Below are 55,309 nucleotides of genomic sequence, written 5' to 3'. Positions count from 1 at the left end.
ATCTTAATGGTAATAAGAAGAAAAAAGGGAAAAAACCTTTTTATAAAGGTATAAAAAAGAAAAAACATAAATAAGGAAAAGAGCTGTTTAACTACGTAAAAATTTTTGTACGGAATACAAATTGCAAAAACGTAGACGATTAAACAACGCAGTCATCGTAAAAAGCACAGGAGGTGGCATGTATGCCAAAAGGCGAAGGTAAATTAATTGCCCAAAATAAAAAAGCTCGCCATGACTATACAATTATTGATACGTTAGAAGCTGGTATTGTTTTACAAGGGACTGAAATTAAATCAATCCGCAATGCCCGTATTAATTTAAAAGACGGTTTTGTACGAATTCGCAATGGGGAGGCGTTTCTTTATAACGTTCATATTTCTCCTTATGAACAAGGAAACTTATTTAATCATGACCCCTTACGCACACGAAAACTTTTATTACATCGCAAACAAATTGATCGTTTATATGGCGAAATGAAAAGTGCGGGAATGACAGTAGTTCCGTTAAAAGTCTACCTTAAAGACGGTTTTGCCAAAGTCTTAATTGGTCTTGCTAAAGGAAAAAAAGAATATGATAAACGTGAAACACTCAAACGCAAGGATCAAGAAAGACAAATTAGCCGTGTTTTGAAAAACTATTGAAGAAATTTGCTTTTAACAGGAGCTATTACTTTATAAAGTGAAGTCTTTTTGATAGCATTTACTCAGACGGTAGATAAATTTCACTTTTTTTACTAATGATTTGTTTTGCTGATTATAGGTATTACACATTTCTATTAGTCATTTTGCCAAAACTGTCAAATCTTGCAGAAAATCTTTTGAAATTTTCTATCCGTGGTGGTATGATACGCATTGGTTATCATGCCAAAAGCATTGACAGCACTTATTTACCAGCTTTTTTTAGTTGGAGCATACGTATGAAAAGAGGTGAGAAATATTGAAAGAAAAACCACTCGTTTTCAATATTGGTCCCATCTGGTTTGATGGCACCATCCTTTTAATGACACTTATCACGTGTGTTATTGTCTTTACACTAGTTTATGTTTGCACGCGGAATTTACAGTTAAAACCCAAAGGCAAACAAAACTTTATTGAGTGGGTAATTGATTTCGTTCGCGGTATCTTAGGAGACAATCTCCCAAGTAATGAAGTGAACAACTTCCATTTATTATCCTTTGCCTTGTTTCTATTTGTTTTTGTCGCCAACGAGATTGGCCTTGTGACGAAAATCGTTGTCGGTGAAACAACTTTTTGGAAAAGTCCAACCGCGGATCCCTTTGTGACATTAACATTGGCATTGATGATGATTGCGATGACTCATTTCTTCGGCGTACAAAAATTTGGTTTGAAAGGTTACTTTAAAGTATCATTTTTACAACCCGTGGCCTTTTTGTTACCAATTAAAATCATCGAAGAATTTACCAACATCATTACCCTTGGGTTACGTCTTTACGGGAATATTTTCGCCGGTGAAGTCTTACTTGGCTTGATTGTTGACATGTTAAACAATGTTGGTTGGTTGACACTTCCTGTGGTGATTCCGCTAGAGATGATTTGGATTGGCTTCTCTTTATTTATTGGAGCTATTCAAGCGTACGTATTTGTTACCTTATCCATGGTATTTATGGGACACAAATTAGAAACAGAAGAGTAGATTTAAAGAATATTTATCATCTGGTTTGACGACAAAGTGTAAAAGACATTTATCCGGTCGTCTCAACTTTATAATTTAGGAGGAAAAAAAATTATGAACTTTATCGCAGCAGGTATCGCAATCGTCGGGGCAGCTATCGGAGCTGGTTATGGTAACGGGAAAGTTATCTCACAAACTATCGAATCAATGGCACGCCAACCAGAAATGTCTGGTCAATTACGTTCTACAATGTTCATCGGGGTCGCATTAGTTGAAGCTGTGCCTATCCTAGGTGTGGTTATTGCTTTATTACTTGTCTTCATGAGCTAAAACCACTGAAAAAGCAGAAACGGGCGCAAACTGTTTTTGCTTTTTTGCCATGATATGGCAACCTTAAATAGTAGAAAAGGAGCTTACGCTTATGCTAAATATTGTATTAGCAGAGGTCGGGAATACAACTATCAGCAGTATCGTTGTTGTATCTGGTTCTTTCTTATTGTTAGTTGCACTTTTAAAGCACTTTGCTTGGGGTGCAATTTCAGACATGATGAAAAAACGGGAAGATAAAATTGCTAACGATTTAGATTCCGCTGAACAATCCCGGACAAAAGCAGCTAAGCTTGAACAAGAACGTCAAACTCAATTGATGTCCTCTAAAAGCGAAGCAGCTGAAATCATCAAAAATGCTAAAGACAGCGGCGAGCTCAGCCGTCAAAATATTTTAAATGAAACCAAAGAAGAAGTGTCTCGTTTGAAAGAGAAGGCAAAAAGTGATATTTCAATGGAAAGAGAAGCCGCTATGACAAGTGTTAAAGACGATGTGGCCGAACTTTCTTTACAAATTGCCGAAAAAATCTTGAACAAAGAGCTATCGCCAGAAGCCCATGAAGCATTGATTAATCATTACATTGAAGGATTGGGCAACCATGAAACTCGATAAATATACGGTAGGCAAACGCTACGGTAAAGCGTTGTTTGAGCTGGCGGCAGAAGAACAGGTTACCGAAGCTGTCTACCATGATTTGCTTAGTTTAAAAAATATTTACAAAGCAATTCCAGATCTTGGTAATATGTTGAGTGATGTTCGTTTGAACTTAAATGCAAAACGCGCTTTAATGGACAAAATCGTTTCCGAATTTGACGGAATTACCAAAAACTTTTTAGAAGTTGTTTTCCGTTACAATCGCATGGATGATTTAGTGTTAATCATCGATGAATATGAACGCCGTTATGATGAAGCCCAAAGTTTAGTATTGGGTACGGTAACAACCGCCGTGACTTTGTCTGATGAGCAAAAAGGACAATTAGAAGAAAAAATTGCCAGCTTATTGGGCTATAAAAAAGCAAATTTGGTTGAAAAAGTTGATCCCAATATTTTAGGCGGGGTCGTGGTGGAAGCCAACCATCAAGTAATTGACGGCAGTGTGAAAAGCCGATTAGAACAACTACGAGCGATGATTGGTAGATAAGTTTAATTAAAGAGGTGAAACAAATGGCCATCAAAGCAGAAGAAATTAGTGCTCTGATTAAAGAACAAATTAAGAACTACCAGAGTGAACTAGCAGTCGAAGAAATTGGGACTGTAACTTACGTAGGGGATGGGATTGCCCGGGCCCACGGTTTGGAAAATGCCATGAGTGGTGAATTGCTAGAATTTTCCAATGGTTCATTTGGGATGGCACAAAACTTAGAAACAAACGATGTCGGGATTATCATCTTAGGGGACTTCGAGACTATTCGTGAAGGCGATAAAGTGAAACGTACTGGGAAAATTATGGAAGTACCAGTTGGAGATGCTTTAGTTGGTCGGGTTGTCAATCCATTGGGTCAACCTATTGATGGTTTAGGTGCAATTGATACCAATAAAACGCGTCCGGTAGAAACTTTGGCACCTGGTGTTATGCAACGACAATCAGTTTCTGAACCAATGCAAACCGGATTAAAAGCTATTGATGCATTAGTACCAATTGGTCGCGGTCAACGGGAACTTGTTATTGGGGATAGAAAGACCGGTAAAACATCCATTGCCATTGATACAATTATTAACCAAAAAGGTCAAGATATGATTTGTATTTATGTGGCCATTGGCCAAAAAGATTCAACGGTTCGTGCGCAAGTGGAAACATTACGTAAATATGGCGCTTTAGATTATACGATTGTTGTTTCTGCTGGGGCCTCACAGCCAGCGCCATTACTCTACATCGCACCATATGCTGGTACGGCTATGGGTGAAGAATTTATGTATAACGGTAAACATGTATTAATCGTTTTTGATGATTTATCAAAACAAGCCGTTGCTTATCGTGAACTCTCTTTACTATTACGTCGTCCACCAGGTCGTGAAGCATATCCAGGGGATGTTTTCTATTTGCATTCTCGTCTATTAGAACGAGCTGCGAAGTTGTCTGATGAATTAGGTGGCGGCTCCATGACTGCGCTACCTTTTGTTGAAACACAAGCCGGAGATATTTCTGCTTATATTCCAACAAATGTGATTTCAATCACTGACGGACAAATTTTCTTAGAAAATGATTTGTTCTATTCTGGTGTCCGTCCTGCTATTGATGCGGGCTTATCTGTCTCACGGGTTGGGGGTTCAGCTCAAATTAAGGCAATGAAAAAAGTTGCTGGAACGCTACGTTTGGACTTAGCTAGTTATCGCGAACTAGAAGCATTTACGCAGTTTGGTTCTGATTTGGATCAAGCTACCCAAGCAAAATTAAATCGTGGTCGCCGCACAGTAGAAATTTTAAAACAAAAATTGCATGCACCATTAGCAGTTGAAAAACAAGTTATTATCTTATACGCCCTAACACACGGATTTATTGATAGTATTCCGGTTAATCGTGTGTTGGATTTTGAAGAAAACTTATTTGAATATATTGATGCAAATCATGCCAATATTTTTGAAACTATTCGTACTACTAAAGATTTACCTGCTGAAGAAGAGTTGGATGCAGCAATTAAAGAAGCAAAAGATATCTTTATGGCTGCTGGCAATAGTAGCAGTAGCTCAGCCAAAGAAACTGTCGCTTCAATCGAAAACGAACGTTCTTAAAAGAGGTGAGATAAATGGGAGCTTCCTTAAACGAGATTAAGCAACGGATTGCTTCAACGAAGAAAACCAGTCAAATCACTAATGCCATGCAAATGGTGTCAGCTGCGAAATTGACCAAGTCTGAAGCTCACTCAAAACAGTTTCAAATTTATGCCTCAAAAGTTCGGGAAGTAGTAACGCATTTGACTGCCCAACAGTTAAATGATATTTATTCTGCCGGCCCACAAGATGGGGTGAATTACAATAGCATGCTGATTAGTCGTCCAGTAAAGAAAACTGGTTACATCGTGATTACCTCTGATGGCGGCTTAGTCGGCGGTTATAATAGTTCAATTTTAAAACAAATGATGTCAATGTTAAAAGAAGATCATCAGTCAGCTGACGAATACGTGATGATTGCTATTGGGGCTACGGGCGCTGATTTCTTTAAAGCACGAGGAATTAATTTAGCGTATGAATTGCGCAATTTATCTGATCAACCGGGTTTTGAAGAAGTCCGTAAAATCGTCACTATGGCTACAACAATGTATCAAAATGAAGTCTTTGATGAGTTATATGTGTGCTACAATCATCATATTAACTCTTTAACGAGTCAGTTTCGCGTTGAAAAGATGTTGCCAATTGTAGACTTGGATCCAGAAGAAGCAGAAAGTTATGAACAAGAATATTTGTTTGAACCTTCTAAAGAAGAAATTTTAGATCACTTGTTACCACAATATGCTGAAAGCCTGATTTATGGTGCGATTGTTGATGCGAAAACCGCAGAACATGCGGCTGGGATGACAGCAATGAAGACAGCAACAGACAATGCGAAGAATATTATCGCTGATTTGACGATTTCTTATAATCGTGCACGTCAAGGGGCAATTACCCAAGAAATTACCGAAATTGTTGCGGGAGCTTCGGCACTCGATTAATGATTTTGTGAATGAATGGAGGAAAACAGATGAGTTCAGGCAAGATTGTTCAAGTAATCGGTCCCGTTGTTGACGTGGAATTCTCTTTAGATCAATCATTACCAGACATTAACAATGCTTTGGTTGTTTATAAAAACGATGAACAAAAAACCAAAATAGTATTAGAAGCTGCTTTGGAACTAGGAGACGGCGTCATTCGAACTATCGCTATGGAGTCTACCGATGGCTTACAACGTGGGATGGAAGTTGTCGATACTGGCAGCTCAATCTCTGTACCAGTGGGCAAAGACACGTTAGGTCGTGTATTTAACGTTTTGGGCGATACAATAGACTTGGAAGAACCTTTCCCAGCTGATGCGAATCGTAGTGGTATTCATAAAAAAGCACCTGATTTTGACGAATTGAGTACTAGTACAGAAATTCTAGAAACTGGGATTAAAGTTATCGACTTATTAGCTCCTTACCTAAAAGGTGGTAAGGTTGGATTATTTGGTGGTGCCGGTGTTGGTAAAACCGTTTTAATTCAAGAATTAATTCATAATATCGCGCAAGAACATGGTGGTATTTCTGTTTTTACCGGTGTTGGGGAACGAACCCGTGAAGGTAATGACTTGTATTATGAAATGAAAGAGTCTGGCGTTATTGAAAAAACTGCCATGGTTTTTGGTCAAATGAATGAGCCACCTGGTGCTCGGATGCGGGTGGCATTGACTGGTTTAACGATTGCGGAATACTTCCGTGATGTAGAAGGTCAAGATGTATTGCTATTTATCGATAATATTTTCCGGTTTACCCAAGCTGGTTCAGAAGTATCGGCTTTATTGGGTCGTATGCCTTCTGCCGTTGGTTATCAACCAACACTAGCAACTGAAATGGGCCAATTGCAAGAGCGGATTACTTCAACGAAAAAGGGCTCTATCACGTCTATCCAAGCAATTTATGTACCAGCCGATGACTATACTGACCCCGCACCAGCAACAGCATTTGCTCACTTAGATGCAACAACTAACTTGGAGCGTAAATTAACAGAACAAGGAATTTACCCAGCGGTGGATCCTCTTGCGTCATCTTCTAGTGCTTTAGCACCAGAAATTGTTGGTGAACTTCACTATGGAGTAGCCAGTGAAGTCCAACATGTCTTACAACGTTACCGTGAATTACAAGATATTATTGCCATCTTAGGGATGGATGAATTATCAGATGAAGAAAAAGTTTTAGTTGCTAGAGCGCGCCGAATTCAATTTTTCTTATCGCAAAATTTCCACGTTGCTGAACAATTTACCGGTCAGCCTGGTTCATATGTACCCGTTGCCGAAACAATTAAAGGCTTCAAAGAAATTTTAGATGGGAAGCACGATGAATTACCAGAAGAAGCCTTCCGTAATGTCGGTACAATTGAAGAAGCAGTGGAAAAAGCGAAAAAATTAGGCTACTAGAAAGGGGTGCACCATGGAATACTTAACTGTAAATGTGGTAACACCTAATGGTTTAGTCTATGATCACCACGCTAAAATTGTTGTAGCCAATACAACGGCTGGCGAAATTGGTATCTTACCAAAACATGCACCGATAATTACCCCCTTAGCTATTGATGAAGTTCGGGTAAAACGAACTGACTCAGACACCCATGTTGACTGGATTGCGGTTAATGGCGGTATTATGGAAGTTCGAGACAACGTTGTTTCTATTATTGCTGACAGTGCTGAACGAGAACGGGATATTGATGTTTCTCGGGCTGAACGAGCAAAACAACGAGCAGAACGAATGATTGCAGAAGCAAGGGAAAAAGAAGATGTCGATTCTCTGCGTCGGGCGACTGTTGCTCTTCATCGCGCTATTAATCGGATCAATGTTTCCAAACATCAATAATAGGATGTAACTCAGAAAAAAGATTATGCTTCATTGATGGATACGTGATGACAGTAATGGCATTTATCAGTAAAAAGACTGTGATAAAAATTTATCACAGTCTTTTTTACATAGTTTCAAATACGAAGCGTGACCAAGTAGGATAGTTGGCGACCTTCGACCTTTTTAGTTTGCAGGAATAATAAAATAAGCTAAAATTATAAAAGAGACTTTTAAAAAACGCTTTAAAGATTTATGGAATATTTTTGTTTTTTTAAGTGTCTATTTGTGATATTATAGGAGTGTTGAATTTTTTACTCAGGAGGTAAACTAGATGCAAGTATATAGTGTTGATGCAATAGTACGGATAATCAGTCACTTTGCATTTGTTTATTTAGCCTTTTGGGGATTGCGTGCTTTGCGATTAGATACTTTGTTCAAATCGTTTCAGACAGCGCAAATCAGGATTGTGATTTTGATGTTCGCCATTAGCTTGGGCTATCTGACAAGCAGCTTTTTTTTAGAAATCCTGAATTTATTGAAGAATATTTTTCTTTCAATTGTCTAACAAATACAAAAAACGTACTTTATGAAAAAGTTATGGTATAATAAAACAGATTTTGAGTGCATAAGCATTCAGGCTATTTTCTGGAGGGAATTTTATGGAAGAGATTATCGTTCAAAGTGGTAATCAATTGAAAGGTACTGTCAAAATTGAAGGCGCAAAAAATGCCGTTTTGCCCATTTTAGCTGCAAGTTTATTAGCAGAAGAAGGGACAACGACTTTACGTAATGTGCCAATTTTATCCGATGTTCTAACAATGAATGAAGTTATTCGCCACTTGAATGTGGATGTCGATTTTAATGAAGCTGCAAACGAAGTGATAATCAATGCTTCTCGTCAATTAGAAATTGAAGCACCTTATGAATTAGTTAGTCAGATGCGGGCATCTATTGTTGTAATGGGACCGTTATTGGCACGTAATGGGCATGCTAAAGTTGCTATGCCTGGTGGTTGTGCTATTGGCAAGCGACCAATTGACTTACATCTAAAAGGCTTTCAAGCTCTAGGAGCTAAAATTAATCAAAAAGATGGGTATATTGAAGCAATCGCCGATGAACTACACGGCAACACAATTTATTTGGACTTCCCAAGCGTTGGCGCTACGCAAAACATTATGATGGCTGCTGTTAAAGCAAAAGGAACAACAATCATCGAAAACGTTGCCCGGGAACCTGAAATTGTAGATTTGGCTAATGTACTAAATAAAATGGGTGCTCAAATTTTTGGTGCAGGTACTGAAACAATGCGAATTGAAGGCGTTGCTCACTTACATGCAGTCAACCACTCCATTGTGCAAGATAGAATCGAAGCGGGGACATTCATGGTGGCGGCAGCAATGACTGAAGGTAATATTTTAATTCAAGATGCTATTTCAGAACATAATCGCCCTTTAATTTCCAAATTGAGTGAAATGGGTGCAACAATTATCGAAGAAGAAGAAGGCGTTCGCGTTATCGGTCCTAAAGTATTGAAACCAACTGATGTGAAAACGATGCCTCATCCAGGTTTCCCAACAGATATGCAAGCTCAAATGACTGCAATCCAAATGGTAGCCCCCGGCACAAGTATCGTAACAGAAACTGTATTTGAAAATCGGTTCCAACATTTGGAAGAAATGCGTCGAATGAATGCTCATGTGAAAATTGATGGCAATGTTGCTGTCATTGAAGGCGGGCATGAAATGCAAGGCGCATTAGTTTATGCAACGGACTTACGCGCTGCAGCGGCTTTAATTTTAGTTGGATTGCGTTCAAATGGTATTACCCGCGTACGTAATTTAAAATATTTAGACCGTGGTTATTATAACTTCCACAAGAAATTACAAGCCCTTGGAGGCAATGTGGAGCGCGTAGAGATTGAACACAAAACTGCTAACAAAAATGCTGCTACAATTGCTTAGAAGATAGAGGTGTAACTGGATGAAATTAAATCGTTATATCATTACGACTTTAGTGAAAATTCTCTTTGTCCTTTTATTAGCTATGATTATGTTTATTATTGGAACGATGATTGGTTATGGGGGAATTGGCGAAGGAATGCCATTAAAAGTTTTTTATCCAGGACTCTGGACCCATATTTTAGATTTTATGAAATAGGAAAGTTAGCCGACCTAAATAGGTCGGTTTTTTTGATATAAATTTTAGGGGATGCATGGCAACTGTCTAGATAAAAAATAGCAATAGAAATATAGGAGTGGGGGATTTTTTTGCTGATATCGCTTTATTTTTTGTCTTTTTTGTAAAATTAGTGTAATAAATCGTGATTTTTAGTATTGATTCCCAAATTTTGCTCAATTTTTACGTGCTAAATAAGATCTAAAATATTGTCTTAAATACTTTTGTAATTGAAAAGTACTTTTTGTAATAATTAAAAATAGCATAATAACAGCTCTGAGAATAGTTAATCGGGTCTTATAAGACAAATGTTTCGTTTGTAACAGAAAACAATCAAGTTTCTTTTTTCTTGTCAAAGAGGTTTAACTCTCTTGTAACCTACCAGCTAAAAAGAGATGCTATGATACTTCTCGTGGAAAAATTCAATTTAATTGTGGTGACCCAAATAGGATTATTACAATTTTTATAATTTTGAGGAGTGTCGATTAATGCAAACCCGATTATTACCAATTTTGAGTGCAACGATTGTAATTGCTGTAGGTAGTATGTTACCTGTTTATGCTGCAGAAAATGAAACGACTAGCCAACCAGCGATCCAGACAGAACTTGTTTCAAAGGATGAAGTAACAAATCTGTCTAGTTCTTTATTAGTTCAAACAACAAATAACAAGGCTGTAGATTTAGTCAAAAATGATATTAAGGCAAAAGAAGCTGCTAAAAAAGCAGCGGCAGAAAAGGCTCGAAAAATTGCTGCTGAAAAAGCTGCTAAAGAAAAAGCCGCAAAAGAAGCTGCTGAAAAAGCGGCAGCAGAAAAGGTCGCTCAACAAGAAAAACAAGAGCAGCAAGCAAGTGAAAATCAACCAAGTGGTCAAACAATGATGATGGAAGCTACTGCTTATAGCTCCGATCCCGCAGATGCGCTGGGGGGCGGTTCTGTTACAGCAACTGGCCAAAATTTATTAGTAAATCCAATGGCGGTAGCTGTCGATCCAAGTGTGATTCCATTAGGAACGCGATTATATGTGGAAGGTTATGGCGAAGCTTATGCTGTCGATACTGGTTCTGCTATTCAAGGTAACATTATCGATGTTCATTTTTCTACAGCAGGTCAATGTGAAGCTTGGGGAAGACGCCAAGTAAAAGTAACTATTTTAGGATAGAAATGATTAAAAGTTCAAGTGCAAATGACTTGGACTTTTTTACTTGTAACCGTAAAAAAATTGACGTATGCTTTTGCCAGTGCTAATTGTTTGTAGAAAGGACAATTTAGATGAAAAAGATAATGATTGGGCTAGTTCGAGGCTATCAACGTTTTATCTCGCCTTTATTTCCTCCCAGTTGCCGTTATTATCCTACCTGTTCTTCATATATGATTCAAGCAGTAGAAAAACACGGTGCCTTAAAGGGGGGGATTATGGGAACAGCTAGAATACTACGGTGCCATCCTTTTGTAAAAGGTGGGTTAGATTATGTACCGGAAACTTTTTCACTACGGCGTAATCCTCATAAGCCCGATGACGAACAAACGTATTTTCAGCAACAGCATAAAAAACGCTAAGAGGTAAATATCCTCTTAGCGTTTTTTAGTGTGATAGCGAGACACTAAACTAAAGTGAACTATCCTATTTCGCTTAAATGAAATATTAGAATTAATTTTTAATAGAGCTAAAGTTACTTGTAAAACAGCTCATGTTAGAAAAATTGTACTTAAAATAGTGCGTTTCAGGTATGACAACCATTAGCAGATTGGTTCCTTCTTTTTAATTACAAAACTTACCCTTTCCTGTTAGTTTATCCTACTTTCATTTTTTATATTCGTAGAATAAATGTTGGTTGGTTTTTTATAAATCTTAATGCTACAAGTCATAAGTTAGTTGGAATAATATTTGGCTTAAATGAAATTAAATGATAATATTATTAGAGTAAGATAATAAAAAAATTTGATATTTATTCTGTGATAAAAAAAATGAAAGGCTTGAAGACTATCAAATCATCATTTTTAAACATACAAAAGAATAAAGGGCTTACATAAAATAATTTTAAATAAATTGATGAAATATTCTGAAAATTCGTTGACTTTATTCTGAATTTTCAGTATATTTTATAGCATATCCATCGCCAGCGCGATGTCATAATTATATTATGAAGTGGTCAACGGTTTAAAAAAGGAAAATATATCTAAAAAAATCAAATTGTAGAACTAATGAACCTTGATAAAGGTAGCTGGTAGTACAATGAAAAACTTTGTTGGAGAAAATAAAAGGAGGAATACTATGAAAAAGAAATTTGCATTTTTATTTACGGGACTAGTATTGTTGTCTGCATGTAGCGCAGCACCAAAAGGAGGCGGAGCCACAGAAGGTTCTGCTGGAGGAAATCAGCAAGAAGGCGATACAATCAAGATTGGTATGAATATGGAATTATCCGGTGCCGTGGCAGCATATGGGAATGCTGAAAAAGAGGGGATTGAATTGGCAGTGGAACAAATCAATGCTGCTGGTGGGATTGATGGCAAAAAAATTGATTTGGTTTCAAAAGATAATAAATCAGATAATAATGAAGCAGGAACAGTGGCAACTAATTTAACCACAAATAGTAAAGTGGTGGCATTAATTGGACCGGCAACATCTGGCGCGGTGAAATCTGCTTTACCAAATGCCACCAAAGCGCAGGTCCCTTTAGTTACGCCATCTGGAACAGATGATGCAATTACAAAACAAGGTAATAACGTACAAGCATACGCATTTCGTTCGTGTTTTCAAGATAGTTTCCAAGGTAAAATTTTAGCTAAATATGCCCATGAAAACTTAAAGGCAGACAAGGCTATTATCTTAGGCGATAATTCGAGCGATTATGGAATTGGCTTAACAAAAGCCTTTAAAGATGAATACAAAGGCAAAATTGTTGCTGAAGAAAACTTTACAGAAGGTGACAAAGATTTCCAAGCAGTCTTAACGAAAATTAAAGACAAAGATTTCAATGTGTTATACATTCCGGGATATTATACAGAAGCTGGTTTAATTATTAAACAGGCACGTGAAATGGGCATTGAAACACCAATTGTCGGAGCAGATGGATTTGGTGACGCAAAGTTAGTAGAGACAGCTGGTGCGGGTAATGTTTCAAATGTCTTTTATACCGGACACTTCTCAACGAAAGCACCTGCAACAGATAAGGTTGAACCGTTTATTAAGGCTTTTAAGGAAAAGTATGATAAAGAACCATCATCTTTTAATGCTTTGGCTTATGATGCAGTTTATATGGTGAAAAAAGCTATTGAAGATGAAGGATCTGCTGATTCAAGTGCTATTAAAAAAGGTTTGGAGAATTTGAAAGACTTTAAAGGTGTGACAGGTAAAATGACGATTGATAAAGAGCACAATCCTGAAAAATCAGCAGTGGTTCTTGGCTTAACAGAAGGTAAAGAAACTTCAGCGGAAACAGTAAATCCGTAAATAAGAATTTTGAAAGGTTGGATAAAGACAGCTGTAGTAAAATATCAGACATTTGTTCTCGGTTTACTTGTTGAAAACAAGCAGCTTTAGCTGAACGGAGTAACAGTGTTGATAGATTACTATAGAGACTTTTATCTCAGCCTTTTTTTAAAAGATAAATGGATGTGATGAGATGGAAACGGTAGTTCAACAATTATTAAATGGTCTATTCTTAGGCAGCATTTATGCTTTATTGGCCTTGGGCTATACCATGGTTTATGGAATTATTAAGCTAATTAACTTTGCTCACGGCGAAGTCTATATGATTGGTAGTTTTATCGGATATTTTTTAATTAACTCTGGGGGGCTTGGTTTTTTTCCGGCACTTTTAATTTCAATGGTGGCCAGTGCAGCATTGGGTGTGGTAATTGAGTTTTTGGCATATCGTCCTTTACGAAAATCAACACGCATTGCGGCCTTGATTACAGCCATTGGTGTATCGTATTTATTACAAAACGTGATGATATTTTTCTTTAGTCCTGATGTGCGTGCTTTTCCCCAAGTAATTAAACGAACAACATACAGCTTTGGTTTTATTAAAGTTAGCAATATACAGCTATTAATTTTAGCAGTTTCGGTTATTTTAATGATTTTATTACAACTAATTGTAAAGAAAACAAAAATGGGAAAAGCAATGCGAGCTGTTAGTGTTGATCCAGATGCTGCCCAATTAATGGGGATTAATGTCAATAGAACGATTTCTTTTACTTTTGCGCTAGGTTCTGCTTTAGCTGCTGCCGGCGGAATGTTAATAGGGCTTTATTACAATTCAATTGATCCAATGATGGGCGTAACGCCAGGATTAAAATCGTTTGTTGCGGCCGTTTTAGGTGGTATTGGGATTATCCCAGGAGCGGCATTAGGAGGTTTTGTCATCGGCTTGATTGAAACAATTGCAACAGCATTAGGTTTTTCTGATTTTAAAGATGCCATTGTATATTTAGTTTTGATTTTGATTTTATTAATTCGGCCAGCAGGAATTTTAGGTAAAAATATTAAAGAGAAAGTGTAGGTGACCAGGATGAAAAAAAATTTGAAATACAATTTAACCTGGTTAGGAATAGCGGTGTTAGTCTATGGAGTTTTGTTAGTCTTGTATAACACAGGCGTCGTTACTTTGTTTACCGACCGTATTATTGTTAATATTGGAATTAATATTATTTTGGCTGTTGGGTTAAACTTAATTATTGGCTTTTCGGGTCAATTTTCTTTGGGGCATGCCGGATTTATGGCGATTGGAGCTTATTCTGGTGCCATTATGTCAATTAATAATCCAACATATGGTGGCTTTTTCTCTGGTTTATTATTAGGAATGGTCATCTCAGGTATTGTAGCATTAGTAGTGGGTGTGCCAACTTTAAGATTAAAAGGCGATTATTTAGCCATTGCAACGCTAGGAATTTCAGAAATCATCCGTATTCTAATTGTCAATATGCGCGATATAACCAATGGACCAACGGGGATTTTTGGTATTTTACAATTTACTACGTGGGAAACAGTTTATGTATTTGCCGTTTTGACCATCCTAATTGTGGCAAACTTTATCCACAGTGGACCAGGGCGGGCAACGCTAGCTGTGCGAGAAGACGAAATAGCAGCTGAAGCAATGGGTGTTAATACGACAAAATATAAAGTAATTGCGTTTGTTTTGGGTGCAATAACAGCCAGTATTGCAGGTACTTTATTTGCCGGTTACCAACAATCGGTTTTTCCAAAAGACTATGGCTTTATGAAATCCATTGATATTTTAATTATTGTTGTTTTTGGGGGCATGGGCTCTACTACAGGTGCTGTTGTTTCCGCGATTGTTTTAGGCGTTTTAAATATGTTCTTGCAAGATTTTGGATATGTTCGTATGATCGTCTATGCCTTGGCGCTGATTATTATTATGATTTTTAAACCAAGTGGCTTATTAGGAACTTGGGAATTTTCTGTTAAGAAAATTTGGCAAAAATTTACAAAGGGAGACGATGCAGATGCCTCTATTAACAGTTAAAAATTTAACCAAAAATTTTGGTGGCTTGGCTGCTGTTTCCCATGTGAATATGGCATTGGATAAAAATGAATTAGTTGGTTTAATAGGTCCTAATGGTGCGGGAAAAACGACACTATTTAATCTTTTGACCGGTGTGTATGAACCTAGTACAGGGGATGTTATCTTTTCTCCCAGTGGACAAGCCGAACGATTAAATGGCCTAAAGCCTTACCATATTGCAAAAATGGGTTTATCTCGTACTTTCCAAAATATCCGTTTATTTAAAGATTTGAGCGTTATAGAGAATGTTTTAATTGCGATGAATGCCAAGCATCAAGAAGGTTTTTTCACGAGCATTTTACGTTTACCAAAATTTTACCGTAATGAAACTGACTTAAAACAAAAAGCAGTAGAATTATTAGCGATTTTTGGATTGGAAAATAAATTAACGACTTTAGCTAAAAACTTGCCTTATGGAGAACAGCGACGATTAGAGATTGTTCGAGCCTTAGCGACAGAACCTAAAATTTTATTTTTAGATGAACCAGCAGCGGGAATGAATCCGCAAGAGACAGCCGAACTAACAGAATTAATTCGTAAAATTCAAAAAGACTTTCAGTTAACTATTCTGCTAATTGAACACGATATGAGTTTGGTGATGGATGTATGTCAGCGAATTTATGTTCTGGAATATGGACGTATTATTGCAGAAGGAGAGCCGGAAAAAATTAAAGCGGATCCCCGTGTTATTAAAGCGTACTTGGGAGGGGATATGTAATGCTAGAAATTAAAAATTTGACAGTGCATTACGGCGTTATTGAAGCTGTTCATGATGTGTCATTTAACGTTAACAAAGGGGAGATTGTTTCTTTAATTGGCGCCAATGGAGCAGGGAAAACAACAATCTTGCGGACGATTTCTGGCTTATTGCGCCCGAGCCAAGGGGAAATTGCGTTTAAAGGGCAAAATATTACCAAAACACCGCCACAAAAAATTGTCACAGCTGGATTATCTCAAGTGCCAGAAGGACGTCATGTTTTTAGCGGGTTAACCGTACAGGAAAACTTGGAGATGGGCGCTTTTTTACGTAAAGACGGCGAAGTAAAAAAAGATTACGAACAAGTTTTTAAAAAATTCCCTGTTTTAAAAGAACGGAGAAATCAAGACGCAGCGACACTTTCTGGTGGTGAACAACAAATGCTGGCGATGGGGCGCGCATTAATGTCAAAACCTGAACTACTCTTGTTAGACGAACCTTCAATGGGACTAGCACCGATTTTTATTAAGGAGATATTCAGTATCATTGAAGAAATTAATCAACAAGGAACCACGATTTTGCTCATAGAACAAAATGCTAAAATGGCATTATCGATTGCAAACCGCGGATATGTTTTGGAAACCGGTAGTGTCGTATTAAAAGGGACTGGTGAAGAATTGTTGGCCAGCGATGAAGTGAAAAAAGCTTATTTAGGGGGTTAAAAGATGAGTGTTCGTGATTTTATGACAAAAAATTTAGTGGTAGTGGCACCAGATACACCAATTTTTGATGCTATTGATTTAATGAAACAACATGATATTCATCGTTTACCAGTTTTGCAACAGGAAAAATTAGTTGGTCTAATTACAGAAGGGATTATACAAGAAGCGATGCCTTCTAAAGCTACCAGTTTGAGTGTTTATGAAGCCAATTACTTATTAAATAAGACAACTGTTGGTGACGTTATGGAAAAAAATGTTTTAACGATTGAACCAGATGCATTGTTAGAAGACGCTATTTATAAAATGCGAGAAAATAAGATCGCTGTACTGCCCGTAGTACAAGGCGAGTCTGTTAAAGGAATTATTACCAACAATGATATTTTTGCGGCTTTTTTGAAAATTACTGGCTACAATGATGGTGGCACACGAGTTAGCTTACAAATCACCGATGATCATGTAGGGATTTTAGCAGAAATTACCAAGCTGTTAGCCGAACACGATTTTAGTATTTTAACTATTGTCGTTAATCGAATGGAATTGGCAACAATAATTGAGATACAAGTGCAGTCTCGTAATGTTGAAAAAGTTAAAGAGGTGCTAACAACAGCTGGCTATTTCGTGACTGCGGCTGTTTTAACGAACGCTACTAACGCATAAGACTTTGATGGAAGTTCACCCAAACAAAAGATACGTACTGTTCTTATTTAGTGTAATAAAACTAAAAAGACCAAGTAAGTCTCCCTTGTTTGGGTTTTTCATTTCCTTTTTATACCAAACAAGATAAGAATGTGCTAAAATACTTTAGCGAGGTGAGAAGCATGACAAAGAAAAAAGATATTGAAGTTAAAGTAGAAGAAGTGAAAAAAGATATTAAAGGTAAAAATTACATTGTTAACCAACTATCAATTGGCAAAAAAGTTATTGGTGAAATCTTGACAATGGGTGAAAAAAACTACGAAGCTTTCTTAGGTGAAGATGATTTAGGCGCTTATAAATCCTTAGATTTAGCGGTAGAAGCCGTATTATTGCAACATAATTTGCATGACTAAAATTTCTGTAAAAAAAATTGAAATTACCACTTGCAATTTTTAGTTATCTTTTGTATTATAACTAAGTCAGGTTGATTAAAACCTTTCGGAGGAGTAGCGAAGTGGCTAAACGCGACGGACTGTAAATCCGTTCCTTAGGGTTCAGTGGTTCGAATCCACTCTCCTCCACCATTGGGGTATAGCCAAGCGGTAAGGCAAGGGACTTTGACTCCCTCATGCGTTGGTTCGAATCCAGCTACCCCAGTTTTAAACGTATCTTCTGTTGAAGATACGTTTTTTTTTTAGCTAATGAAAATTAGGAAGCACTGGATAATAAAGAATAAAAGATCAAAGCAAGTTTTTTAAAAGAGAAATAATGGATAATCCATTTAAAATTTTAATTAAAATAAATTTACTAAATGTTACTAAATAAATTGACGTTCTTAGTTGTCATCGCTATACTAAAGATAAATTGAAAAGGCTTTTTTAGTTAAATGAAGCGACATAAGGAGCGATGAAAATGGCAACAGTTGAAAAGTTAGAGAGTAAGGAACTGGGAACATATTATGAAGTGAAAAATGAAAATGGGGTAGTTTTAGGATTACATCCTTTTGGGGCGCGTTCGATTTCTTTAGTAGTGCCCGTTGATGATACTTTACGAGATGTATTAGTTGGTTGTAAAACAATCGCAGACTACAAAGAAAATAGTTATTATAATGCTGCAATTGGTCCAGTAGCTGGTCGTATAGCAGGAGCTCGTTTTGAATTAGAAGGAACTATTTATGAAACAGAAGCAAATCAAAAAGGAAATACACTACATGGTGGTTTTGAAGGATTTGATTTGCGTGACTGGCAAGCCCAAACCTTTAGTTTGGGAAATAAAGCTGGTGTAGTTTTCACCTTAGAAGATGAAGATGGTAACCATGGATTTCCCGGCAATGTGGTAGCAAAAGTCACCTATACTTTATCAGATGATAACCAATATAGCTTTAAATTTGAAGCGACAACTGATAAAGCAACTCTGTTTAACCCAACGAATCATGGTTATTATAATTTGACAGGTACCCCAAGTGAAGCAATTGATGAACATCTTTTACAAATTAACGCTAAATTTGTTGCTAAAACAAATAATGATGTTACAACAACAGGAGAAAAAGTTGCCGTCGCTGGTACGAAATTTGATTTTATTTCAGAGAATAAAATTGGTGAAACGTTGTTAGATGATCCGTTTTTAATTGAAGATGATGCAGAGGAAGCTTTGACTTTAACCTCACCAGATGGAAAGGTTGCTTTAACGCTGATAACTCAGGCTCCGGCAGTTGTCATTTACACGACAGGTACAGCAGAAGCGGGGACAGAGATGAAAAACGGAGTTATGGCTAATCATGGTGCCGTTGCAATTGAACCTCAAGGAGTTCCTGGAACAGAAATTTATCCACAATTTGGAAGTATCACGTTAACGCCAGATGAACCGTATTCGATGGAAAGTACTTTTAAATTAGTTTTTTAAACTAATACTAAACCTCATTTGAAAAAAGTGAGGTTTTTTCTTGACCATTTTCGTTTACAGTTGTAAACTTAACAAGAAGTTGAGATTACAACTGTAAACGAGGTGACGATAAAATGACAATAGAACCTGTGAAAATTAGTGATGCAGAGTGGGAAGTCATGCGAGTGTTATGGACATTAAATTCTGCGACTGCTCATGAAATTGCCGCGATTTTGGGAGATAAGATGGATTGGAAATTGGCCACTGTCAAAACACTTTTGGGTCGCTTGAGTAAAAAAGAAGTGATTCGTAGTGAATCAGAAGGAAAGAGATTCATTTATTATCCTAACGTATCTGAAAAAGCAACTGTTCGCAGTGCGACAGAAAACCTTTTTTCTCATATTTGTGCCCAAAAGATTGGTATGACAATCGCTGATCTAGTCAACGAGGCTCAGTTGACGGCCACAGATATAGCGGCAATTAACACAGCGTTGGCAGCTAAAACACCAGTAGAGAATATAGCGTGTAATTGTATTCCCGGCCAATGTGAGTGTAGTCAACATCAAGTTAAAATAAATCATTAAGAAAAGAGGCAATTAGAATGAAACAAACATTTAATATTAGTGGTATGAGTTGTGAACACTGTGTTGCACGCGTAGAAGGTGCGATTAAGGCGTTACCGGGCGTGAAAAAAGTCAAAATTAATTTGAAGAAAAATAATGGTGTGGTGAAATATGATGATAGCCAATTAACCGATGAAAAAATTATTGCAGCAGTCACTGCGGCGGGCTATCCAACTGAGGTGCTCTAATGAATAATGAACAAGTTGCAAGTTTTGTCATTACTGGCATGACGTGTGCCAATTGTTCAGCTCGGGTTGAAAAAGAATTGAAGGCACAACCAGGAGTGTTACATGCAAATGTTAATTTAGCTACGGAAAAAGCAACGGTCCAATTTAGTGAAACAACAGCAGATGATCTAATCAAAAGTGTTGAAAATATCGGCTATGGTGCAATTTTAGATGACCAAGAGCACCGACAACAAGTAGCGGACAAAAAGCTGGCACGTATCCAAAGAATGCGTCGAGATTTAGTGATGAGTGCCGTTTTAGTTGCACCATTAATGATTGCGATGATTGCAATGCTTCTTGGGTTTAATACGCCTTGGGTACACTTTTTTCATCGTCCAATCGTTCAGTTGATTTTAGTTGTACCCATTCAATTTGGAGTCGGTCTGCGTTTTTACAAAGGAGCGTATCACGCTTTAAAAACAAAGGCACCTAATATGGATGTTCTAGTTTCTTTAGGGACTACGGCAGCGTTTCTTTTAAGTTTTTATAATGGCTTTTTAGGTGGAAATCCCCATGAGCTTTATTTTGAAAGTAGCGGTATGATTATTGCTTTAATTTTATTAGGAAAATATCTAGAAACTACTGCGAAAAATAAAACGAGTTCCGCTATTAAACAACTTATGCAGTTACAAGCTAAAGTAGCTCGTATTTTAAATGAAGATGGTAGTCAAAGTGAAGTTGAAATTGCCGCAGTTAAAGAAAGTATGAAAGTTATTATCCGACCTGGCGAACAAATTCCAGTAGATGGCATTGTTGTTAGTGGTAAAACGACTGTTGATGAAAGTATGTTGACAGGTGAAAGCATGCCCGTAACAAAAACAACCGATAGTACAGTTTTTGGCGGAACGCTTAATAATACTGGGCAATTGGTCATTAAGACCTTAAAAGTCGGCGATGAAACAGTTTTAGCTCGCATTATTCGCATGGTTGAAGAAGCACAAGGGCAAAAAGCGCCAATTCAGCAAATTGCCGACAAAATCTCAGCAGTGTTTGTACCCAGTGTTTTAGTAATTGCTGTGGTAACATTAATTGTGACCGGACTTGTGAGTGGTGATTGGCAAGCGGCTTTAATGCATAGCGTTGCTGTTTTAGTAATTGCGTGTCCTTGTGCTCTGGGACTTGCAACGCCCACGGCCATTATGGTTGGAACCGGACTAGGAGCTAAAAATGGGATTTTAATTAAAGGGGGCGCAGTTTTAGAACAAGCTGCACAACTAAATGCGATTGTCCTAGATAAAACGGGAACAATTACAAAAGGAAAACCAGCAGTCACAGATTTACAGTTAGCTACAGTGGATTTATTAGCCATTTTGGTTAGTTTAGAGAAAGCTTCAGAACACCCCTTAGCAACTGCTATTGTGGATTATGGTCATAAACGAGAGATAAAAGAGGAAAGTATTAACCACTTTGAATCATTGCCTGGATTAGGCATTACTGGACAGGTAAAGGGCACAACTTATTTTGTTGGGAATCCTAAACTTATGGCTGATAAAGAAGATAGTGGAAATTATCTCTCCAAACTGCACCAATGGACAAAAGAAGGCAAGACTGTCATGTTAATCTCTAATGAGACAACAATTTTAGGTGCCGTAGCAGTAGCAGATGAAATCAAGACGACTTCCAAAGCGGCAATAGCGACTTTACAAAAACATGGTATTACAGTATATATGCTAACTGGTGACAACCAAGTCGCAGCTGAATTTATCGGCTCCCAAGTAGGAATAGCTGAGCAGAATATTTTTGCCGAAGTTATGCCAGACGAAAAGTCTGCCAAAATAGCAGAGTTGCAAGCAAAAGGTATTTTGGTTGGCATGGTAGGTGACGGCATCAACGATGCGCCTGCTTTAGCATTAGCTGATGTAGGGATTGCTATGGGGAGTGGAACAGACATTGCTATGGAAACTGCTGATGTAACGTTGATTCATAGTGATTTAATGTATCTAGATCAAATGTTACAATTATCTAAAGGGACAATAAAAAAAATTAAACAAAACTTATTCTGGGCGTTTGTTTACAATACGGTTGGTATTCCTTTTGCTGCGCTAGGATTCTTAAATCCAATTATTGCTGGAGGAGCGATGGCATTTAGTTCAGTCAGTGTATTATTAAACTCACTTAGTCTTAATCGATTAAAACTAGAAAAGAGGGAGTAGTGATGAAAGACTTAAAAAAAGCAGATGGAAAAATGTCGCACGATAGGAATCATGATGAATCTGAAAAGATGCCACATGTAAAACATCCTAATAAGATCCATAGTAAAGAAAAAGTAAATCAAGCTTCTATAGACAATAGCCAATTAAAGCATGACAACACGATGTCAGAGATGAAGCATATGCATACCGACCATCGTGAAATGAACCATGAACATCATGATATGAAACATATGAATCATGATATGGGTGGGATGGATCATTCTATGCATATGGGAAATTTCAAACAAAAATTTTGGCTTTCTTTAGCTTTAGCAATTCCAATTATTCTTCTTTCTCCGATGATGGGATTTAATTTACCTTTTCAATTTACTTTTCCAGGTTCTGATTATATCGTCTTAATTTTAGCTACAATTCTATTTGTATATGGTGGTCAGCCGTTTTTGAGTGGAGCTAAGATGGAATTGCAAATGAAAAATCCGGCGATGATGACGCTAATTGCGATGGGGATTACAGTATCCTACATTTATAGCCTTTATGCATTTATTGCCAATCACTTTTTACACACGGAACATGTGATGGATTTCTTCTGGGAATTGGCCACGTTAATTGTCATTATGCTGTTAGGACATTGGATTGAAATGAATGCTGTGTCAAATGCTAGCAGCGCCTTAAAAAAATTAGCAGAATTATTGCCAGATACAGTGACACGGGTGAATGCAGCGGGAAAAGAAGAAAAAATCTCGTTACAAGAAGTTCATGAAGATGATACGCTAATTGTTCGTGCCGGTGATAAAATGCCGACAGATGGTCAAATTTTAAAAGGTGAAACAACTGTAGATGAGTCTGCTGTGACAGGAGAATCTCGCGGTGTAATCCGTAAAACAGGTGATAAAGTCATTGGTGGGTCTGTTAATGGCGAAGGGACCATTCAAATTAAAGTAACAGGTACTGGTGAAAATGGGTACTTGGCTAAAGTTATGAAAATGGTAAAAGATGCTCAAGCTGAAAAATCACATTTGGAAGCTTTGTCAGATAAAGTAGCGAAGTGGCTTTTTTATGTCGCTTTAATCGCTGGGATATTGGCATTTATCGCTTGGCTTGTAGCGGCTGACTTGCCGATGGCACTTGATCGAATGGTGACCGTATTTATCATTGCTTGTCCTCATGCATTGGGACTCGCTATTCCACTTGTAGTTGCTCGTTCGACCTCTTTAGCAGCTCAAAATGGATTACTGCTGAAAAACCGGAACGCAATTGAGAACACCCATGATTTAGATGCAATTCTTTTAGATAAAACCGGGACCTTAACAGCCGGTACTTTTGCAGTCACTGGGGTTGAAATATTAGCGAATGATTGGCAAGAAAACCAAGCTTTACAATATATTGGTGCTTTAGAAAAAAATGCGAATCATCCCATTGCAACTGGAATTATGAAATATATTGATACAAAAAAAATTGATGTTTTCAAAGTGCAAGATTTAAAAAATATTACGGGTGTTGGCTTATCGGGTGTGGTTGAAAATCATCAGGTTTTAATCGCAAACGACAAAGAGTTAACAAAAAGAAATCAAACGGTTGATAAAAAAACGTTAGCGCCTTATTTAACCCAAGGAAATACGATAAGCTACTTATTTGTTGATGAAAAATTAATTGCTCTTATTGCCCTGGGAGATAAAGTGAAACCAGAAGCAAAAAGCTTCATTCAAGCGTTAAAAAATCGGGGCGTAGAACCGATTATGCTGACTGGAGACAATAAAGAAGCTGCTACGGCAGTAGCCAATTATTTGGGTATTGACAACTTTCATGCTGCTTTATTACCCGATGGCAAAGAAAAAATTATCAGTAAAATGACAAAAGAAGGAAAAAAAGTTGCAATGGTAGGCGATGGAATCAATGATGCTCCAGCTTTAGCCCGTGCAACAGTAGGGATTGCCATTGGTGCAGGGACCGATGTTGCAATTGATTCTGCTGATGTTGTTTTGACTAACAGTAACCCTGAAGATATTTTACACTTTTTAGATTTGGCGAAGCAAACACGTAACAAAATGATTCAAAATTTATGGTGGGGGGCAGGTTACAATATTGTAGCAATTCCCCTCGCTGCCGGTGTGTTAGCCCCAATCGGTATTATTTTGAGTCCAGCTGTTGGCGCGATTTTAATGTCATTAAGTACTGTAATTGTTGCTATTAATGCGATGACCTTGAAAATAAAAAAATAAAAATAGAAAAGCTGTAAAATCATAAAGTTTTTATGATTTTACAGCTTTTTTTGAATGGAAATATACTAATGTGAAATAAATTTAGAAAAAATTCTCTTGGCTCATATCAGCGTAGATGTGCTATAATGTGTTCGTTGAACTACTTTGCTATGGAATTGATAAATATTAAATGCGCAGCGGGGCTGACTGCCTTTTCTATAGTGGGAAATTTTCAAGGAGGAAGCAAAATGGAACTGAAAAAGTTAGAGGTGCCGACGACTTCTATTACCGAAGTGAAAAAATCTCCAATGGATGTTTTTAATCAGGCCCGAGAAGCGGGAACGGCTGTTTATGTTTTTAATCGTGAAAAAGTGGCAGGGGTAATGTTGACCCAAGAACAATATGAAAATCTACTGCAAGAATTGCACAATCGTCCAGAAATAGAAGAAGATGATTTGCAAACAGCTGACGGTTTAGAAGAATTTTTAGGAAAAATGCGAACAGCTTTGATTACAGGTTCTGTCATTTCAGCAAAAAATTTAGACGAACGCATGGTTGCTTTAGGCTTTATTACGCGTAAGACCGGCTTTGGTGGTGTAGTTGATATGATCTCTGAATTAAAAGAAAGTGGCAAAATCGTCTATCAGTTACGTAAAAAACACGAAGGTAAAACTATTGTCGCTGAAGTGATTGGTGAACAAGACAGTACCTCTAGTTTATTTGATAAATTAATCATTAAAAAAATACATTTAAAAGAGCTGTAGATATAAGCGAAATACAATTAAAAGAGCTGATGCTAGAAAATACTTTTTAGCATCAGCTCTTTTTGCTACTTACAAATAGTTTGTTTCTTCTAAGCAAACTATTTGTCCTTGTTTTTGCAAATAAGCCACATGTTGTTCTCCCCAATTACATAAACTATCTAAAATGTCTGAAAGACTATTTCCGTAGCTACTTAAGGAATACTCTACTTTTTGGGGGGCTTGTTGATAGACCTTTCGCGTTACTATGTTATCTTCTTTTAGCTAGCGTAATTGTTGTGTCAGCATTTTTTGACTAATCCCAGTAATACCCCGCCGCTTCAAATTACTAGGACGCATTGCGCCGTGGGGCAGGCTACAAAGAATAATGGGTTTCCATTTTCCACCAATAAGGGGGACCATCAGAGCACCTTTACTAACCGTGCTAACAAGGAAATGGAATCAGAGGTGGTTGATGATTGGAATTATGATAGTATTTGTTAGTGAAAATTTATTAGCAGCCTTTGCGCCAACCTTCGTTCTTTTGTTAATAGGTCGTATTTTAGCCGCGCTGGCGCATGGCATTTTTATGTCTGTGTTGACTATTATTGCAGCTGATGTAGTCATACCAACCCGTCGTGCCAGTGCAATTGCAATCATGTTTACTGGTTTGACAGTGGCAACTGTTACGGGTGTACCTTTAGGGACTTTTATTGGTCAACAGACTTCTTGGAAAATGTCTTTTATTTTTATTGCAGTAATTGGCTTAGTCGGCTTAATTGCGAGTATTTTCTTAATTCCACGTCAATTACCAGTTCCAGGTAAAGTCAATTTGAGGGGCTTTGGACGAATCACAACGTCCAAACCACTAGTAGTTTCCTTTTTAATAACTGCTCTTGGTTACGGTGAAACTTTTGCTGCGTACACGTATCTTTCGCCAATTTTAAATAATTTTGGTTTTTCAGCTAGCGCTGTTGTAGTTATCTTGATCATTTACGGCGTGATGGGTGGCTATTAGTAATACTATTGGCGGGCAGTTAGCAAATATCGATCCATTAAATTCATTGCGCAAAATGTTTGGCTTTTTAGTGGCTGCTCTATTGTTTTTATTTATTGCTATTGAGATAAACAATAGTATTTTAGGATTAGTGGCAACATTGCTGTTGGGTCTTTTCGCCTTTATGAATGTACCTGGATTGCAGTTGTATGTTGTTGAGTTAGCTGAAAAATTAGTGCCACAAGATATTACCTTAGCATCTTCCTTTAATATTGCGGCATTTAATGTGGGCATTGCGATAGGTTCAACAATTGGCGCCCAAGTTACAGGAAAATTAGCTATTTCTTATACGCCGCTTTTTGGTGCGGGTATTGTTTTGCTTGCCATTATTTTAATCTTTCGTGAAAATAAAAAGAAATCTACCAGCCAATTAGAAAAAATAATGAATTGCGAAGACTAGATAGAAAATGACCTCCTATCTCAGGAGGTCATTTTTTATTTTGACAAATGAACTTTTAAACTAGTAGCCCAGATAATCCCAATAATTTGTGGAATTAAATAAAGAACCGACAAAAGTAGTACTAAAAATGCTGGATTAAAAGGTTGATAGAAAAAATGCCATTCAGGATGTTGATTTTGTAAAAGGATAGAAAAAACAGTTGAGAGTACATTGCCAATTAGCCAGAGTGGTAGTTGATCACAGGCCTTAAAATAAAAACCTACGCCAAGAGAAAAAAGTAGCGTCACTAAAAAACCAAACATTGAGTGAAAATATGTATCAAGCAACAAAGATAAGTAAACAAAAGGAATCGTAAAAAACATTACAGGTAGTTTCAAAAATGCTTTTGACATCAGGCACCTCCTAGTTTAAGATGAATTAGCAGCAAGGGACAGTAACTTTTTTAGCTTTAATTCATTTTATGGACTAAAAATGATAAAAACAACGTTATTTAAATAAGTTTTTTTGAAAGTGAAAAAATTCTTATTTTTTTCTTTTTCAAATGAAACAGAACGTTTTTTATTTTTTAGATTTTATTGCTAAAACAAAGATTATATTAAATTGAACGTTATATTTTGAACTCAAATAAGCACTTATTAAAAAAATCGAGTAGAAATTATAATTGTTATCAAATAAGTAAGGAGATCTCCATATGATTGAAGCCAATCAATTTTTAGATAAAATGAAGAATCAAAAAATCAACTATGACTATGTTTTACGAAAAATGATTACACGTTGGGAAGAAGAAAATAGTCGACCAACAATTTTGATTCACAGCTGTTGTGCACCTTGTAGTACTTATACCTTAGAGTTTTTAACGCAATATGCTGAAGTTACCATTTATTTTGCTAATTCGAATATTCATCCTAAAAGTGAATATGAACGCCGGTTGTTAGTTCAAAAGAAATTTGTGGAAGATTTTAATGAAAAGACAGGTGCAACAGTCGGTTTTATTGCCGCAGACTATAAACCTAATGAATTTTTAGCTATTATAAAGGAAAATCATTTACAAGATGAGCCAGAAGGCGGAAAAAGATGTACAGCTTGTTTTCAAATGCGCTTAGATTTAGTTGCAAAAGAGGCTCTAAATTTAGGCTATGATTATTTTGGCAGTGCACTCACTATTTCTCCTAAGAAAAATGCCCAGTTAATCAATCAAATTGGAATGGATATTCAAAAGATTTACAGTGTGAATTATCTTCCAAGTGATTTTAAAAAGAATAAAGGATATGAGCGTTCGATTCAGATGTGTAAAGAATACGATGTCTTTCGCCAATGCTATTGTGGTTGTGTATTTGCTGCCAAACAACAAGGTGTAGATTTAAAAGCAGTGAACAAAGAAGCAAAAGCATATTTAGCACAGCAGACAGAGTTAACACATTGAGCATAGAATTTAAAAAATATTTTGTATTAAAAACCACTTTAAAACTTGTTTTCAGGTTTTAAAGTGGTTTTTCTTTTGTTAAACGTAACAATTTGGGTTTGTTGAAAATTTCATTGCCGCTTTTTTTTATTTTATGGTAGGATAAAACATAAAACGTGATTGCATACATCATATTTATAAAAGGAGTGGAGAAAATGGATTTAACACAACGATTTAATAAACAAGTTTATCAGATTGCAGTTTCTTTAATCCGACAATTTGACGAAAAAGTTTCAGGCATTGAGGATATTTTAAAATTGACTTTAGGTGAACCAGATTTTAATACGCCAGATCATGTCAAAGCAGCTGGCAAAGATGCCATTGAGCAAAATTTTAGTCATTATACAGGTATGTCTGGTTTAGCTGATGTTAGAGAAGCCGCTGCTTTTTTTTTAAAGCAAAAATACCATGTCGCTTATGATTATCATTCAGAAGTTCTAGTGACAATTGGTGCTACTGAGGCAATTTCAGCTTCATTATTAGCTATCTTAAATCCTGGAGACAAGGTCTTATTGCCAGCGCCAATATATCCTGGTTATGAACCAGTTATTACGCTAGCAGCAGCAAAACCTATTTATATGGATACAACTGCCGATGGTTTTGTTTTAACCCCAGAAGTTTTAGAAGAGCATTTAATTGTTCATGGAGATGCGGTTAAAGCTGTAATTTTGAATTACCCAAGTAATCCAACAGGCGTTACTTATTCAAAAGAACAAGTTAAAGCTTTGGCCAATGTGTTGAAAAAATACCCTGTATTTGTAATTAGCGATGAAATTTACAGTGAGCTTACTTATGATGACGAACATATTTCGATTGCCGAATTCATACGAGACCAAACAATTTTAATTAACGGCCTATCAAAATCTCATGCGATGACCGGTTGGCGAATTGGTTTTATTTTTGCGCCAAAAGAACTCACAAAAGAAATTATCAAAGTTCACCAATATTTAGTAACAGCTGCTTCCACAATTTCACAAAAAGCCGCCGTACATGCTTTAATTGAAGGAATTGATGATGGTTTAATCATGAAGGAAGAATATCGTTTGCGACGTGATTTCTTATATGAAAAAATGACAGCATTGGGATTTAAAGTAGCAAAACCATCAGGTGCTTTTTATCTTTTTGCCAAGATTCCTGATCATTTGGAACAAGATTCGATGAAATTCTGTGTGGATTTAGCACAAAAAGCTAAACTGGCTGTGATTCCAGGTGTTGCTTTTGGAAAAGAAGCTGAGGGATATATCCGCTTGAGTTATGCTGCAAGTATGGAAAAATTAGAAGAAGCAATGAAACGCCTTACTGCTTATTTAGAGAAATAAATAGTAAGGCAAGTAAATTTATTTTGAATTTTTTAAATTTCTACTTTTCGCATCAAGCGTCGTAAAGCCCAATATTCTAATTCATTGATTAAGTCGTTAACTTTTAATAAAACCTCTTCTGTCAATTCTTGGCGCATACTCACGGTTGATAAAAAGCGATTGTGATAGTTGCTTTCGTTGTTTAAAACAGAGGTAGTGAAGGCGTATAGTTCTTCTTCCAAATTGACGCTCGTATCTTCACCTGAGTAGTGGAGCCAAAATTCTACTGCATAGCCATAGTTGATAAGTTCGTAATCAGGATTCAAAAAGCAGATAGGTAAATCTTCTAACAAAAGTTTTAGCTGATTATAATGATATTCCGTAACAAAGTGATGGATACAGAGATTTTCAAATTGATTATTCGGTAGATGTACGAGTTCTTTTAGTATTGAAGAGCCATAACGTTTTTTATTTTGGAGTGCTTGTGCTTTTTTTACTGCCCATGTTTGTAAATCACGCAATAACGGTTCTAATAAAAAGAAACGATATTTTGCTCCTAATGCAATATCAGCAATCATCGCCTGATAGTTTTTTGGTAAGTAACTATTTTGATCGAAAAATGCTTTGATGTGGCGTGCAACAAAATCTTCTTTATCTACTGGTGCAAATTGTTCCCACAAAATACTAGCGTATCCCATGATATAGCGATTGCCCACGCCTTCTTCTTCTGATGCATAAACATATTTTGGCATTGTTGCTAAAATCGAACCATTTTTTCGATTTCGAAGATAATAGACTGAAAAATCGACTTCTTCACCATCAAAATATTGCGTGACTTTTTCTTGGAAGGTTACAAAGTCCATTTGTTCTAAAAGACGTGTGGTTTGTTCTTTACTTAAGTGCATCAGAACACCTACTTTCAAATTTTTTTGCAATCTTATTTTCAGTTAATTTTAATTTAATTATATCGAGTATTATTAGAGAAGTAAACTAATGTAAAATAGATTAGAAGTAAAAAAATGATTTGATGAAAGAAGGCTGTGGGATGAAATATGCTATAACCGAGTTTTTTCGTCATTATCGTCAAGGAATTATCTTTTTTGAACAGTTGCTTTTTATACCGACAATGGTCATGATGCTAGCAACTGGCATGCAACACTTTGTTCGCTTTTTTTTACTTTTTTTGGCAGGTGGAATTATTTATACCCTTGTGCATTTTTTGTTGTATAAAAATCAAAGCCGTACGGAACGGTTATATGCATTAATACATCCGAAACATGATCGGCGGGAGAATATCTTGGTGATCCTGTTGACACTCTTTTTACTATATGCCTTTATTGTTTTTAACTTTTAAACACAGTAAAAAAAAACCACTTATGAAATTTTCATAAGTGGTTTTTTTTTTATGAATTTTATTAAGTTCAACTATTTATTTAAATAATTGAATAAACCGCCAATCGTTTTGTCATCTAATTCAATTTCTTTACCAGCTAATAATACTTTTGTTACGTGGTAGTTATCTTGTAAGTCAGGTACTTCTTTATATTGGGCGCCCACAAAATCACTGGCTTTATCATATTTCTTTACTTCTTCTTTTGAACCGGCTACAACGTAATGAATTTCTAACATAATCATCAATTCCCTTCTTGTGTAACACTATTATTTTTTCTATCTCATTATATTCCTTTTTCTTCTGATCAGGGTGAAATAAGCTTGGTAAAATTTCGTTTACTTAAATTTTACAGAACTTGATAAAATCTTTACACACTACTTATCTCAAGTTTACAAAGGTTGTGTAAACTGAGTTTGTAATCAAAGATAGGAGTGGAAAACGTGAAAAAAGTTTATTTAGTAGCAACTGCAGTGGCAGCAAGTTTATTATTGGCAGCCTGTGGGAATAGTAGTGCAAAAACCGGAGAGGAAAATAAAACAGACGGTACTAAAATTACCGCAGTAGGCTCAACAGCCTTACAACCATTAGTAGAAGCTGCCAAAGATAGTTTTACTGGTAAAAACCCCAATTATCAAATTACGATTCAAGGTGGCGGCAGTGGTACTGGACTAAGTCAAGTTTCCGCAGGAGCAGTAACAATTGGTAATTCCGATGTTTTTGCAGAAGAAAAAGATGGTGTGAATGCAAAAGAACTTGTAGATCATAAAGTAGCGGTAGTAGCAATGGCGCCAGTTGTGAATAAAGATGTTGCAATTAAAAATGTTACACAACAGCAATTAATTGATATCTTTACCGGCAAAATTACCAATTGGAAGCAAGTTGGTGGCAAAGATGAAAAAATTGCTGTTGTAAATCGCGCATCTGGAAGTGGTACAAGAGCAACTTTTGAAAAATGGGGACTAAATGGTGCAACACCCGTGCAGTCACAAGAGCAAGATTCTTCAGGAACTGTGAAAAAGATTGTTGCAGAAACACCAGGAGCTATCAGTTATTTGGCTTTATCCTACATCGATGAAAGTTTACAGGAGCTTTCTGTCGATAATGTGTCGCCAACGACGGAAAATATCGAAACAAATAAATGGAAAATTTGGTCTTACGAACATATGTATACAAAAGGTGAACCAGATAAAGAAGTAAAAAAATTTTTGGATTATCTACTAACAGATGAAATCCAAAACGGCCCTGTTAAAGAGTTGGGATATTTGCCGATTACAACCATGAGAATTGAACGTTCGGTTGACGGAAAAGTTACGGATAAATAAAAAAATTTTTCTGATATGACACGATAAAAAAGCAATTTTCTACGAGAGGATTAGTAGAAAATTGCTTTTTTAAGGTTGAATCTTATTGTCTTATAATTTAGGTAATATCACGGTGAAAGTTGATCCTACGCCAGGATGACTTTCTAATTGAACCTTTCCGTTAAGTTTTTCAACGGATTCTTTGACAATTGCGAGGCCTAAACCTGTTCCTCCAGATTGTCTTGCACGCGCTTTATCTACGCGGTAGAAACGTTCAAAAATCCGTTGTTGGTCATCAAGATCAATGCCAACTCCTTGGTCAGTTACACATAAGGTCAATGTATCTGCTGCGTGATAAGTGATAGTAATCTTCTTTTTTTCTGGTGAATATTTAATTGCATTTTCAATCAAGTTCTTAACAATAGGGTAAAAGAGTTCAACTTTTGTAGACCAAGTTAAAGCTGAGTCCCCAGTTAAAGTTATGTTTAAATTTTTAGAGTGAATTTGAGCTTCATAACTTTCTAAAATTTGCTTCAAAAGTTCAGCTATCGTAACATCTTGAATGGGATAATCTAAGTCTTGCTGCCCTTTGGAAAGTTGGATAATATCTTGTATTAAGGCTTGGAGTCGTTTGGCATCTTTTTCCATAATACGTAAAAATTCAGTTGTCGTTTCTGGATCGTCTTTTGCACCATCTAACAAGGTTTCGGTAAAACCGATAAGGGAAGTAACTGGTGTTTTTAACTCATGAGAAACATTACTAACAAAGTCTTGTTGCATTTTTTCTAGTTGACGAACTTGCGTCATATCATAGGACATAACTAAAACCTGCCGTTCCTCGTTAAAAAGGCGCAAATCGACATCTAATACGCGTTCACCATTTTGATGTAAGGTAATTTCATCATGTAAAAAAGGAGCATCCGGTGTGATACGATAGATTAATTGAATAAGCTGTGGATCTTTAACAACTTCGGCAAAATTCACCTTTTCTGCTAGATTTTGGAACAACCCTAATTGTCGTTTCATTTCAGAATTCATCATAATTAATCTATTTTCACTGTCGACAATAAAAATTCCAATCATTAAATCATTTAAAAGTGTATGAAGCTGTCGTTCAGTTGCCGAATAAGCTTTATAAGTATGACTCATTTGTTCACTCAATTGATTTAAGGCTTGATAAAGTTCTTCCCAATGAGGGGTCGTCTGCATTATGGTTTCGGTACGAGTCGGATTAGCCACCATTTTTTTGATAGCAGGTAATAAAGTTTCTAAAGGTCGATTTTTTTGCCGTAAAAAATACAAGACAAAAACTGTAATGAAGAGGCATAAAATTACATATACTGTTAAAATTGAATTTCTCACATTACTTGCCTCAGCCATAAAGGCAGTGGTGCTTTCTGCAATACGTAAAATACCAACCAAATGATTATCTTGCCGAACAGGGATTGCGACATAAAGCAGTTCTTTTTTCAAAGTAGCACTTTTTCGCAATGAAGTTCCAATTTTTCCTCCGGCTAAGACGGTTTTTACTTCTGGCCGATTCGTACGCGTCCCTGAAAGATCGAAATCAAAGGTATCAAAGACAATTTTACCGTTTGCTGTTAGGTAAGTTACTCGTTCATCAGCATGTTCCACATAGTGTTTACTTAATTGTTGGAGCGTTGCTTCATTATAATTAGTTTCTTTTGCCATTCGTAAAAGAAGGTTACCTTTTTTTTCTAAATAATTTTCTTGTTGACTTAAGACTTGGTGTTCAAAAAAACCACCAATTAATTGCCAAGCGCCAACAAAAATAACAATTAAAGTAGTTAACCATAGCAGATATTCTAAAGCACGCTGTTTTTTCATGCTTTGGGCTCCTGAAATTTATAACCAAAACCTCGAACAGTTAAAAGATAACGTGGATTTTTAGGATCTGCTTCAATCTTTTCGCGCAAATGAGAAACGTGAACGTCCACGATGCGACTTTGTCCAGCAAAATCAAAATTCCAGATTCGATCCAATAGGGTATCACGGTCTATTACGCGATCTTTTCGCTTCATAAAATAAACGAGCAATTCAAATTCTTTTGGCGTTAAAAAGATTTTCGCATCGTTAACAGTGACTTCATAGTTATCCATGTCAGCTTTAATGGCACCAATTTGTAATATTTCGCCAGTTAACTCATCGTCAGTATTTTTTTCATTGGCAACTTGGGTAATATCAACTGGACGTATCCGCCGGAAAATAGCTTTCATACGGGCTAAGACTTCTCGTGGACTAAAGGGTTTTGTCAGGTAGTCATCCGCTCCAATTTCTAACCCTAAAATTCGATCGATAGTATCATCTTTTGCTGTTAATAATAAAATGGGTGTTTCTTTTTTTTCTTGTCGCAGTCTTTTTGTAATTTCAATTCCATCAATTCCTGGTAGCATTATATCTAAAATAATAAAATCAAAGTCTTTTGTTAACGCCAAGTCTAACCCGCTGGGGCCATCTGTGGCGGAAGTTACGATGTAGCCTTCTTTTTCCAAATTGAAGGTTAGTAAGGTTACGATGGAAGGTTCATCGTCAACGATTAACACTTTTTTCATAGCAAACTCCTTTTGGGTGTTTTACTTTGTCACACTATCTGCGACAGATGGTTTTATTTTAGCATAGAAAAGTGGTGGGGACTATTTAAGGAACAGAAATAATGCTATAATAAAGGGCATTAAATCGACTTTAAAGAAAAAAGTTTTTTCTTTTTGAAATGATAACACTATGCATCAAAAAATAACTGCTTTATAAGAAAGAGGACCAAATGATTGGAAGTAGTGCCTGTCTAGGTGGTGTTTTTTGTCGCTATGATGGCAATACGCAAACAATTCCCCCTTTAGCAGCTTTGGTGGTAAAAAAGCAAGCGATTATGATTTGTCCTGAGGTTTTAGGGGGATTAAGTACGCCAAGAGATCCAGCTGAAATTATCGGCGGCGATGGGTTTGATGTCTGGACAGGATCGGCAGTGGTTACTTCCTGCCAAGGCTTAGATGTTACATCAGAATATAAAGCAGGTGCCATACTTGCTTATGAGAAATTAAAAGATGTAGGTATTACACAAGTAGTTTTAAAAGAGCGCAGTCCATCTTGTGGTAGTCATCAAATTTATGATGGTGCCTTTAGTGGCAATAAAGTAACGGGTGTCGGAGTTGCAACAGCCTATTTTATAAATCAAGGTGTTAAAGTTTATTCTGAAAACAACTATCATAAATTAATCGCAGCAATTGCCAATTAACTAAATTTTCATGCTAGGAGGGAATTCATGGAAATTGAAAAGACGAATCGGATGAATGCATTATTTGAATTTTATTCAACGCTTTTGACCGAAAAACAGATGAATTATATGGAACTGTATTATGCCGATGATTTTTCACTAGGAGAAATTGCGGAAGAATTTCAGGTGAGTCGCCAAGCAGTTTATGATAATATAAAGCGGACGGAAAAAATTTTGGAAGATTATGAGCGTAAGCTACATCTATTTTCTGATTATATTGTTCGCGGCGAAGTTTTAGACCGGGCAGAAAGTTATATTAAGGCCCATTATCCTAAAGACGAAGAGCTGCCGAAATTTTTGCAGGAACTTCAAGAAATCGATGAATAGTTTTTAGTTGAAAGGAACGAATAAAATGGCATTTGAAAATCTAACAGAACGCCTGCAACAAGCTATGAGCAAGTTGCGCAAAAAAGGGAAAATTACTGAGGCTGATGTCACGGAAATGATGCGAGAAATTCGCTTGGCATTATTGGAAGCCGATGTTAACTTAAAAGTTGTTAAAGAGTTTGTCAAAAATGTACGGGAAAGAGCCGTTGGAACAGAAGTCTTAGACAGCTTATCACCAGCTCAACAAATTGTTAAAATTGTTGACGAAGAGTTAACAAAAACTCTCGGAAGCGAAACAGAAGGTTTAAACAAATCACCAAAAATCCCAACTGTTATCATGATGGTTGGTTTGCAAGGAGCTGGTAAAACAACATTTGCTGGTAAACTTGCCAATCAACTGATTAAAACGGAAAAAGCGCGCCCGTTGATGATTGCCGGTGACGTTTATCGTCCTGCTGCGATTGATCAATTGAAGGTTTTGGGACAACAATTAAATGTTCCCGTATTTGATATGGGAACAGATGTTAGTCCAGTAGAAATTGTACGTCAAGGGATGGAACTGGCGCGAGAAAAGAAAAATGATTATGTTTTAATCGATACGGCTGGTCGATTGCATATTGACGAAAAGTTAATGGACGAGTTAAAACAAATCAAAGAAATTGCTCAACCAAATGAAATTCTTTTAGTTGTAGATGCTATGACGGGGCAAGATGCAGTCACGGTTGCGGATAGTTTTAATCAACAATTGGGAATTACCGGGGTTGTTATTACAAAATTGGATGGGGATACTCGCGGTGGGGCAGCCCTTTCGATTCGTCAAGTAACCGGTGCACCGATCAAATTTACCGGTACTGGTGAGAAATTAACAGACTTAGAAGTCTTCCATCCTGATCGTATGGCAAGCCGTATTTTAGGCATGGGAGATATGTTGACCTTAATTGAAAAGGCACAACAAGATTACGATGAGAAGAAAGCAGAAGAATTAGCAAAAAAAATGAAGGAAAATACCTTTGACTTTAATGATTTCATTGAACAAATGGATCAAGTCATGGGAATGGGACCTTTAGAAGATTTATTAAAGATGATTCCAGGAATGAGCCAAATGCCAGGGATTGAAAATGTTAAAGTCGATCCCAAACAGATTGCTCGTCAAAAAGCAATGGTAATGTCAATGACACCAGTGGAACGGGAAAATCCAGACTTACTTAATCCAAGCCGGCGACGCCGTATTGCTGCAGGTTCTGGTAACTCGGTTGTTGAAGTCAATCGCATGATTAAACAATTCAAAGAAGCACGTAAAATGATGCAGCAAATGACAAAAGGTCAAATGCCAGCGGGAATGGATCAAATGTTTGGTTCTGGTATTAAAGGTAAGATGGGGAAAATGGCCATGAATCGTATGATGAAAAAACAAAAGAAAAAGAAAAAACGTAAATAAGCATAGGCTTTAGTAGTTTTATAAGCGGTAAAACCCGAATAAGAGTTACAGTTTTAACGGTCTTGATTTTAAAAATCTGCTGTTTTGTATTGTATCTTAGTTATTCGGGTTTTTGATTAAGTAACAAACTAATCAAAATAAAGAATTGGGAGCATAATCAGATGAAAATTGAAACAAAACGTCTAATCTTACGTCCATGGCAAAAAGGAGAAGCGTTTGCTTTATCTCAATTTTTGCAAGATGAACGGGTCATGTATGCCTATGAAGGTGCTTTTTCAGATGAAGAAGTCATAGCGTGGCTAAATTGGAATTTAAAATTATATCAAGAAAAAGGATATGGTCTTTTTGCGATGGTTTGCAAAAAGGACGGTAAAATTATTGGGGAGTGCGGTTTGACCAATCAAGTGGTCAATGGGAAGACTTATTTGGAAATTGGCTATCATTTGGTCTATGATGCTTGGAAAAAAGGCTATGCTACAGAAGCAGCCCAAGCGGTAAAAGAATATGCGTTTAATACTCTAGGGGCAACAACAGTCGTTTCGATTGTACGCGATACCAACATAGCTTCAATGAATGTAGCCATTCGTAATCAAATGGTGGTAAAAGAACGATTTATCAAAAACTACCGCAATGTGATGATGCCGCATTATTTATTTATTGCTACGAAATAAAAGTACAGAATTTGATGCTATAGCAAACACCAAATCCTGTACTTTGCGTGTTGAAAATAGTGTCTTTCCAAACCTAATGCTTTTCTTGTAAAGATAATAATTGTCGTATCGTTAGTAAAACACCATTTTCATCGTTGCTACGGCAGATATAATTGGCGAAATCTTTAGTTTCTTCAAAAGCATTGCGCATCGCAAAACTAAATGTACCGGCTTGCATGAGCTCTAAGTCGTTATGGCCATCGCCAAAGACCATTGTTTCTTGGGGTGTCACATTTAAAATTTGTTGTAATTTTTCCACTGTGTGTCTTTTGTGCACACCAAAATTGGTAATGTCAATCCAAGCTCCTTCAGAAGCTACAATATAAGCCTGCTCTTTAAATTCAGCTAATTGTGGTGTCACCTCATAACTTCTTAATTTTTTATCGTAAACCGTAATTTTGACAAAGTCAGTGGTAATATTTTGATAATCCGTTGTTTTTTCAACAACTTTATAAGATCCGCGTACCATTTTTTCGTTGTCTATAGAAGTGTCTACACTAATAATAGCTGCTTTTTGCGTACAAGCAATAATCGTCAAGTCTTCATGAATGCTTTGTAGTTTAGAAATTATTTTTTTACCGATTTCATTGGGGAGGAGCGATTCATATAAGTACGACCCTTGATGTTTAATGCGCGTCGCGCTATCGCCTAAAATCCATAAATCTTCACTACCGACATTTTTGAATAAATCTTCTACTCGTTCGCATTGCTTACCGGTACAAGGGGCAAATACAACGTTTTGACGGTGCATAATTTGACGTACTTCTTGATATAGTTTTTCATCAAAATTACTTTGACTATTTAAAAACGTACCATCCAAATCACTAATAATAAGTTTAATCATTGTTTTCCTCCTTAAGCTATATACTTTAATATGTATAAGTATAACAAGAAAACGCTAAAAAAAAGAAAACGTCTGGATTAAATCCATGACGTTTTACAAAAAATAGCAGAATTAATTTGGTTTGTGTAAATTTTAATTCTAAAATCGTGTTACGTCTAAATTATTTCTTTTCCCACGATAGTTTTGCCAGACATTTTTAATAGAAGAGAAGAACACTACGACAAATAGAACCAAACCCAATATTACTAAAACCAAAGCGGTTGAAGAAATTGTACTAAAAAGTGAAACAGCTTTACTGCTATCTTTCAATACCAAATAAGTTTGCCAGGGATTTGTAAAATAATTTAATGCAATAAAACTGGTAAATCCCCACATCAAAAACCAAACTGGCCAGCGAGAACTATGATGAAGCAAGTAGTCGCCATCGTTTTCTAAAGATAAGTTTTTAAATTTTCGATAAGTCCACCAGATAAATAATAAGGAAATGACTAGGAAAATCGGGATCATCCACCAATATCCGCCAGTTTTACCAATACGAACAATAAATAAATTTTCTAGATTAAAGGGGTACCCTTTTGGTTGGTTGAAAGAAAAAAGATTGAAAAAGTTGCTAACTGAACTTGGTATCAAACTGGCCAAAAAACTAAAAATTACCCAGGTTAAAGGACCAAATGCCAAATTTCCTACCATGGAGCCAATGAAGATACTAACTGCAAATAGTAAAATGGTCAAACTAAAATTATTTATAATAGAGTGAATTAATTGGCTCCAACTAGCATTTAGGTAAGGGTCGGGAATTCCAATTTTTAAATAAGTGATATAAAACAGTTGAGCAAGTAAGAAAATCATCAAAATGGGTAGTGCTACATAAAGGAGTTTGGCACCAAAAAGTTGTTTGCGTTTTTGCGGCAAGCCAAACAAGAAACGATTAAAGGCCGTTTTTTCATCCACAAAGAAAATTAGAAAACCTGCTAAACTAACAATAAAGATAGTTAAAATATTAAAGTCTCCACCAAATCGCGTAAAATAAGTGGTCTTAGGATTATATTCTTGCGCTTGTTGCGCTGAAATGTGGTGATCTGGATAAGCGCGACCGTATACATACAATTGATCGCTAATATACTCTTTGATAGAAGTGTAAGTCATATCTTTTTCAAGTTTATCATCCCAATAAGTAAAAGATTCTGGTTGTTCTTTGAAGGATCTTTCAAAATCTGAGGAATGATAATACTTATTTTGTGCGTGCCAACTGGAAACCGTACCGTGGGCATTTAAGAAATAAAGACCAAAAATTAGAATGGCAAAGGCAATCAAGGTTTTACCATATCGTTTTAAATAAATTCTTTTTAACATACTAAACTCCTTTCCTAAACCAATAATTGTTCTTTTTGTAAGTTGGCTTCAAAAAGATCTTCCAAGGTTAGCGGTAGTTCTTCAAAAACCAAAGGATCATAACTTTTAATTGTGGTAGCTAACTCCGAATTATAGTTTTCAAAGACTGCTACAATCACGCGTCCTTGTATAGTAATCAGTTTGGAATTCTCTTTAACAATTGGTGGTAGCTGTTTTGTACGAAAAACAAGTTGAATTTTGCGGGCATTTGCGCGCATATTTTCTAAGGTGTAATCTTTTGCAATTGTTTGACCTTTAATCAAGAGGGCACGATCGATGATACCTTCTAATTCTTGTAGATTATGAGAGGCAATCAGTGCACAACGCTTCTCTTCAGATAAATGTGTTAATAATAGACCAATCACTTTTTTTCGAACAATAATATCTAAACCATCAAATGGTTCATCTAATAAAAGGTATTTGGCACGAGATGAAATAGCTAAGATCATTTGGTACAAACCTTGCATCCCTTTTGACATTTTACGATATTGTAGCCGCTGATTTAAGCCATGTTCTTTCATTAATTGCAAATAAAGATCTTGGTTAAATGTTGGATAGGCGGTACGATAAAAATCGTTAATACTTTGCAACGTATAATATTTTAAAAAGTTATCCAATTCATCAATATAAAATATTTCAGTTTTTAATTTTGTTTCTGTTGCTATATTTTGCCCATTAATTGTAATGCTACCTTCATCTGGTCGATAGTGACCGGCAATCGTACGAAACAAAGTAGTTTTTCCTGAACCATTTCGCCCAATTAGACCAACAATTTCATTTTCATACAAAGTAAAGTCAATATCGGTTAAAACGTTTTTTGAACCAATTACCTTTTTTAATTTGGCTATTTTCATTTGAGTGGTCCTCCTTCTAACTGCGATTCTTCAAGCCAATAGATAAGTTCTTTTTTTGTTACTTGTAGCTGCATGGCTTCGATTATTAATTCTTGGAAATTTTGTTTTAGTTGCTTGATGCGTACTTCGTCTCGTGGCATATCTTGGCTATTTTTTACAAAGGTTCCTTTCCCTTTAACCGTTACAATCACATTTTCAGTTTCTAAAACTTTGTATGCTTTACTAATCGTGTTGGGGTTCATTAATAACTCTTTTGCCAGTTCACGGACAGAAGGTAGCCGATCACCAGATTGTAAAACGCCGGTTACTACTTGTTGTTTTATACCAAGAACTAGTTGTTCGTAATAAGGCTTACTGCTATTTTTATCAATCGTAAACATAAGGCACTCCTTTCTTATTAATAATTCGTAAATAGGAGAAAATTAATTATAGATTACGTGTACTAGTATAAGCAGTACACTTTTGAAAAGCAAGTATTTTTGAATTTCTTTGTTACAATAAAAGAAAAAATATGATAAGGAGAGTAAAAATGAAAAGATGTGAGTGGGCAAATAAAGGAAATCAAGCAATGAAGGAATATCATGATACAGTCTGGGGAGTAGCTGAATATAACGATCAGCGCTTATTTCGTAAATTAATTTTGGATATAAATCAAGCTGGGCTAAGTTGGCAAACCATTTTGAACAAAAGTGATGCTTTTGAGGTGGCTTATGAAAGTTTCAACATTGAAAAAGTAGCAAATTTTGATGAAAAAAAAGTAACAGAACTACTTGAGAATGCGGGAATTATTCGAAATCGACTAAAAATAAATGCGGCAATTATAAATGCCAAATGTGTTTTAGAAATTCAACATGAGTGGGGAAGTTTTTCGAATTATTTGTGGCATTTTGTAGAAGGGAAGCCGATAGTCCATCATTTCAATAAGAGCGAGGAGATACCAACACGTACAGAATTATCAGATGAAATTACGAAAGATTTGAAAAAACGCGGGTTTAAATTTGTTGGGAGTACAATTATTTATGCTTTTTTACAAGCAATTGGAATTGTGAATGATCACTTAGTCACGTGTTTTCGTTATGAAGAAGTACAAAACAAAACAAAAAACCAACAAAGAAAATAAGTGATTTTCTTTGTTGGGTCGTTTAAAAATTATGCTGTTAATTTATTGAAAAATACAATATATTTGTCCACAATTAATTGGAAGAATTTTTCTGTATCTTCTACAATCGTCCCATCTTCTTTCACAAGATTGTGAATGCCACCGATATAAGCTTCTGGCTGTTGCAAGGTTGGCATATCTAAAAAGACAAGTGATTGCCGTAAATGATGGTTAGCGCCAAAACCTCCGACACCACCAGGAGAAGCGGTAACAACAAGTGCTGGTTTACCACCCCAAACACTAGAACCCATGGGACGAGAACCCACATCCAAAGCATTTTTTAAAGCGGCTGGCACAGACCGATTATACTCTGGGGAGAAAAAGAAAATCCCGTCAACTGCAGCAACTTCTGTTCGTAGTCGCTTCCAACTCTCTGGCATAGCATCATTTTCTAAATCCTCATTGTAAAAAGGCAAATCTGAAATTTCGATAAACTTTGCTTCAAAACCAGCGGGCAATAATTTAGCAAAATCTTTTGCAACTGCTAAATTGTAAGAATCTTTTCTTAGACTACCAACGATAAAACCAATTGTTTTCATAGTTAATTTTCCTCCTATAGTGTTGATTTCGTTGCTAAATATTTTTATTACATTAATCATAACAAGAAAAGCAGTCAAAAAACAAAAGATAAGCTTTATAAAAAAACGATTGCTTTTTTATAAAAAGTTATTGAAAACGGTTTGATAACTCTTTTAAAAATTTTTATTTTACCTGTAAAGAAAAAACTCTTTACACCACTCGAAAAAACTGTTAAACTACCTCTTGTGATTAAATTATATGGAGGTGGAATTGTAATGGCAGTAAAAATCCGTTTAAAACGTATGGGTTCTAAAAAGAAACCTTTTTACCGTATCGTAGTAGCAGACTCTCGTTCTCCTCGTGATGGACGTTTCATCGAAACTGTGGGTACTTACAATCCTTTGATTGACCCAGCAGAAGTAACAATCAAAGAAGATTTAGTACTTGATTGGTTGCAAAAAGGTGCACAACCTTCTGATACTGTTCGTAACATCCTTTCAAAACAAGGCGTTATGAAAAAACACCACGAAGCAAAATATACGAAATAAGGTGACGAATGATGACTGATTTAACTGATTTAGTCTTGACGATTGTTCGTCCGTTAGTTACTCAGCCTGATCTTGTTAAACTTCATGTTGAAGAGTCAGCTGACTTTTATGAGTATAATTTGAGTGTGGCACCAGAAGATATCGGTCGTATTATTGGCAAACAAGGTCGAGTGGCAAAAGCGATTCGGACAATTGTTTATGGCGTACGTACTGAAGGTACCAAAAAAGTTCGTCTGAATATTTTAGACGGCAAGTAAATAAAGGAAAAGGCAGTTCCGCTACGGAACTGCTTTTTTTCATACTCAAGACGGAGGACAAAAAATCTTTTCTGATAGATAATAAAAGAAAAATTAGGAGGGAAAAAAGATGACAGAATGGCTTGTAATTTTAGCAATTATTATTATCTTATTTATTATTTTTAAATTAGGTTCCTTTTTATGGCGACTGTTAGGCTTAGCCATGGCAATCTTTTTGGTTTGGATTTTTAAGGCGGATATTGCCAACTGGTTTAACCAAACGGTGACTCAAATTAATGCCAATGGTATTGAATCCGTTTTAAATAGTGGTGTAGACTTCGTTAAAGAATCGTTTCATAGTATTAGCAGCTGGGTTTCAAACCAGATTGGCTAATATATAAGTCGTATTGATTGTCAATTTTCCTCAAATTGAGTACGCTTAATTTTAATCAATATTTGCATTTTTATTGGTTGAAATCGCTCAAAAATTTATGTCTTAAATTTGGAGGATTAAAAATGAAGAAGGTAATTCTATTGGGAGCTTTGCTTTTAACACTTACAGCTTGTGGTCAAAACACACCAACGACCAGTACTGATGAAAATAAGAGTAATGCCCAAACTAATACAACAACGACAACAGCTAAAAATTCTCAAACGAATGGGAAATCAAGTGAAAACACTCAAAACACTACGAAATCAAGTGCAAGTGAAAAAAAAGTTGACGCGTTAGCTGAATTAAAAAAAGAAAATCCTAAGACGTTGTTACCAACTGACATTCCACGAGATGAAAATCGTGCTTTAAACATTGCGATGGACAAGAAAAAGGATAGTTTGGCGATTTTGTATTATATCATGGATACACCGCTAGTTTTAAATGATCAATCTTTAAACCAGCAAACGCCTTTTGCTCGTTATAAAATGGAGCAGTTTACAAGTAAAGATGCAGCAGCAAAAGCAGTTAACTACCAATTTGATGGTGGGGGACATAAAGTTGAATTGGGGCATAACATTACTGCCTATAGTCAAGGTGCAGCAGGTTCAACTTATTTAAACTGGAAAGAAGGAAACTGGTCGATCCTACTACGTTCAAGCAATATTGAAGGGCAAGATGGCACAGCTTTAGCGAAAGAAGTGGTGAATTATTTAGAAGAAGCTTTGTTGCCGGCGCCAAAAAACCTCGGACAAATTACCATTGATATGACAAAAAGTGGTTATGAAAGTAATCAGGTGGTGTGGCAAGCAGGCAAAACCGTGTATACTGTCGCCCATGAAGATACAATTCCTGCTTTAAAGATGGCAGTTTCTATGAATAAGTAAACTAAAAAGCAAACGTTATTGCTCGACAAATGAAATTAATATCACGAAGAAGAAATTTTTTGAGGTATCTATTCATTTGTGGAGCTATTGTTTTGCATACTGGATCTGAATGAACTGTACTGAATTTGAGCGCATTCATGTGCTACTTTTTTAGATAGAAGAAAATGGTATAATAGAAAGTAACTTCCAGAAGGTTGTGAATAATGGTAGTTAAAAAAAGTGGTGAGATAAAATGAAAATTTATCGTGAATTAAATCTTTTAGAAGATAAAAAAGTGATCAAAAAAATGAACATAGCTGCTTTAATACTCATGGCAATCTGTTATGGTGTGTTATTGTTGCCGCCATTTAACCAGAATATTTTTCAAAGCAGCCCATTTCCAGTTGAACTTGGTGCAATTGTGATTAGTTTTTTAGCAATTATCGTTATTCATGAAGGCATACATGGCATTTTTTTCAAAATTTTTAATTTAAAAGGTAAAGTGAAATTTGGCTTTAAAAACGGTATGGCGTATGCTACAAGTCCAGGTACAATGTATGCAAAATGGGAATTTTTTATTATTAGTTGTGCGCCTTTTGTAATACTTACGGCAGTACTATTAATAATTATGGATAACTGGCCCTACACATGGTTGCGTTTATTAATTGCAGCCCACGGAGGAGCGTGTGCGGGCGATTTTTATTGGTGTTATTTGCTTATAACGACTCCTAAAAATTTATTGGTAGAAGATACAGAAGTCGGCTTAACCTTTCACAAGGTAGGCTAGAAAACCAGCAACAACCGTGATAAAATAAATCAGAAATTCTACCTAAGAGAAAGAGGCTATTAAATGGAATATTTAAATGTAGGAAAAATTGTCAATACTCATGGCATTCGCGGCGAAGTTCGTGTGATTTCATTAACGGATTTTCCCGAAGAACGATATCAAAAGGGAGCAAATTTAATTTTATTTAAAGAGGGAATGGCACCTTTAAAATTGACGATAGCAAGTCATCGGCGCCATAAGAATTTTGATTTATTAACTTTTGAAGGTTATCCTAATATTAATGATGTTCAAAATTTTCGTGATGGTATTTTAAAGGTAGACAAAGAGGATGTAGTACAATTAGATGAAGATGAATATTATTATCATCAAATTATTGGTTTAAACGTTTTGGATGAAAATGAGCAAGAGATTGGCAAAATCAAGGAGATTTTATCGCCTGGTGCAAATGATGTCTGGGTGGTACAACGTAAAGGTAAAAAGGATGCATTAATTCCTTACATCACCTCAGTAGTTAAAAGGGTTGATTTAGCAAATGGGGTAGTAAATGTCGAACTACCAGAAGGGTTGATTGACGATGAGGATTGATGTTTTAACACTATTTCCGAAGATGTTTGAAGGGCCAATGGGCGAATCAATTATTGGTAAAGCACGGGATAAGAACTTATTGGAAATTAATATCTCTAATTTTCGTGATTTTGCGGATAACAAGCACAAAACTGTGGACGATTATCCTTACGGTGGTGGCGCGGGAATGCTATTAAAAGTCCAACCGATTTACGATAATTTAAAAGCGATTGAAGCAAAAGCGCCCACTGTTAAGAAAAGAGTGATTTTGCTAGATCCAGCGGGGAAAAAGTTTGATCAAAGTATAGCAGAAGAATTTGCACAAGAAGAGCATTTAGTCTTTATTTGTGGACACTATGAAGGTTATGATGAGCGAATTAGAAGTTTGGTAACTGACGAAATCTCATTAGGGGACTACGTTTTGACCGGAGGCGAGTTAGGCGCGATGGTCATGATTGACGCTACAGTTCGTTTGTTACCAGATGTTTTAGGTAATGAAACCTCGGCTCAAACAGATTCGCATTCCACGGGATTATTAGAGCATCCGCAATATACTCGCCCAGCCGAATTTGCCGGTATGAAAGTGCCAGAAGTTTTGATGAATGGTAATCATAAATTGATTGAATCTTGGCAATTAAAAGAATCATTGCGGCGTACGTATTTACGTCGTCCAGATATGTTAATTAAATTTCCATTAACAAAAGAAATGGAAAAAATGTTAGCTGAAATTAAGCAAGAAGAAAAAAAGTGACCGTACCAAAATTTATTCCGTATGGTTAAGTAACATGTCTTGTTAATCAGTGGTGGTTGTAAAGTTATTACAATTACACTGTTAGCAAGCTTTTTTTGTTTGAAAATTAATCTCTATCACTTGAATTTGATGGAATTTTGTTTTTAAGTTTAAATTTTAAAAAAGATTCATCTCTTGGTACAATTAAAAGAGATAATTCTGTATCAGGAGGTCTTTTATGGCAAAAAATGGTGTGTTAAATAATGAGGAGCTTTATGAAAAAGTTTCTACTAGTATCAACATAAAAAAAGAAAATTTTGTTATTTTAATTTGTGCTATTTTTATTGCCTCAATTGGATTAAATATGAATTCGCAACCAATTTTAATTGGTGCAATGCTTATTTCTCCATTAATGGCCCCCGTGCAAGGATTAGGGTTAGGTTTAGGTGTTTTTGATAGTCAACTTACTATTCGAGCATTACGTTTATTAATTTTAGAAGCATTATTTGCAATTATGACAGCGCTTTTGTACTTTTGGCTTTCACCTTTAACGTATGCAAGTAGTGAAATTTTATCACGGACACAGCCAACGATTTGGGACGCAATTATTGCTATTTTAGGTGGAACAGCGGGGATGATTGGTGCCAGACAAAAAGAAGCAAACAATATCGTACCAGGCGTTGCAATTGCAACAGCTTTAATGCCACCGTTGTGTGTGATGGGATATAGTATTTATACGCAAGATTGGTCGATGTTTTTTGGAGCAGGGTATTTGTTTTTAGTCAACGTTGCTTTTATTATAATTGCAACCTTTATTGTTGTCCGAGTCTTACATTTGGATTTTCGGATGCAGGTAGACACTAAAATGGAAAGACGCCGCCACTATTTGATGATAGGGGCAGCCGTTTTAATTGCGACTCCCAGTTTTATTTCAGCAGGAAATTTAATTCAGACAGAAATGTCGCAACAAAGAGCCAACCGCTTTGTCACGGAAGCTATGGCAGATTATTATGTTTTAAATCAAAATATCGATGGGCATCGACAGCAGCTTACTCTTGATTTATTAGGAAATAAACCTGTTGGTGTAGAATTAGAAGATTTAGTTAATAAACTTGGTGACTATCATTTAGAAAATTTTCAATTGATCATTAATCAAGTGGCAAACAACGAAATCATTGAGATGCAAGACATTGACCGCTATATCGATAAGAAATTACAAAGTCAATACACAGCTGCCCCTTTTACTATGCCAACAGAAAAAGTATCCTTAGACAAAACACTAAGTGAAATTAAACGACAACTTTTTCTTGTTTACGGGAGCCAGATAAAAAAAATTAGTACAGATATATTAAGTAAGAATAAAAAGAAGACAGGACAGGTGATAGTGACGCTTACTCAAGATGTGACGAAGAAACAGCAAGAACAAATAAAAGTATCTTTAGATGAATTCATTACACATACAGACTATGTCATCCAAGGAACTATAAAAAAATCGCAATGACAAGAAAATCTTCTTTACATCGTGATTTAATCTGTGGTAGTATGTTTTAGTGAGTGTTTCACTCAACTATTACGATAATCCGCTGGGGCAAACTACTCTATGATTGTTTGGAAATAAGGAGAATGATAAAAATGAATCCATTGATTCAAGAACTAACTCAAGAACAACTACGTACTGATATTCCTGCTTTTCGTCCTGGGGACACTGTTCGTGTTCACGCGAAAGTTGTCGAAGGTACAAGAGAACGTATCCAGTTATTTGAAGGTGTTGTAATCAAACGCCGCGGTGCTGGTATCAGTGAAACTTACACTGTACGTAAAGTATCAAATGGCGTTGGCGTTGAACGTACTTTCCCATTGCATACACCACGTGTTGCTAAAATCGAAGTAGTTCGCTACGGTAAAGTTCGTCGTGCAAAATTGTACTACTTGCGTGCTTTACACGGGAAAGCTGCTCGTATCAAAGAAATTCGTCGTTAATTATTATTCGACAAAGCAAAAGTCCTTGGAATTCCAAGGGCTTTTTTGTATTTCAAGAGGTATTTTTAAAGCTGGTCGATATTCCTTTAAGCAATAGCTATTAAAAAAATGTCTATTAGATCGAATATCCTCTAAAAAGCATAAAGTTGTAAGCTTTCATTTCAAATTATTTTTTTAATAAACTAAATACAAGTATCACCTTAATGGCTAACATATGTATTAAATATTCATTCGTAGTAGTAAAGCTATAAAACTTTAAAACCATATTAATTTTCTACAATCCTAGTAATTTTTATAAAGCGATTAATGTGAAAAAACCAACCTTTATCTCATGAAAAGAGATAATAAAAGCCTGATTTAAAACGAAAGAGCCTTTAATAGACTATTAATTTTTAATTACCATTTAAAAAAGTAGCATTTTGCTCAAAAATCTCTCAGTTAATTATTCTTGAATTTTGTAGATGAAAAGAATAAACTAATCTCTGTGAATTTTCAGAAAAATTTCTTTATTTTAAAAAATGAAGCAAAAGGAGCTTTTTTATGGAAGAGAAAACATTTTTGGGGCAACCACGCGGTCTAGCGACTTTGTTCTTTACCGAAATGTGGGAACGGTTTAGCTACTATGGGATGCGAGCAATTTTACTTTACTATATGTATGATACTGTTGTAAACGGAGGTTTAGGTCTACCCAAATCGACTGCAGTAGCGATTATGTCAATTTATGGTTCGTTAGTCTATATGTCAAGCATTGTAGGAGGGTGGATTTCAGATCGGCTGTTGGGCTCGCATAAAACAGTATTTTATGGCGGGATTTTTATTATGTTTGGCCATATTGTTTTAGCAACGCCCTTTGGTTTAGCAGCACTTTTTATTTCCATGATTTTAATTGTTATTGGAACAGGAATGTTAAAATCAAATGTTTCGGGCATGGTAGGACATTTGTATTCCAAAGAAGATTTACGAAGAGATACAGCGTTTTCTATTTTTTATATGGGAATTAATATAGGAAGTTTGATTGCACCAATTGTTGTAGGAACATTAGGGCAAAAAGTTAATTATCATTTAGGTTTTTCGATTGCCGCTGTTGGTATGTTTTTTGGATTAGTGCAATACCGTCTTCAAGGTCGTAAAACTTTAGCCAAAATCGGTGTTGAGGTGGCCAATCCGTTAGTTGGTGCTGAACGAACAAAATTCTTTCGTAATCTTCTTATAGCTGTAGTTATAGTAGTTGCCCTTTTTGGAGGAGCTTTTGTATTCAATCGTTTAGATGTTGATTTCTTTATTAACAGCATTAGTGTACTAGGAATTTTATTGCCGATTTATTACTTTACGACGATGTTACGTTCCAAAGATGTTACACCCGATGAAAAGAAAAAAGTTTTGGCATATATTCCATTATTTTTATCTGCCATTGTGTTTTGGTCCTTAGAAGAGCAAGGATCTTCTATTTTAGCACTTTTTGCAGCTGACCGTACCCAGTCGACTATCCTAGGAATAACGATTCCGGCCAGTTTGTATCAAACGTTAAATCCCTTGTTTGTTGTACTGCTAACACCAGTTTTTGTCGCCTTATGGACAAAGTTGGGTAAAAAACAACCCACAACAGAAGTGAAATTTGCGATTGGTTTGATTTTAGCAGGACTTTCTTTTGTATTATTAATGTTTCCAAGTCTAATTTTTGGGGTAAACGATAAAGTAAGCCCGATGTGGTTGGTGGGGAGCTTCTTTATTATGATTGCCGGTGAGATGTGTCTTTCACCCGTAGGTTTGTCAGTGACAACGAAATTGGCTCCAAAAGCCTTTGAAGCACAGACGTTAGCAATTTGGTTATTGGCAGATGCTTCTTCACAAGCAATTAATGCACAAATAACGCGTTTTTACTCTCCAAGTACAGAAGGTAGCTACTTTGCAATTGTTGGTGGGATTGCAGTTGTGGTTGGGCTTATCCTTTATGCTGCTAAAAAACCGATTCGTCGTTTGATTGGTAATATTCATTAATAGTAAAAAACACGTTGCTGATTATAAATCGGCAACGTGTTTTTTTTTATAGAATAATAGATAATCTTGCTGTCATTTTTATAGAGAATATTTTGAGTGGTGTAATAAAAAAGGAAGCAGAAAAATTAAGTTTAAAAATTGGAAATAAGTGGATAATACTCTTCTGATATAAGATCAAAATTGGGCTTATTCTCCTTTAACTTACGAATATCAAAAAAACATCTTAAGAAATTCTTAATATTTTTACCTGTTTTTTTATCGATTAAAAATTACGTCTGAGTTAAAGAAAAAGATATTTAACAATCGTTTTAATAATTTCTTAATACTTTGATGAATGGCAGTTTAATAAGGATAAATGTCTTATTTTTATTTTAAATTGTTTCGTTTGTTTCATTTAGCTTCAATATTTTTTTGTTTTTTTATTATTATAAGAGCTTTTTTTAGATACACTTTGTTTAATGTTTTTTTCAGAAAATGCTATGATTTTTATAGATATTAATCAAAAGCAAGCGTTTAAATAAAATTTGAAAGGAGTGTGGATTATGGGCTTTATATGGTCGTTAATTGTTGGTGGTGTAATTGGAGCAATTGCTGGAGCAATTACAAATAAAGGATCCTCCATGGGATTAATCTTAAATGTTTTAGCAGGTTTGATTGGTTCATCCATTGGCCAAGCATTATTTGGTACTTGGGGACCAGTAATTGGAGGTATGGCAATTTTTCCATCATTAATTGGTGCGGTTATTTTAGTTGCGGTAGTGTCATTTTTCGTTGGTAAAAAAGCAGCTTAGAAGAAGGAAGTGATAGTATGCGGAAAAGTACAAAAGTTGTTTTACTTTTAGTTGTCTTTTTCTTATTCTTTCCTCTTTTTCACACATTGATTACAACTCAATTTGTGGCAGGCTGGTCTTTTATGTTACGCCCTTTTACAACGTATCCACTTATTGGTGATGGGATGGCGCAATTCTTATTTTGGTCAGCAGCAGGTTTGTTAATTTTGCTGATTATTAGTATTTTCGTGATTATTTTCTTCCCGAAAGTGAGTAATGAGTTGGAAATTAATAGTGAAAATGGGACGTTGACAATTCAAAAAAAAGCCGTAGAAAGCTATGTATTGACAGCAGTCAAAGAAGAACCTTTCATTGCCAATCCATCAGTTAAAGCGGTAATTAAGAAAAAGAAAATTAAAATCTACGTTAGTGGCCAAATGCGCAAAGTTTTCCAGACAACACAAAGGCAAGCTGCGCTGGCAGATAAAATCAAAAATGACTTAAACCAGTTATTTGGTGCCAAACAGGAAATCGTAACGGATGTCGTTTTTAAAGATTTTCGTGAACAAAAACACGAAAATGATGAACCAAGAGTTCTATAGGAGGGGTTACAATGAAAGAATTTGTCGCACAATATAAATATCCTTTGATTTGCGGAGCCCTTGGTTTATTGCTAGCTATCTTAATTCTTACGATTGGCATTTTAAAGACATTATTGTTAGTAATATTCACAGCTATTGGTTTATATTTGGGTTTTTATCTGCAATCTATTGGTTTTTTTGAGCAATTTCGCTCGAGACGGTAAAAAGTTAAGTGATGGAAGTGATTAAACCGTAAGTTCGGTTAACAAATATTTAGGAGGAATTTAATATGGAAAACAAAACACCCGGAATGAAACCAGAAACAAAACCAGTACCACCAACACCACCAGTAAAAAAATCTGAGGGAATTAAAGGTGAGTTGACTTTTGATGACAAAGTTGTTGAAAAAATCATCGGTATTGCACTTGATGAAATTAGTGGTTTATTAACAGTTGATGGTGGTTTCTTCTCCAATATAGCTGGCAAATTAGTAAATACAGATAACCCAACTTCTGGCATTGACGTTGAAGTTGGTAAAAAACAAGTAGCAGTTGATCTTTCTATTGTAGCGGAATACGGCAAAGATATTACTTCAATTTACGATCAAATTAAAGAAGTAATTGCTCGCGAAGTGAAAAATATGACAGGATTAGATGTGATTGAAGTAAACGTAGATGTAGTTGATGTAAAAACAAAAGAACAGCATGAAAAAGATTCCGTGACTGTGCAAGACCAACTATCTGATGCAGCTTCTGCTACAGGAGAATTTGCCTCAAAACAAACTGAAAAAGCGAAGAATGCTTTAGGAAAAGCTGGCGATAAAGTCAGTGAAGGTGCACAAGATGTGAAAGAAAATGTGCAAGAAGCTAGAGAACCACGGGTAGAGTAAGCTTATTCTTATCCAAATAAAACCCAGGAACTAAGCAGTATTTATTCTGCTTAGTTCCTGGGTTTTTGTCTAAAAAATAGTGGAATGAACGCTTTTTATGTTATTTGTGATAGATTAGGTTTTTGTTTGTTTTGCCTAACGACTTAGCGTAACATAAAAGAAAAAAGGTGGGATGAAATGGCAGGGGAAACAGAAAACATATTGGCAAAATTTGTACGAGAAATCATTAATAATGTGCAAGACCCTAATGAGTTAAGTGGTAAAATTGGCATGTCAGTTATCTTGTTATTTCTGTTGATCGTTTTAGAAAGGCTCTTTTATAAGTTTTGGAAAAAGGTCATTGAAAATGTCAAAATATTAAATATCGTTGCTAAAATTACAGACTTTATCATACGATTTTTCTTTTTAGTCAGTTTGACGTGTCTATGGTTGAATGCGTTAGATACTTTTGTAATTGGACTAATATTTATGGTTATCCTTCTTTCTTTAGCTGTTAAGGGATTAATTAGTAATCTAGCAGGTTGGTTTTTAATTGTGAATAAGCATCACTTTAGAATATATGATCGAATTGAAATTGGAGACGTGAAAGGGGAAGTTATTTCAGTAGGAATATTATACTTTACATTAATGGAAATTGGACATTGGTTTGAATCTGAAGCACCTACTGGGCGTACGGTCAAAATTCCAAATAGTAAAATTTTGACAGAAGCTGTTTATAATTATAACGCTATGACTCCTTTTATTTGGAAAGAAATTAGTTATACGGTGGCTTTTGAAAGTAATTGGCAACGGGCACAAGAAATCATAGCAGAAATTCTTTTGTCTTATTATGTAGATTTTGAAAAAGAATATTTAACAGATCTGCAGTACAAAAAAGTCGTTTTAAAGCAATTGCAATTGTTTGATGGGAATTTAAAGCCCATTTCAATTGTGACTGTGACAGAATCAGGCATTGTATTGAAAACACGGTATGTTGTCTATTATACAAAAGGGACACAAGTCGCAACAAAATTACATCAAAAAATATTGAAAAGTTTTCGGGATGAAGATCTACAGATGGCGAGTAAAAGAATTTATTTTACTCAAGGAGAAAATAAAAATGATTAAACCAATGATTACTATAAAAGATTTAGAGAAGATTGACATACGCGTGGGGAAGATAATAAAAGTTCTCGAGATTGCAGAGTCAGACAAATTAGTAAGGTTAGAGGTAGATTTTGGCGAATTTCAACGAACTATTTTAGTCGGAATGAAACAAGAAAGAAAAAATCCACAGGCAGAAATTGCAGGGTTACAAGCTTTATTTGTCGTTAATTTAGCACCCAAGACATTGTTTGGTATTGAATCGCAGGGAATGTTTTTTGATATTGGTTATGCAAATAAAAATCACACCGGTTTTGGCAATACCTGAAAAAGAAGTTCCAAATGGGACGCGTGTAGGTTAAATCTATTGGTATCATGAAATAAGCGCTTGAATTACCAACTATCCATTAGGATGTGGGAATTCAAGCGCTTTGTCTTTTTCGGATAATTGCTTTATTTGAAGAATGATTGTGGGAATATTTTTTTATCTTTTACGAAAGCGGGCATATATAATTTGCATTGGCAATTTGGATTAAAGCTTGCTGCCAAGACTAGCCAAATGTGGGTGTGTCTCTAAGATTAAGCCGGCTGTTTCTTCAATTGAACGATTTGTTACATCAAAAGACTGAATTCCATATTTTTGATAAAGTTCTTTTGCATAGCGCATCTCATTTTGGATGCGTTTTTCATCTGTATAACTGCTATCATTGGTAAGACCTAGTGCATAAAGACGAGAGTGACGAAATTTTTTGATATACTCGGGGTCTGCAATCAAGCCAATAATTTTTTCCTTAGGTACCTGATTTAACTCTGTTGGCAAGTTCACTTCTGGAATTAAAGGTAAATTTGCAACTTTAATTGATTGGTTAGCCAAATACATGGACAGCGGTGTTTTGGATGTCCGTGAAGGTCCCAAGATAACTAAGTCAGCTTTTAGAAATCCTTTGGGATCTTTACCATCGTCATAACGTGAAGCAAAATTAATCGCGTTCATCCGGTAATAATATTGATCGTTCAATTGACTAACAGAGGAAGGATCGTTAATTGGCAATGTATCTGTCAACGTTTCGAACATGTGTAAGATTGAATTTAAAAGTTCTTGATGTTGCAATTTATTTTCTTTACAAAAATTTTTTACTTCTATAGCTAGCTCATCTTGAATAAAGGTAGTTAAGACTGCGCTATTTTTTTCTTTGGCTTCTAATAAAATTTCTCTAAGTGTTTGTTTGTCCCGTACTAAGGGATAACGTTTTAAATCAATCATTTTTCCACGAAATTGCCCAGCTGCTGCATTGGCTAAAACTTGGGCCGCATCTCCTGAAACATCTGAAATAACCACAATTGATAACTTGTCCATCTGTT

At 35.9% G+C, this 55,309-nt stretch carries 65 protein-coding genes, 2 tRNA genes and 2 pseudogenes (2 of these 69 only partly in view); 56 read left to right on the top strand and 13 right to left on the bottom strand.

From position 1 onward, the window contains the following. The 30 genes from rnr to EsVE80_RS08590 all read left to right on the top strand — a co-directional run. On the top strand, window positions 1-74 hold the 3' end of the coding sequence (gene rnr / locus EsVE80_RS08735) for a ribonuclease R (RefSeq protein WP_173103367.1). The gene continues 2,299 nt to the left of window position 1, outside the view; only the last 74 of its 2,373 coding nucleotides appear in the window; the start codon falls outside the window, past its left edge; the stop codon is at window positions 72-74. Window positions 75-182: 108 nt separating this feature from the next. After that, window positions 183-641 carry an SsrA-binding protein SmpB gene (gene smpB, locus EsVE80_RS08730; RefSeq protein ID WP_173103366.1) on the top strand — a complete coding sequence of 153 codons (459 nt, stop codon included), beginning with the start codon at window positions 183-185 and terminating at the stop codon, window positions 639-641. A gap of 295 nt (window positions 642-936) precedes the next feature. Continuing rightward, on the top strand, window positions 937-1,653 hold the full coding sequence (gene atpB / locus EsVE80_RS08725; protein ID WP_173103365.1) for a F0F1 ATP synthase subunit A: 717 nt from the start codon (window positions 937-939) through the stop codon (window positions 1,651-1,653). A gap of 93 nt (window positions 1,654-1,746) precedes the next feature. Then, window positions 1,747-1,962 (top strand): ATP synthase F0 subunit C, encoded by a 216-nt coding sequence (gene atpE, locus EsVE80_RS08720; RefSeq protein ID WP_173103364.1) that lies wholly within the window; start codon window positions 1,747-1,749, stop codon window positions 1,960-1,962. A 91-nt stretch (window positions 1,963-2,053) separates the two neighbouring features. Continuing rightward, window positions 2,054-2,572 carry a F0F1 ATP synthase subunit B gene (gene atpF / locus EsVE80_RS08715; RefSeq protein ID WP_173103363.1) on the top strand — a complete coding sequence of 173 codons (519 nt, stop codon included), beginning with the start codon at window positions 2,054-2,056 and terminating at the stop codon, window positions 2,570-2,572. Beyond that, window positions 2,559-3,101 (top strand): ATP synthase F1 subunit delta, encoded by a 543-nt coding sequence (atpH, locus tag EsVE80_RS08710; RefSeq protein ID WP_173103362.1) that lies wholly within the window; start codon window positions 2,559-2,561, stop codon window positions 3,099-3,101. Before atpF ends, atpH begins: the two co-directional genes overlap by 14 nt. A 23-nt stretch (window positions 3,102-3,124) precedes the next feature. Beyond that, on the top strand, window positions 3,125-4,690 hold the full coding sequence (gene atpA, locus EsVE80_RS08705; protein WP_173103361.1) for a F0F1 ATP synthase subunit alpha: 1,566 nt from the start codon (window positions 3,125-3,127) through the stop codon (window positions 4,688-4,690). A 14-nt stretch (window positions 4,691-4,704) separates the two neighbouring features. Beyond that, entirely contained in the window at window positions 4,705-5,607 is a 903-nt protein-coding gene (locus EsVE80_RS08700) for a F0F1 ATP synthase subunit gamma (protein ID WP_173103360.1), read from the top strand. A 29-nt stretch (window positions 5,608-5,636) separates the two neighbouring features. Next, window positions 5,637-7,043 (top strand): F0F1 ATP synthase subunit beta, encoded by a 1,407-nt coding sequence (gene atpD, locus EsVE80_RS08695; RefSeq protein ID WP_173103359.1) that lies wholly within the window; start codon window positions 5,637-5,639, stop codon window positions 7,041-7,043. A gap of 13 nt (window positions 7,044-7,056) precedes the next feature. Then, window positions 7,057-7,476 carry a F0F1 ATP synthase subunit epsilon gene (locus EsVE80_RS08690; protein ID WP_173103358.1) on the top strand — a complete coding sequence of 140 codons (420 nt, stop codon included), beginning with the start codon at window positions 7,057-7,059 and terminating at the stop codon, window positions 7,474-7,476. Between the two features lie 313 nt (window positions 7,477-7,789). Then, window positions 7,790-8,023: a DUF1146 family protein gene (locus EsVE80_RS08685; RefSeq protein WP_173103357.1), complete on the top strand. Its 234-nt coding sequence runs from the start codon at window positions 7,790-7,792 to the stop codon at window positions 8,021-8,023. Window positions 8,024-8,117: 94 nt separating this feature from the next. Continuing rightward, window positions 8,118-9,419, top strand: a complete 1,302-nt coding sequence (murA, locus tag EsVE80_RS08680; protein ID WP_173103356.1) for a UDP-N-acetylglucosamine 1-carboxyvinyltransferase — start codon at window positions 8,118-8,120, stop codon at window positions 9,417-9,419. A 19-nt stretch (window positions 9,420-9,438) separates the two neighbouring features. Beyond that, on the top strand, window positions 9,439-9,615 hold the full coding sequence (locus tag EsVE80_RS08675; RefSeq protein WP_173103355.1) for a DNA-directed RNA polymerase subunit beta: 177 nt from the start codon (window positions 9,439-9,441) through the stop codon (window positions 9,613-9,615). Between the two features lie 506 nt (window positions 9,616-10,121). Next, window positions 10,122-10,793: a 3D domain-containing protein gene (locus tag EsVE80_RS08670; RefSeq protein ID WP_173103354.1), complete on the top strand. Its 672-nt coding sequence runs from the start codon at window positions 10,122-10,124 to the stop codon at window positions 10,791-10,793. Between the two features lie 110 nt (window positions 10,794-10,903). Further along, a complete protein-coding gene (yidD, locus tag EsVE80_RS08665; protein WP_173103353.1) occupies window positions 10,904-11,191 on the top strand; it encodes a membrane protein insertion efficiency factor YidD in 288 nt (95 codons plus the stop codon). Window positions 11,192-11,906: 715 nt separating this feature from the next. Continuing rightward, entirely contained in the window at window positions 11,907-13,088 is a 1,182-nt protein-coding gene (locus EsVE80_RS08660; RefSeq protein ID WP_173103352.1) for an ABC transporter substrate-binding protein, read from the top strand. A gap of 172 nt (window positions 13,089-13,260) precedes the next feature. Then, window positions 13,261-14,139 (top strand): branched-chain amino acid ABC transporter permease, encoded by an 879-nt coding sequence (locus EsVE80_RS08655; protein WP_173103351.1) that lies wholly within the window; start codon window positions 13,261-13,263, stop codon window positions 14,137-14,139. Window positions 14,140-14,148: 9 nt separating this feature from the next. After that, window positions 14,149-15,123: a branched-chain amino acid ABC transporter permease gene (locus EsVE80_RS08650; protein WP_173103350.1), complete on the top strand. Its 975-nt coding sequence runs from the start codon at window positions 14,149-14,151 to the stop codon at window positions 15,121-15,123. After that, complete coding sequence (locus tag EsVE80_RS08645) at window positions 15,104-15,880, top strand: ABC transporter ATP-binding protein (protein ID WP_173103349.1); 777 nt, start codon at window positions 15,104-15,106, stop codon at window positions 15,878-15,880. Before EsVE80_RS08650 ends, EsVE80_RS08645 begins: the two co-directional genes overlap by 20 nt. After that, window positions 15,880-16,581 carry an ABC transporter ATP-binding protein gene (locus EsVE80_RS08640; RefSeq protein WP_173103348.1) on the top strand — a complete coding sequence of 234 codons (702 nt, stop codon included), beginning with the start codon at window positions 15,880-15,882 and terminating at the stop codon, window positions 16,579-16,581. The genes EsVE80_RS08645 and EsVE80_RS08640 overlap by 1 nt, the downstream gene beginning before the upstream one ends. 3 nt (window positions 16,582-16,584) lie before the next feature. Beyond that, the gene (locus EsVE80_RS08635; RefSeq protein WP_173103347.1) at window positions 16,585-17,238 is read left to right on the top strand and encodes a CBS and ACT domain-containing protein; all 654 of its coding nucleotides are present in this window, start codon (window positions 16,585-16,587) and stop codon (window positions 17,236-17,238) included. A gap of 161 nt (window positions 17,239-17,399) precedes the next feature. Next, on the top strand, window positions 17,400-17,630 hold the full coding sequence (locus tag EsVE80_RS08630; RefSeq protein WP_173103346.1) for a DUF2969 domain-containing protein: 231 nt from the start codon (window positions 17,400-17,402) through the stop codon (window positions 17,628-17,630). A gap of 87 nt (window positions 17,631-17,717) precedes the next feature. Next, window positions 17,718-17,801: transfer RNA gene (locus tag EsVE80_RS08625), tRNA-Tyr, on the top strand. Between the two features lies 1 nt (window position 17,802). Next, window positions 17,803-17,874: transfer RNA gene (locus tag EsVE80_RS08620), tRNA-Gln, on the top strand. A gap of 255 nt (window positions 17,875-18,129) precedes the next feature. After that, a complete protein-coding gene (locus EsVE80_RS08615) occupies window positions 18,130-19,119 on the top strand; it encodes an aldose epimerase family protein (RefSeq protein WP_173103345.1) in 990 nt (329 codons plus the stop codon). A gap of 113 nt (window positions 19,120-19,232) precedes the next feature. Next, window positions 19,233-19,682 carry a CopY/TcrY family copper transport repressor gene (locus EsVE80_RS08610; protein ID WP_173103344.1) on the top strand — a complete coding sequence of 150 codons (450 nt, stop codon included), beginning with the start codon at window positions 19,233-19,235 and terminating at the stop codon, window positions 19,680-19,682. 17 nt (window positions 19,683-19,699) lie between these two features. Continuing rightward, window positions 19,700-19,909, top strand: coding sequence for a copper chaperone CopZ (gene copZ, locus EsVE80_RS08605; protein ID WP_173103343.1), 210 nt, complete (start codon window positions 19,700-19,702; stop codon window positions 19,907-19,909). Next, on the top strand, window positions 19,909-22,101 hold the full coding sequence (locus tag EsVE80_RS08600; RefSeq protein WP_173103342.1) for a heavy metal translocating P-type ATPase: 2,193 nt from the start codon (window positions 19,909-19,911) through the stop codon (window positions 22,099-22,101). Before copZ ends, EsVE80_RS08600 begins: the two co-directional genes overlap by 1 nt. Before the next feature lie 68 nt (window positions 22,102-22,169). Then, entirely contained in the window at window positions 22,170-24,320 is a 2,151-nt protein-coding gene (locus EsVE80_RS08595; RefSeq protein WP_269474257.1) for a heavy metal translocating P-type ATPase, read from the top strand. A gap of 227 nt (window positions 24,321-24,547) precedes the next feature. Next, window positions 24,548-25,063, top strand: a complete 516-nt coding sequence (locus tag EsVE80_RS08590; protein WP_173103341.1) for a type II toxin-antitoxin system Phd/YefM family antitoxin — start codon at window positions 24,548-24,550, stop codon at window positions 25,061-25,063. A gap of 69 nt (window positions 25,064-25,132) precedes the next feature. Here EsVE80_RS08590 and EsVE80_RS08585 read toward each other — a convergent pair. Then, window positions 25,133-25,462, bottom strand: a pseudogene (locus EsVE80_RS08585) (winged helix-turn-helix transcriptional regulator). Here EsVE80_RS08585 and EsVE80_RS08580 point away from each other — a divergent pair. Beyond that, window positions 25,458-26,496, top strand: a pseudogene (locus EsVE80_RS08580) (MFS transporter); the annotation flags it as partial. The pseudogenes EsVE80_RS08585 and EsVE80_RS08580 overlap by 5 nt on opposite strands. A gap of 35 nt (window positions 26,497-26,531) precedes the next feature. Here EsVE80_RS08580 and EsVE80_RS08575 read toward each other — a convergent pair. After that, window positions 26,532-26,888 (bottom strand): hypothetical protein, encoded by a 357-nt coding sequence (locus EsVE80_RS08575; protein ID WP_173103340.1) that lies wholly within the window; start codon window positions 26,886-26,888, stop codon window positions 26,532-26,534. 299 nt (window positions 26,889-27,187) lie between these two features. On the opposite strand from EsVE80_RS08575, the gene EsVE80_RS08570 reads away from it, so the two are divergent. Next, complete coding sequence (locus EsVE80_RS08570) at window positions 27,188-27,919, top strand: epoxyqueuosine reductase QueH (RefSeq protein ID WP_173103339.1); 732 nt, start codon at window positions 27,188-27,190, stop codon at window positions 27,917-27,919. A gap of 194 nt (window positions 27,920-28,113) precedes the next feature. Then, a complete protein-coding gene (locus EsVE80_RS08565) occupies window positions 28,114-29,277 on the top strand; it encodes a pyridoxal phosphate-dependent aminotransferase (RefSeq protein ID WP_173103338.1) in 1,164 nt (387 codons plus the stop codon). A gap of 32 nt (window positions 29,278-29,309) precedes the next feature. On the opposite strand, the gene EsVE80_RS08560 is transcribed toward EsVE80_RS08565, so the two are convergent. Continuing rightward, a complete protein-coding gene (locus tag EsVE80_RS08560) occupies window positions 29,310-30,161 on the bottom strand; it encodes a hypothetical protein (RefSeq protein WP_173103337.1) in 852 nt (283 codons plus the stop codon). 140 nt (window positions 30,162-30,301) lie between these two features. Here EsVE80_RS08560 and EsVE80_RS08555 point away from each other — a divergent pair, with 140 nt between their 5' ends. After that, the gene (locus EsVE80_RS08555) at window positions 30,302-30,610 is read left to right on the top strand and encodes a hypothetical protein (protein ID WP_173103336.1); all 309 of its coding nucleotides are present in this window, start codon (window positions 30,302-30,304) and stop codon (window positions 30,608-30,610) included. Window positions 30,611-30,681: 71 nt separating this feature from the next. Here the strand turns inward: EsVE80_RS08555 and EsVE80_RS08550 are convergent, their stop codons facing one another. Then, on the bottom strand, window positions 30,682-30,885 hold the full coding sequence (locus EsVE80_RS08550) for a DUF4649 family protein (protein WP_173104169.1): 204 nt from the start codon (window positions 30,883-30,885) through the stop codon (window positions 30,682-30,684). Window positions 30,886-31,089: 204 nt separating this feature from the next. Between EsVE80_RS08550 and EsVE80_RS08545 the strand changes: the two genes are divergently transcribed. Beyond that, window positions 31,090-31,971, top strand: a complete 882-nt coding sequence (locus EsVE80_RS08545; RefSeq protein ID WP_173103335.1) for a phosphate ABC transporter substrate-binding protein PstS family protein — start codon at window positions 31,090-31,092, stop codon at window positions 31,969-31,971. 90 nt (window positions 31,972-32,061) lie between these two features. On the opposite strand, the gene EsVE80_RS08540 is transcribed toward EsVE80_RS08545, so the two are convergent. Together EsVE80_RS08540 and EsVE80_RS08535 are read right to left on the bottom strand one after the other, a co-directional pair. Further along, a complete protein-coding gene (locus EsVE80_RS08540) occupies window positions 32,062-33,798 on the bottom strand; it encodes a sensor histidine kinase (protein ID WP_173103334.1) in 1,737 nt (578 codons plus the stop codon). Continuing rightward, window positions 33,795-34,523: a response regulator transcription factor gene (locus EsVE80_RS08535; protein ID WP_173103333.1), complete on the bottom strand. Its 729-nt coding sequence runs from the start codon at window positions 34,521-34,523 to the stop codon at window positions 33,795-33,797. The genes EsVE80_RS08540 and EsVE80_RS08535 overlap by 4 nt, the downstream gene beginning before the upstream one ends. 209 nt (window positions 34,524-34,732) lie before the next feature. Between EsVE80_RS08535 and EsVE80_RS08530 the strand changes: the two genes are divergently transcribed. The 4 genes from EsVE80_RS08530 (at window position 34,733) to EsVE80_RS08515 (ending at window position 37,678) form a co-directional block, all read left to right on the top strand. Further along, a complete protein-coding gene (locus tag EsVE80_RS08530) occupies window positions 34,733-35,203 on the top strand; it encodes a DUF523 domain-containing protein (RefSeq protein WP_173103332.1) in 471 nt (156 codons plus the stop codon). A 27-nt stretch (window positions 35,204-35,230) separates the two neighbouring features. Further along, complete coding sequence (locus tag EsVE80_RS08525) at window positions 35,231-35,569, top strand: putative DNA-binding protein (RefSeq protein ID WP_016171535.1); 339 nt, start codon at window positions 35,231-35,233, stop codon at window positions 35,567-35,569. A gap of 25 nt (window positions 35,570-35,594) precedes the next feature. Then, entirely contained in the window at window positions 35,595-37,007 is a 1,413-nt protein-coding gene (gene ffh / locus EsVE80_RS08520) for a signal recognition particle protein (protein ID WP_173103331.1), read from the top strand. A gap of 161 nt (window positions 37,008-37,168) precedes the next feature. Further along, window positions 37,169-37,678, top strand: coding sequence for a GNAT family N-acetyltransferase (locus EsVE80_RS08515; protein WP_173103330.1), 510 nt, complete (start codon window positions 37,169-37,171; stop codon window positions 37,676-37,678). A gap of 73 nt (window positions 37,679-37,751) precedes the next feature. On the opposite strand, the gene EsVE80_RS08510 is transcribed toward EsVE80_RS08515, so the two are convergent. The 4 genes from EsVE80_RS08510 to EsVE80_RS08495 all read right to left on the bottom strand — a co-directional run bounded on the left by EsVE80_RS08510 (window position 37,752) and on the right by EsVE80_RS08495 (window position 41,187). Continuing rightward, on the bottom strand, window positions 37,752-38,561 hold the full coding sequence (locus EsVE80_RS08510; RefSeq protein WP_173103329.1) for an HAD family hydrolase: 810 nt from the start codon (window positions 38,559-38,561) through the stop codon (window positions 37,752-37,754). 138 nt (window positions 38,562-38,699) lie between these two features. Then, on the bottom strand, window positions 38,700-39,914 hold the full coding sequence (locus EsVE80_RS08505; protein ID WP_173103328.1) for an ABC-2 family transporter permease: 1,215 nt from the start codon (window positions 39,912-39,914) through the stop codon (window positions 38,700-38,702). 14 nt (window positions 39,915-39,928) lie between these two features. Then, on the bottom strand, window positions 39,929-40,807 hold the full coding sequence (locus tag EsVE80_RS08500; RefSeq protein WP_173103327.1) for an ATP-binding cassette domain-containing protein: 879 nt from the start codon (window positions 40,805-40,807) through the stop codon (window positions 39,929-39,931). Then, on the bottom strand, window positions 40,804-41,187 hold the full coding sequence (locus tag EsVE80_RS08495) for a GntR family transcriptional regulator (protein ID WP_173103326.1): 384 nt from the start codon (window positions 41,185-41,187) through the stop codon (window positions 40,804-40,806). The genes EsVE80_RS08500 and EsVE80_RS08495 overlap by 4 nt, the downstream gene beginning before the upstream one ends. Before the next feature lie 149 nt (window positions 41,188-41,336). Here EsVE80_RS08495 and EsVE80_RS08490 point away from each other — a divergent pair, with 149 nt between their 5' ends. Beyond that, the gene (locus tag EsVE80_RS08490; RefSeq protein WP_173103325.1) at window positions 41,337-41,927 is read left to right on the top strand and encodes a DNA-3-methyladenine glycosylase I; all 591 of its coding nucleotides are present in this window, start codon (window positions 41,337-41,339) and stop codon (window positions 41,925-41,927) included. Between the two features lie 29 nt (window positions 41,928-41,956). Here the strand turns inward: EsVE80_RS08490 and EsVE80_RS08485 are convergent, their stop codons facing one another. Further along, window positions 41,957-42,505, bottom strand: a complete 549-nt coding sequence (locus EsVE80_RS08485) for an NADPH-dependent FMN reductase (RefSeq protein WP_173103324.1) — start codon at window positions 42,503-42,505, stop codon at window positions 41,957-41,959. A gap of 255 nt (window positions 42,506-42,760) precedes the next feature. Between EsVE80_RS08485 and rpsP the strand changes: the two genes are divergently transcribed. The 16 genes from rpsP to EsVE80_RS08405 all read left to right on the top strand — a co-directional run bounded on the left by rpsP (window position 42,761) and on the right by EsVE80_RS08405 (window position 54,275). Then, the gene (gene rpsP / locus EsVE80_RS08480; RefSeq protein WP_016171544.1) at window positions 42,761-43,033 is read left to right on the top strand and encodes a 30S ribosomal protein S16; all 273 of its coding nucleotides are present in this window, start codon (window positions 42,761-42,763) and stop codon (window positions 43,031-43,033) included. Window positions 43,034-43,044: 11 nt separating this feature from the next. Beyond that, window positions 43,045-43,290, top strand: a complete 246-nt coding sequence (locus EsVE80_RS08475; RefSeq protein WP_173103323.1) for a KH domain-containing protein — start codon at window positions 43,045-43,047, stop codon at window positions 43,288-43,290. Window positions 43,291-43,399: 109 nt separating this feature from the next. Beyond that, on the top strand, window positions 43,400-43,663 hold the full coding sequence (locus EsVE80_RS08470; protein WP_173103322.1) for a hypothetical protein: 264 nt from the start codon (window positions 43,400-43,402) through the stop codon (window positions 43,661-43,663). Between the two features lie 122 nt (window positions 43,664-43,785). Then, window positions 43,786-44,586, top strand: a complete 801-nt coding sequence (locus EsVE80_RS08465; RefSeq protein ID WP_173103321.1) for a hypothetical protein — start codon at window positions 43,786-43,788, stop codon at window positions 44,584-44,586. 232 nt (window positions 44,587-44,818) lie between these two features. Further along, the gene (locus EsVE80_RS08460) at window positions 44,819-45,352 is read left to right on the top strand and encodes a DUF3267 domain-containing protein (protein WP_173103320.1); all 534 of its coding nucleotides are present in this window, start codon (window positions 44,819-44,821) and stop codon (window positions 45,350-45,352) included. A gap of 63 nt (window positions 45,353-45,415) precedes the next feature. Further along, entirely contained in the window at window positions 45,416-45,937 is a 522-nt protein-coding gene (rimM, locus tag EsVE80_RS08455) for a ribosome maturation factor RimM (protein WP_173103319.1), read from the top strand. Next, complete coding sequence (trmD, locus tag EsVE80_RS08450; RefSeq protein ID WP_173104168.1) at window positions 45,927-46,667, top strand: tRNA (guanosine(37)-N1)-methyltransferase TrmD; 741 nt, start codon at window positions 45,927-45,929, stop codon at window positions 46,665-46,667. The genes rimM and trmD overlap by 11 nt, the downstream gene beginning before the upstream one ends. 217 nt (window positions 46,668-46,884) lie before the next feature. Beyond that, window positions 46,885-48,147 carry a TIGR00341 family protein gene (locus EsVE80_RS08445; protein WP_173103318.1) on the top strand — a complete coding sequence of 421 codons (1,263 nt, stop codon included), beginning with the start codon at window positions 46,885-46,887 and terminating at the stop codon, window positions 48,145-48,147. A gap of 131 nt (window positions 48,148-48,278) precedes the next feature. Continuing rightward, window positions 48,279-48,626 (top strand): 50S ribosomal protein L19, encoded by a 348-nt coding sequence (gene rplS, locus EsVE80_RS08440; protein WP_071864872.1) that lies wholly within the window; start codon window positions 48,279-48,281, stop codon window positions 48,624-48,626. Between the two features lie 540 nt (window positions 48,627-49,166). Beyond that, a complete protein-coding gene (locus tag EsVE80_RS08435; protein WP_173103317.1) occupies window positions 49,167-50,624 on the top strand; it encodes a peptide MFS transporter in 1,458 nt (485 codons plus the stop codon). Window positions 50,625-51,166: 542 nt separating this feature from the next. Next, window positions 51,167-51,415, top strand: coding sequence for a GlsB/YeaQ/YmgE family stress response membrane protein (locus EsVE80_RS08430; protein WP_173103316.1), 249 nt, complete (start codon window positions 51,167-51,169; stop codon window positions 51,413-51,415). Window positions 51,416-51,432: 17 nt separating this feature from the next. Then, entirely contained in the window at window positions 51,433-51,996 is a 564-nt protein-coding gene (gene amaP / locus EsVE80_RS08425; protein ID WP_173103315.1) for an alkaline shock response membrane anchor protein AmaP, read from the top strand. An 11-nt stretch (window positions 51,997-52,007) separates the two neighbouring features. Further along, window positions 52,008-52,199 (top strand): DUF2273 domain-containing protein, encoded by a 192-nt coding sequence (locus EsVE80_RS08420; RefSeq protein WP_173103314.1) that lies wholly within the window; start codon window positions 52,008-52,010, stop codon window positions 52,197-52,199. 65 nt (window positions 52,200-52,264) lie between these two features. Beyond that, window positions 52,265-52,864 carry an Asp23/Gls24 family envelope stress response protein gene (locus EsVE80_RS08415; RefSeq protein WP_408639859.1) on the top strand — a complete coding sequence of 200 codons (600 nt, stop codon included), beginning with the start codon at window positions 52,265-52,267 and terminating at the stop codon, window positions 52,862-52,864. Between the two features lie 177 nt (window positions 52,865-53,041). Next, entirely contained in the window at window positions 53,042-53,971 is a 930-nt protein-coding gene (locus EsVE80_RS08410; protein WP_173103313.1) for a mechanosensitive ion channel family protein, read from the top strand. Then, window positions 53,964-54,275 carry a tRNA-binding protein gene (locus EsVE80_RS08405; protein WP_232061160.1) on the top strand — a complete coding sequence of 104 codons (312 nt, stop codon included), beginning with the start codon at window positions 53,964-53,966 and terminating at the stop codon, window positions 54,273-54,275. The genes EsVE80_RS08410 and EsVE80_RS08405 overlap by 8 nt, the downstream gene beginning before the upstream one ends. A 204-nt stretch (window positions 54,276-54,479) precedes the next feature. On the opposite strand, the gene EsVE80_RS08400 is transcribed toward EsVE80_RS08405, so the two are convergent. Then, entirely contained in the window at window positions 54,480-55,304 is an 825-nt protein-coding gene (locus EsVE80_RS08400; protein WP_173103312.1) for a pyruvate, water dikinase regulatory protein, read from the bottom strand. 4 nt (window positions 55,305-55,308) lie between these two features. Next, window position 55,309, bottom strand: a 1-nt sliver of a protein-coding gene (locus EsVE80_RS08395; RefSeq protein ID WP_173103311.1) for a helix-turn-helix transcriptional regulator. 614 nt of this gene lie beyond the right edge of the window; only 1 of the gene's 615 nt is visible here; the start codon falls outside the window, past its right edge; only part of the stop codon is in view: it crosses the right edge, with 1 base visible at window position 55,309.

It is taken from the genome of Enterococcus saigonensis (assembly GCF_011397115.1).
GTDB classification, from domain to species: domain Bacteria; phylum Bacillota; class Bacilli; order Lactobacillales; family Enterococcaceae; genus Enterococcus_C; species Enterococcus_C saigonensis.
The sequence above is the reverse complement of the archived record's forward strand: the minus strand, read 5'-3'. Positions and strand labels throughout refer to the sequence as shown.

Excerpts from the sequence above, each read along its gene's own strand:
- atpF (WP_173103363.1), top strand. The coding sequence starts at position 2,054 with ATGCTAAATATTGTATTAGCAGAGGTCGGGAATACAACTATCAGCAGT.
- copZ (WP_173103343.1), top strand. The coding sequence starts at position 19,700 with ATGAAACAAACATTTAATATTAGTGGTATGAGTTGTGAACACTGTGTT.
- EsVE80_RS08435 (WP_173103317.1), top strand. The coding sequence starts at position 49,167 with ATGGAAGAGAAAACATTTTTGGGGCAACCACGCGGTCTAGCGACTTTG.
- atpD (WP_173103359.1), top strand. The coding sequence starts at position 5,637 with ATGAGTTCAGGCAAGATTGTTCAAGTAATCGGTCCCGTTGTTGACGTG.
- atpE (WP_173103364.1), top strand. The coding sequence starts at position 1,747 with ATGAACTTTATCGCAGCAGGTATCGCAATCGTCGGGGCAGCTATCGGA.
- EsVE80_RS08570 (WP_173103339.1), top strand. The coding sequence starts at position 27,188 with ATGATTGAAGCCAATCAATTTTTAGATAAAATGAAGAATCAAAAAATC.
- EsVE80_RS08515 (WP_173103330.1), top strand. The coding sequence starts at position 37,169 with ATGAAAATTGAAACAAAACGTCTAATCTTACGTCCATGGCAAAAAGGA.
- EsVE80_RS08415 (WP_408639859.1), top strand. The coding sequence starts at position 52,265 with ATGGAAAACAAAACACCCGGAATGAAACCAGAAACAAAACCAGTACCA.
- EsVE80_RS08470 (WP_173103322.1), top strand. The coding sequence starts at position 43,400 with ATGACAGAATGGCTTGTAATTTTAGCAATTATTATTATCTTATTTATT.
- EsVE80_RS08430 (WP_173103316.1), top strand. The coding sequence starts at position 51,167 with ATGGGCTTTATATGGTCGTTAATTGTTGGTGGTGTAATTGGAGCAATT.
- EsVE80_RS08575 (WP_173103340.1), bottom strand. The coding sequence starts at position 26,888 with ATGTCAAAAGCATTTTTGAAACTACCTGTAATGTTTTTTACGATTCCT.
- EsVE80_RS08460 (WP_173103320.1), top strand. The coding sequence starts at position 44,819 with ATGAAAATTTATCGTGAATTAAATCTTTTAGAAGATAAAAAAGTGATC.
- EsVE80_RS08405 (WP_232061160.1), top strand. The coding sequence starts at position 53,964 with ATGATTAAACCAATGATTACTATAAAAGATTTAGAGAAGATTGACATA.
- EsVE80_RS08615 (WP_173103345.1), top strand. The coding sequence starts at position 18,130 with ATGGCAACAGTTGAAAAGTTAGAGAGTAAGGAACTGGGAACATATTAT.
- EsVE80_RS08640 (WP_173103348.1), top strand. The coding sequence starts at position 15,880 with ATGCTAGAAATTAAAAATTTGACAGTGCATTACGGCGTTATTGAAGCT.
- EsVE80_RS08510 (WP_173103329.1), bottom strand. The coding sequence starts at position 38,561 with ATGATTAAACTTATTATTAGTGATTTGGATGGTACGTTTTTAAATAGT.
- EsVE80_RS08560 (WP_173103337.1), bottom strand. The coding sequence starts at position 30,161 with ATGCACTTAAGTAAAGAACAAACCACACGTCTTTTAGAACAAATGGAC.
- EsVE80_RS08540 (WP_173103334.1), bottom strand. The coding sequence starts at position 33,798 with ATGAAAAAACAGCGTGCTTTAGAATATCTGCTATGGTTAACTACTTTA.
- EsVE80_RS08500 (WP_173103327.1), bottom strand. The coding sequence starts at position 40,807 with ATGAAAATAGCCAAATTAAAAAAGGTAATTGGTTCAAAAAACGTTTTA.
- EsVE80_RS08700 (WP_173103360.1), top strand. The coding sequence starts at position 4,705 with ATGGGAGCTTCCTTAAACGAGATTAAGCAACGGATTGCTTCAACGAAG.
- EsVE80_RS08645 (WP_173103349.1), top strand. The coding sequence starts at position 15,104 with ATGCCTCTATTAACAGTTAAAAATTTAACCAAAAATTTTGGTGGCTTG.
- EsVE80_RS08600 (WP_173103342.1), top strand. The coding sequence starts at position 19,909 with ATGAATAATGAACAAGTTGCAAGTTTTGTCATTACTGGCATGACGTGT.
- EsVE80_RS08685 (WP_173103357.1), top strand. The coding sequence starts at position 7,790 with ATGCAAGTATATAGTGTTGATGCAATAGTACGGATAATCAGTCACTTT.
- EsVE80_RS08535 (WP_173103333.1), bottom strand. The coding sequence starts at position 34,523 with ATGAAAAAAGTGTTAATCGTTGACGATGAACCTTCCATCGTAACCTTA.
- yidD (WP_173103353.1), top strand. The coding sequence starts at position 10,904 with ATGAAAAAGATAATGATTGGGCTAGTTCGAGGCTATCAACGTTTTATC.
- EsVE80_RS08595 (WP_269474257.1), top strand. The coding sequence starts at position 22,170 with ATGCCACATGTAAAACATCCTAATAAGATCCATAGTAAAGAAAAAGTA.
- atpA (WP_173103361.1), top strand. The coding sequence starts at position 3,125 with ATGGCCATCAAAGCAGAAGAAATTAGTGCTCTGATTAAAGAACAAATT.
- EsVE80_RS08530 (WP_173103332.1), top strand. The coding sequence starts at position 34,733 with ATGATTGGAAGTAGTGCCTGTCTAGGTGGTGTTTTTTGTCGCTATGAT.
- EsVE80_RS08675 (WP_173103355.1), top strand. The coding sequence starts at position 9,439 with ATGAAATTAAATCGTTATATCATTACGACTTTAGTGAAAATTCTCTTT.
- EsVE80_RS08565 (WP_173103338.1), top strand. The coding sequence starts at position 28,114 with ATGGATTTAACACAACGATTTAATAAACAAGTTTATCAGATTGCAGTT.
- EsVE80_RS08650 (WP_173103350.1), top strand. The coding sequence starts at position 14,149 with ATGAAAAAAAATTTGAAATACAATTTAACCTGGTTAGGAATAGCGGTG.
- atpH (WP_173103362.1), top strand. The coding sequence starts at position 2,559 with ATGAAACTCGATAAATATACGGTAGGCAAACGCTACGGTAAAGCGTTG.
- EsVE80_RS08555 (WP_173103336.1), top strand. The coding sequence starts at position 30,302 with ATGAAATATGCTATAACCGAGTTTTTTCGTCATTATCGTCAAGGAATT.
- EsVE80_RS08635 (WP_173103347.1), top strand. The coding sequence starts at position 16,585 with ATGAGTGTTCGTGATTTTATGACAAAAAATTTAGTGGTAGTGGCACCA.
- EsVE80_RS08485 (WP_173103324.1), bottom strand. The coding sequence starts at position 42,505 with ATGAAAACAATTGGTTTTATCGTTGGTAGTCTAAGAAAAGATTCTTAC.
- EsVE80_RS08550 (WP_173104169.1), bottom strand. The coding sequence starts at position 30,885 with ATGTTAGAAATTCATTACGTTGTAGCCGGTTCAAAAGAAGAAGTAAAG.
- EsVE80_RS08490 (WP_173103325.1), top strand. The coding sequence starts at position 41,337 with ATGAAAAGATGTGAGTGGGCAAATAAAGGAAATCAAGCAATGAAGGAA.
- EsVE80_RS08690 (WP_173103358.1), top strand. The coding sequence starts at position 7,057 with ATGGAATACTTAACTGTAAATGTGGTAACACCTAATGGTTTAGTCTAT.
- EsVE80_RS08630 (WP_173103346.1), top strand. The coding sequence starts at position 17,400 with ATGACAAAGAAAAAAGATATTGAAGTTAAAGTAGAAGAAGTGAAAAAA.
- rplS (WP_071864872.1), top strand. The coding sequence starts at position 48,279 with ATGAATCCATTGATTCAAGAACTAACTCAAGAACAACTACGTACTGAT.
- EsVE80_RS08495 (WP_173103326.1), bottom strand. The coding sequence starts at position 41,187 with ATGTTTACGATTGATAAAAATAGCAGTAAGCCTTATTACGAACAACTA.
- rimM (WP_173103319.1), top strand. The coding sequence starts at position 45,416 with ATGGAATATTTAAATGTAGGAAAAATTGTCAATACTCATGGCATTCGC.
- EsVE80_RS08525 (WP_016171535.1), top strand. The coding sequence starts at position 35,231 with ATGGAAATTGAAAAGACGAATCGGATGAATGCATTATTTGAATTTTAT.
- EsVE80_RS08445 (WP_173103318.1), top strand. The coding sequence starts at position 46,885 with ATGGCAAAAAATGGTGTGTTAAATAATGAGGAGCTTTATGAAAAAGTT.
- EsVE80_RS08475 (WP_173103323.1), top strand. The coding sequence starts at position 43,045 with ATGACTGATTTAACTGATTTAGTCTTGACGATTGTTCGTCCGTTAGTT.
- EsVE80_RS08465 (WP_173103321.1), top strand. The coding sequence starts at position 43,786 with ATGAAGAAGGTAATTCTATTGGGAGCTTTGCTTTTAACACTTACAGCT.
- EsVE80_RS08420 (WP_173103314.1), top strand. The coding sequence starts at position 52,008 with ATGAAAGAATTTGTCGCACAATATAAATATCCTTTGATTTGCGGAGCC.
- EsVE80_RS08670 (WP_173103354.1), top strand. The coding sequence starts at position 10,122 with ATGCAAACCCGATTATTACCAATTTTGAGTGCAACGATTGTAATTGCT.
- EsVE80_RS08610 (WP_173103344.1), top strand. The coding sequence starts at position 19,233 with ATGACAATAGAACCTGTGAAAATTAGTGATGCAGAGTGGGAAGTCATG.
- EsVE80_RS08590 (WP_173103341.1), top strand. The coding sequence starts at position 24,548 with ATGGAACTGAAAAAGTTAGAGGTGCCGACGACTTCTATTACCGAAGTG.
- trmD (WP_173104168.1), top strand. The coding sequence starts at position 45,927 with ATGAGGATTGATGTTTTAACACTATTTCCGAAGATGTTTGAAGGGCCA.
- ffh (WP_173103331.1), top strand. The coding sequence starts at position 35,595 with ATGGCATTTGAAAATCTAACAGAACGCCTGCAACAAGCTATGAGCAAG.
- EsVE80_RS08400 (WP_173103312.1), bottom strand. The coding sequence starts at position 55,304 with ATGGACAAGTTATCAATTGTGGTTATTTCAGATGTTTCAGGAGATGCG.
- murA (WP_173103356.1), top strand. The coding sequence starts at position 8,118 with ATGGAAGAGATTATCGTTCAAAGTGGTAATCAATTGAAAGGTACTGTC.
- rpsP (WP_016171544.1), top strand. The coding sequence starts at position 42,761 with ATGGCAGTAAAAATCCGTTTAAAACGTATGGGTTCTAAAAAGAAACCT.
- EsVE80_RS08505 (WP_173103328.1), bottom strand. The coding sequence starts at position 39,914 with ATGTTAAAAAGAATTTATTTAAAACGATATGGTAAAACCTTGATTGCC.
- EsVE80_RS08410 (WP_173103313.1), top strand. The coding sequence starts at position 53,042 with ATGGCAGGGGAAACAGAAAACATATTGGCAAAATTTGTACGAGAAATC.
- amaP (WP_173103315.1), top strand. The coding sequence starts at position 51,433 with ATGCGGAAAAGTACAAAAGTTGTTTTACTTTTAGTTGTCTTTTTCTTA.
- EsVE80_RS08655 (WP_173103351.1), top strand. The coding sequence starts at position 13,261 with ATGGAAACGGTAGTTCAACAATTATTAAATGGTCTATTCTTAGGCAGC.
- smpB (WP_173103366.1), top strand. The coding sequence starts at position 183 with ATGCCAAAAGGCGAAGGTAAATTAATTGCCCAAAATAAAAAAGCTCGC.
- EsVE80_RS08660 (WP_173103352.1), top strand. The coding sequence starts at position 11,907 with ATGAAAAAGAAATTTGCATTTTTATTTACGGGACTAGTATTGTTGTCT.